Source organism: Rhodoblastus acidophilus (assembly GCF_025961575.1).
Lineage (GTDB): Bacteria > Pseudomonadota > Alphaproteobacteria > Rhizobiales > Beijerinckiaceae > Rhodoblastus > Rhodoblastus acidophilus_C.
Map to the genome: position 1 here is coordinate 1 of NZ_JAOQNX010000001.1, position 57671 is coordinate 57671.

A 57671-nucleotide genomic window follows, 5' to 3' on the forward strand; every position below is an offset into this window, starting at 1 on the left:
CGCCTGGAACAAGCTCACCGATCTGCCAGACGTCATCACCTCAATCGGAATGCGCGACTGGGCGCATGTGGGTCAGACATGAGGGCCGTTAGTATCAGCCCGTCAGAGCTCTTCGTTGACGCATTTTCTTCACGCGAACCGGCGCCCACTTCGCTCGAAAATGCTCTAAAACTTGAAGTTTTCCCAATAGTCGAGCGAACGCAGCTCCGGCGCGCTTTCGCGCCAGCGCCGGGCGACCGAACCGAATTTCAGCGCGAAGCGCGCCTCCGCCCGCGCCATCGCGCCCATGCAGGCGCGGAACAGGCCGCGGTCCATCTCAAAAACCTGCAGCTTGTCGGAGCCCGACTCGCAATAGGCCCAGCGCGCGAAGCGGTACAGCGCGCGCTGGTGCACGGCGCTGCGGTTGGGGAACACGCAAGTCTCCTGGATCAGCGAACGCGGGCGCAGCAGATGGCCGTTGAAGCTGAGCGCGGCGACCAGGCGCCGAATCAAGCCGCGCGCGCGACGCGCCGGGCGCCAGCTCCCGCCGAATTCGTCGAGCGTCGCCACGCGCGCATTGGCGTTGCGGCTGCGGTAATGCGCCATCACCCTCATATGGACCTGCTCGGGATCGTCCCGCAGCAACAGCTCGGGCCCGCGCAAAAAATCGTCCATGGCGAGGGACAACAGCGCCGCCGCGCCATATTGCTGGGTCAGCACGAAGCCGCGATGCCGCTTGTGCAGCCGGCGCAGCACGCGCCAGGGCTTGAGCTTCGTCTCGGTCTGGATGCAATAGCGGATCAGCTCGTTGCGAATGTTGTAATAAGCGAACCAGCCTTCGAGCTTGGCGTAATAGGGCTCGTGCCAGATGGCCACGCCGACCGGCGCGACGATCCGCCCGCCCTGCTGGACGACGCGCACGCCATATTCGACATCGTCGAGATGGACGAAACAGGGCAACGGCATGCCGAAGCGGCGGAACGCATCGACCGCGCCGCCGAAGAACCAGAACCCGTTAAAATTGGTGCGGCTCGGCGCCAGCAGGGCGTCTTTCGCCTCCTCTGTCGTGAGGTCGCAGGGCGGCAGGCGCGCATCGACCTTTTCGAACTCGGACGGGCGCCAGAAGGCGCCGGCGTCGGCGAGACGGCAGGGGTCGAACACGTCGAGCTGCGCCCCGCCATAAAACACCTCGGGACGCGGGTCGAGCCGGAACAGATTGATCATGCGCAGGACCGAGGCGCCGTCGATTTCGGCGTCGTCGTCCATCAGGATGATATGGCTCGCCCGTCCCGCGCGCAGCGTTTCGAGAATGCCGCGCGAAAACCCGCCGGCGCCGCCGGTGTTGCGCTGCGCGATCATTTTTATGCGCTCGCCCCATTCGGGATCGCGGGCGAGCGTCCCGGCATTGTCGATCACGGTGACGCCGAAATCCACGTCGGCCGCGGACAGCAAGCGCTGCAACAGCGAAACGTTTCGCGAGACCTGGGTCTCGCGCTTGAACGTGCAAATGACGATTTCCGGACGAACCGGCGGCGGCGGCGCGGCAACGATGCGCCAGCCGGCGGCGGACAGGCGCAGGCCGGCGCGATGCGCCTTCAACTCGAACCACCAGCGCCCGCGCATCTGCTCGCTCGGCTGCAAGGCGAAGGGAATGCAGATCTCTTGGGTGTTCTCAGCCTCCACGGTCGCGGCGTGACGCAGGCGCGGCTCGCCCTCGTCGGCGCAATGCCACAGCTCGACGCGTCCCTCGCCCTGCAGCGCCAGCCGCAATTCAAGCGGACGACCGGCGAGCAGGGGCGCGAGATCGCGTTCGTAGAGCGCGGTGAAATAGCCGTCGAAGGCGACGCGGTCGCCGATTCCGAGCTGAAGATCGCCATTGGCGCAACGCCCGAACTCATGTGCGATCACGTAGAGACCACTGATCTCGGTGCGAAACCCGAGGTCGATCGGAAAGAATTCGAAACGCTCGCCCGAAAGATTGCGGATCACCTGATCGCCCGGCGCCGTGTCCGCGCCTTCAAGGGAAAGTTGTGCGACGCCCATGGCGAACCCGCCCTCATGGAATGATGAATGGATGGCAATCCACTACTTTTGCAAAACAGCCTTGGCAAGGCGTTTCTTCGTCGCCGTCACGCCGTCTATTCAGAAAGTTGGCAAAGCGGCGGCGCAGTTATGTCGCTGATGCGACGCAACGTTCAGCTTAAGTTAAGCTCGGCAAAACAGGGCTCCGCCAGCGCTGCCTAATATTCGACGCGATGAGCTATAGACTTTTCTAAAAAATGGCGCCTTTGAACTTAAAAGTCCGTCTCATGTCCCTGGCGGGCGCGCACGGGGACTGAGCGGCCCCAGACATCCGCGGCCCAAATGCGGGCGCAGCCGGGGTCGCCTGTTCCAGCTTCATCCCCGGCCGCCTCATCGGTTTTCTTGCGCGCAGCGCCTCAGGCGGGGAACAGCCCCGCCTCTTCCACGGTCTTGTGGAAGGCGCAGACTTTCGGCGCGATATGCTTGCGGAAGCGCGAGCCGTTGAACACCCCGTAATGGCCGACATCCTGTTGCAAATGATGGTGGCGGATCTGCTCGGGGATGCTCGAGCACAGGTCCTGCGCGGCCTGGGTCTGGCCGACGCCGGAAATATCGTCCTTCTCGCCCTCGACGGTGAGCAGGCCGACGCGGCGGATCGCCTTGAGATCGACCTTTTCGCCCTTGTGGAGCATCTCGCCTTTGGGCAAAGCGTGATGCACGAAGACGGTGTCGATGGTTTGCAGATAAAACTCCGCCGTCAGGTCCATCACCGCCAGATATTCGTCATAGAATTCGCGATGCTTTTCCGCGGAATCGCCGTCGCCTTGGACGAGATGATTGAACATGTCCAGATGAGCGTTGACGTGGCGATCGAAATTCATCGCCATGAAGCCGGAGAGCTGCAGAAAGCCGGGATAGACGTAACGGCCGACGCCCGGATAGGGGAAGGGCAGCACGTGGATGCAATTGCGCCGGAACCAGGCGGGACCGCGCTTTTCCGCGAGCTTGTTCACCGCCGTCGGGCTGCGGCGCGTGTCGATCGGCCCGCCCTTCAGCGTCATCGACGCCGGCACATGCGGGCTGTCCTCCGCCTCCAGGCGCGCCACCGCCGCCAGCACCGGCACCGACGGCTGGCACACCGCCAGCACATGGAACGGGGTTTCCTCCGCCGTGCTGAGATATTCGCAGAAGTCCGCGACGTAATCGATGTAATCGTCGAGGTCGAATTTCCCCAGGCTCAGCGGCACGATGCGCGCGTCCACCCAGTCGGTGATATAGACGTCATGCGTCTGCAGGAATTGCTCGACCGTGCCGCGCAGCAGCGTGGCGTAATGGCCCGACATCGGCGCGACGATCAGCAGCCGCGACTGCGGCGCCGAGCCCGCCGGCAGGTCCCTGACGAAATGCAGCAGGTGACAGAACGGCTTGACCAGCACCACCTCCTCGGTCACGGCGACCTCCTCGCCGTTGACGAAGACGCTTTCGATGCCGAAGGCCGGCTTGCCGTAGCGTCGGGTGACGCGCTCGAACAATTCGGCTGAAGCCGCGATGTTGCGGCCCATGGGCGTATAGGCGAGGGGATTGACCGGATTCTTGAAGGTCAAACGGGTGAGGTCGGAAACCGCGCGCGCCGGCGCCAGCGCCAGCTGCGCCATTTCATAGAACTGATAGGCAAAACGATTCATCTTCACGCTCCGACATGCGGGCCTGTCTCTGACCTTGGCCTTCCTCCCGCCGGCGGACATGCTTTTTCTTGTTACGCCGGGCCGAATTCAAGAACTTATGAACAAAAGGGCCCGGCGTCCACGCCCTTTCCATGAAACCAAAGCCGCAGCAGGGGCGATTTCCCCCATCAACGTCAATTTTGCCACAGGGGAAGGGGGAGAATCCGGGTCAGCCGGCATTGCGTCGCCCCGAAGCGCGGCTATGATCGCGGGTCACAGCCGGCGCGGGGGAGTTCATGACGCAAATCAAGGTCGCCATCGTTCCGGTAACGCCCTTTCAGCAAAATTGCTCCCTGCTCATTTGCCAAACCAGCAACAAGGCCGCCGTGGTCGATCCCGGCGGCGACGTGCCGCTGATCCTGCGCGCCATCGAGCAGACCGGCGCGCAGGTTGAAAAAATCCTGCTCACCCACGGCCATGCCGACCACGCCGGCGGCGCCGCCGAATTGCGCGAAAAGCTCGGAACGCCCATCGAAGGCCCGCATATCGGCGACAAGTTCCTGCTCGACAAGCAGGATGTGGCCTCCGCAATGTTCGGCTTCCCCTGCCGCAATGTCACCCCTGACCGCTGGCTCGCCCATGGCGATGTGGTGAGCTTTGGCGAGGCCAGTTTCGACATCCGTCATTGCCCCGGCCACACGCCGGGAAGCGTGCTGTTCATCAACACGCCCATGAATTTCTGCGTCGTCGGCGACGTGCTGTTCCAGGGGTCGATCGGCCGCACCGATCTGCCCGGCGGCGACCACGCGCTGTTCATGCGCTCGATCGCCGCGCAAATTCTCACGCTCGAGGATTCCATGGCCTTCATTCCCGGCCATGGACCGATGGGCGCCATTGGCGAGGAACGCCGCCACAATCCCTTCCTGCAACATTTGGCTTGATCCCATGGCATTGCGCTCGATCCTGATTCATCTCACCGCCAGCCCGCGCTGCGAGGCGCGGCTCAAGCTCACGGTCGACCTGGCGCGGCGCGCGGGCGCGCGCCTCACCGGCCTGTTTTCGCAGATCGCCGAGCCGCACCGGGTCGGCGTCGCCTCGGAATGGCCGCCAAAGGCCTATAAGGAGGCCGGCGAGATCGCCCGCGCCACATTTTTGAACGCGACCGAGGGCGTGGACGCGCATTACCAGGACCTCAACCGCGGCGCGGAAGAGGATTTGACGCCGCAATTCGTCGATTACGCCCGACATTTCGACCTGGTCGTCCTCGGCCAGCGCATGCCCGACAATTCGCTGATCCCGCCCGACCTGCTCGAACAGATCATCGTGCAATCCGGCCGCCCCGCGCTGATCGTCCCCTATGCCGGCGGCTTCGACAGCGTCGGCGCGCGGCCGGTGTTCGCCTGGTCGGATTCGCGCTGCTCCGCCCGCGCCTTCAGCGACGCGGTCCCGCTGGTCGCCCCCGGGGCCGAACCGCTGATCGTCAGCCTGTCCAAGGCCGGCGACGAGCAGGGTCTCGCCTATCGCAAGCAATCGCTGGCGCTCGCCGCCGCCCATCTCGACGCCCACGGCCTGAAGGCGAGGACCGAGCAGATCACCCTCGGCGAGATCGGGCTGATGGACGCGCTGCTCAACCGCTCCGCGGACCATGGCGCGGACCTGCTGGTGGTGGGCGCCTTTGGCGGGTTCCGCTATCCGCTGTTCGCGCGCGGCAGCGGCTCGCGCTACCTGCTCAAGCACATGACGGCGCCGACGCTGTTCTCGCACTGAGCCGTTCCAGCGGCGATATCCCGATATAACACGATGCTGGGCGTATCTTCCTTCTCCCCTTGCAGGAGAAGGTGGCGCGCGAAAGCGCGCCGGATGAGGGGTTCAGCCGCGAGATGAGGGGTTAAGCCGACCGCCGCTGCGCCGGCCGCGCCTGTTCGGCGAAGAACAGGGCCTGGCTGACCAAAGCCTTCACCGTCTCCGCGCGAAACGGTTTTGAGATCAGAAAAGTCGGCTCCGGCCGCTCGCCGGTGAGCAGGCTTTCGGGAAAGGCGGTGATGAAAATCACCGGCGTGGCGCAGCTCTCCAGAATTTCGTTCACGGCCTCCAGGCCCGAACTGCCGTCGGCGAGACGCACGTCGGCGAGCACCAGCCCGGGATTCTCGGCCTGCGCCAACGCCACCGCCTCGCTGTGGGTGCGCGCCGGCCCCACCACCTGATGGCCGAGGCTGGAGACGATCGCTTCAAGGTCCATGGCGATCATCGGCTCGTCCTCGATGATCGCGACTTTCGCCGCCACCTGCGCGGACAGCGCGCGGCCGACCTCGCCGATCAGCGCGACAACCTTTTCCTTGGGAATATCGAGGATGCGCGCCGCCTGTCCCGGCGTGAACTCTTCGACCGCCGTCAGCAAAAAAACCTGTCGCGCCACCGGCCCCAGCGCCTCGATGCGGCGGTCGGGCGCGGCCAATGACGGTTCGGACGCAACCGATGCCGGCTTGCGCGCGTTCCAGACCAGCGAGAACAGCCGAAAACATTCCTCGCGCCCGTCGGCCTGCGGATCGAACAGGCGGGGCGTCGCCACCAGACGCTCCAGCATGGCTTCGACCGCCGCGTCGCCCGCAGCCTGCGAACCCGTCAGCGCTCGCGCGAATCGCCTCAAGTGAGGCATTTGCTCGAAAATTACCTTGGCCGCCGACATTCCGAGTCCTCTGCCCTCGAAAGGACAATACACCAATACAGGCGACGAGATATAGGTTAGACTGCGTCACCCCGCTAGCGCGCGCCCGGAACGAATTGGCGCCGGGCGCGTTCTGCACACAAGCCTTTCGCGACGCTCAAGTCGCAAAACCGACGCTCGGCCCATGACGGACAACAGCAACAACAACCGCGCGGACATCGGCCTGGAGCCGCTGCTGCAGGCTCACATCGGCCGCAAGCTTCGGGAATTCTACGATTCCGCCGTGCGCGAACCGGTGCCGGACCGTTTCAAGCTGCTTCTGGACCAGCTTGAGAATGGCGAGCTTGAAAGCGTCGGACACGAGGACGAGGGCAACGACCCCGCATGAATCACAGCAAGGCGCCCGGCCTGAAAGAGCAGCTGCTGGCGGAGATTCCGTCCCTGCGCGCCTTCGCCTTGTCCCTGTCGGGGATCGCTGACCGCGCCGACGATCTGGTGCAGGACACGCTGGTCAAGGCCTGGGCCAACGCCGATTCGTTCACCCATGGCACCAATATGCGCGCCTGGCTGTTCACCATCATGCGCAACACCTTCTTCAGCCAGTACCGCAAGGCGCGGCGCGAGGTTCAGGATGTCGACGGCGAGGCGGCGGCGCGGCTGGTGGCCATGCCCGACCAGATGTCGCATCTCGATTTCACCGATTTCAAAGCCGAACTCGACCAGTTGCCCGCCGACCAGCGCGAAGCCCTGGTCTTGATTGGCGCCTCCGGCTTTTCCTATGAGGAGGCCGCCGAGATCTGCGGCGTCGCCGTCGGCACCATCAAAAGCCGCGTCAACCGCGCCAGGCGCCGCCTGATCGAGCGGCTGGCCTTGCAAAGCGAGGGCGAACCCGCCCCGGACGTCTCGAAAGCGTGAACGCAGGATGCGCTTGCCGATCGGCCAGCGCAGGGAAATAATGGCGCGCTTTTCCTGAAAGGGAGCGTCCATGCGCCCGTTTTTCAGCCTTCGCCTTGCCGCCGTTTTTTTCCTCGCCGTCAGCACCGCCGCAGCCGCGCCGCCCAAGCCGGCCAAAGCGCCGCCGGCGAAAATCTATGTGAACGACGATCTCGCTTCCGAAGGCGACCAGCTCGCGCAAAAGGCCCAGGACGACACCAAGGAGCTGCGCGCCGGCACGCCGCCCGCGGAGCTGCGCCGCCAGTTCACCGAAGCCGCGCTGCGCAACGATATTCCACGACAGATCACGCTGCTCCAGGCGCTCGCCGCCGCCACCCCCGACGATTCGTCCCTGTGGCTGGCGCTCGGGCGCGCCGAACTCTCCGCCGCCTCGCGAAAAGATTTTGACGAAGGCAAGCAGAAGGATTTGGCGCAGGCCGCGGCCTGGCTCGCCTACCAAAAAGCGAAAAATGGCGCCGACGAGGCCAACGCCCTCGCCCTGATCGGCCAAGTCTACGCCACACGCGACTCCTGGCGCGACGCGCTGAACGTCAACGCCCTCGCGCTCAAAGCCCATGACGATCCCGAATTGCGCAAGCTCTATGAAGACATGCGCGAGAAGCATGGCTTCAGGGTTCTCAAATATACGATCGACAACGAATCGGCCAATCCGCGCGCCTGCTTCCAGTTCTCCGAAGACCTTTTAAGGACCCGCACCGATTTCGCGCCCTTCGTGACCGTCGCCGGCCAGAGCTCTCCCGCCATTTCCCAGGACAGCCAGCAGCTCTGCGTGGAAAACCTAAGGCATGGCGAGCATTACGCCGTGACGCTGCGCGCCGGCCTGCCCTCGCAGGTCGGCGAGGACCTGCTCCATCCGCAAAACTACGATCTCTACATCCGCGACCGCAGCCCCAGCGCCCATTTCACCGGCCGCAATTACGTGCTGCCTCGCGTCGGCCCCGAAGGCCTGCCGATCGTCTCGGTGAACACCAAAAAAATCAACGTCGAGATTTTTCGCGTCGGCGACCGCAACCTGCTGCCGACCATCCGCTCCGAGGATTTTTTAAGCCAGCTCAGCGGCTACCGCCTGCAACAGCTCGGCGCCGCCAATGGAACAAAAATCTGGAGCGGATCGCTCGACGCCAAATCCGAGCTGAACAAGGATGTGATCACCGATTTCCCGGTGCTGGAGGCGATGGGACCGCCGCAGCCGGGCGTCTATGTGATGAGCGCGCGCGCCGCCGACGACCTCGCCAGCGAAGACAGCTACGACACCCAGGCGACGCAATGGTTTGTGGTCTCCGACCTGGGCCTCACCGCGCTGAGCGCGCCCGACGGCATTTCCGTGCTGGTCCGTTCGCTCGCGGACGCCGCGCCGAAAGCGAGCGTCGAGGTGCGCCTGTTGGCGAAAAACAATGAGGTGCTGGCGACAGGTAAAACCGACGCGCAGGGGGCGGTTCGCTTCGACCCCGGCCTGTCGCGCGGCGAAGGCGGGCTCGCCCCCGGCCTGATCCTGGCGAATGACGGCAAGGCCGACGCCAATTTTTTGGACCTGCAACAAAGCGCCTTCGACCTCGCCGACCGCGGCGTGAAGGGCCGCGTCGCGCCAACCAAACTCGACGCCTTTGTCTATGCCGAGCGCGGGGTCTATCGCTCCAACGAAACCGTGTTCCTCACCGCCCTGCTGCGCGACGCCCAGGGGACCGCCGTCGCCCAGACCCCGGTGACCCTGGTGGTCAAGCGCCCCGACGGCGTCGAATTTTTGCGCACCACCACGACCGACCAGGGCCTGGGCGGGCGCAGCCTGTCCTTCAAACTTCCGGCCAACGCCAATTCCGGCGGCTGGACGGTCGAGGCTTTTGTTGACCCCAAGAGTCCCGCACTCGGCGAAACCTCGTTCCTGGTGGAAGATTACATCCCCGAGCGCATGGACATGACGCTCGCGACCAAAGCCGCCAACGCAAGGCCGGGCGAAACCATCAATGTGGACGCCACCCTGCGCTATCTCTATGGCGCGCCCGGCGCCGGCCTCGCCATTTCGGGCGAAGTCGAGATCAGCCAGGCCAAGGACCACGGCCTGCCCGCGCTCGCCGGCTATGAGGCGGGAACGACCGACGAAGACTTTTCCAACATCAAGAACGACGTCGAGACCGACGCCGAAACGGACGACCAGGGCAAGGCGAGCGTCGAAATCCCCCTGCCGGAAGCCCAGGCCACAAGGCCGCTCGAAGCCAAGATCACCCTGCGCGCCGGCGAGACGGGCGGGCGCGCCATCGAGCGCCAGGTTTTCGTGCCGCTGCTGCCGAACACCAGCCTGATCGGCGTGAAGAAAACTTTTGGGACGCTCAGCGAAGGCGCCCAGGCGACGTTCGACGTCATTGCGATTGGCCCCGACGGCAAGCGCAAGGCGCAGAAAAATGTGCAATGGACGCTGTACCGCGTGAACAATGATTATCAGTGGTACAAGCAGGACGGCCGCTGGACCTTTGAGCAGGTCAATTCGACGTCAAAAATCGCCTCCGGCCTGATCGAGCTGACCAAGGACCAACCGGCGAAAATCGCGGCGCTGGTTGGGCTGGGCCGCTATCGGCTCGACCTGCGCGGCGAGGACCCCAAGGACGCGCAAACCTCCGTCAGCTTCGACTCCGGCTGGTCGAGCGAAGCCAAGGCCCCCACCCCCGACCTGCTCGACCTCACGCTCGACAAATCCGCCTATGCCAGCGGCGACACGCTGGTGGCCAAAATCACCGCCCGCGCCGACAGCAAGGCGACCCTCGCCATCATTGGCGACAAGACCCACGCCACCGTGCTCGCCGATCTGAAAAAGGGCGAGAACGAAATCAAATTGCCGGTGGGCGCCGACTGGGGCGCCGGCGCCTATGCGGTGGCGCTGGCCCATCGCCCGCTGGACAAGGCGGCGCAGCGCAATCCCGGCCGCGCCATCGGCGTCGCCTGGTTCGCCATCGACGCCCCCGCGCACAAGCTCGACGTGGCGATCAAGGCGCCGCCCAAGGCCAGCCCACGCGAAAAGCTGACGGTCCCACTGGTGATCAGCGGCCTGTCAGCAGGCGATGAGGCCTATGTCACGGTCTCCGCCGTCGACCTCGGCATTCTCAATCTGACGCGCTACCAGACTCCGGACCCGCGCAGCTATTTCTACGGGCAAAAACTGCTGTCGGCGGAAGTGCGCGATCTCTACGGCCTGCTCATTGACGGCCTTCAGGGAACGCGCGGCGCGATCCGCAGCGGCGGCGATTCCGGCGGCCCCGAAGCCGGCGTGGAAAAGCCGACCCAGGAGCCGCTCGCGCTCTATTCCGGCCTGGTCAAAGTGGGACCAGACGGCAAGGCGCAAGTCTCCTTCGACATGCCGGCCTTCAACGGCACGGTGCGGCTCACCGCCGTCGCCTGGACGAAGAAGGCGGCGGGCTCGGCCTCGGCGGATGTGATCGTGCGCGACCCCGTAGTGGTCCAAGCCAGCCTGCCCCGCTTCCTCGCGCTGAACGATCAGTCGCGGCTCAACCTGCGCATCGACAATGTCGAGGGCGCAGCCGGCGACTATCGCATCGACGTGCAACCGCAAGGCGGGGTGGCTGGCGATCTGCATCGCACCCTAAAACTCGCGGCCAAGGCGGCGACCACGCTCGACATTCCGCTGCGCGCGGAAAAAATCGGCGCGGGCGCCGTCCAGGTGTCGCTCGCTGGCCCTAACTTCTCCGTCACGCAAACCCTGCCGCTGCAAGTGGAGCCGGGAACCTCTCCGGTGGGCCGGCGCGACATCCGCGAAATCGCGCCGGGCGAGAGCCTGACGCTCAACACCGCTTTGCTCACGGACTTTTTGCCGGGCACGGGCGCGGTGGCGGTGAGCGTCTCGCCGCTCGCCGGCATCGACGCCGCCGCCCTGTTGCACCGGCTCGACGTCTATCCCTATTCCTGTTCCGAGCAGACCGTGAGCCGCGCGCTGCCGCTGCTCTATGTCAACAAGCTCACGCAGGCCCGCCACTACGCCTTCTCCGAGGACATTCCCACCCGTATCAGCGCCGCGATCAAGACCCTGCTGGCGCGCCAGGATTCTTCGGGTTCGTTCGGCCTGTGGTCGGCGAGCGGCCCCGAGGACATCTGGCTCAACGCCTATGTCACCGACTTTTTGACCCGCGCGCGCGAAAACGCCTACGAGGTCCCGCAAAAAGCCATGGACCTCGCGCTCGATCGCCTGCGCAATTATGTCGTCAACACCACGGAGGTCGACGCCGATAAGAGCGCGCCGCTCGCCTATGCGATCTATGTCCTGGCGCGCAACGGCCGCCCGGTGAGCGGCGATCTGCGCTATCTCACCGACGCCAAACTCGACGTCTTTTCGACGCCGCTGGCGCGGGCGCAACTCGCCGGCGCCGCCGCCCTGCTGGGCGACAAGGCGCGGGCCTCGCGCGTCTTCCTCGCCGCCGCGGATAGCCTGAACGGCGCCAAGCCCTCGCAATACTCGCGCCCCGACTTCGGTTCGTCGCTGCGCGACGGCGCCGGCCTGTTGGCGCTGGGCGCGGAAGGCGCCGCCGATCCATCGGTGTTGATCAAGGCGGCCAAATTCGTCGATGGCGAGAGCGTCAAGCTGCATGAGGGCTCGACCCAGGAGCAAAGCTGGCTGGTGCTGGCGGCGCAGGCGACGGCGGCGCAGGCGCAAAACCTGAAAATCGCGGTGGACGGCGCCGCGACGCAAGGCCCGTTCAGCGCCCGCTACGAGGACGCCGTTTTGGCGAAAAAACCCGTGACCATCACCAATGCCAACGACAAGCCGCTGCGCATCGGCATCGACATTTCGGGCCGCCCGACGACGCCCGAGCCTGCGGAAAGTCGCGGCTATGCGCTGGAGCGCGGCCTGTTCCACATGGACGGCTCTCCGGCAGATCCCCAACACATCGCGCAAAACGAGCGTCTGGTGGCGACGATCAAAGTGGTGGAGACGGAAGCCGCCTTCGCCCGGCTCGTCCTTGAGGACCGCCTGCCCGCGGGCCTGGAAATCGACAATCCCGCGCTCTACGACGGCGGCTCGACCGAGGGCCTGAATTGGGTCAAGGCCGATGTCGAGCCCAGCCACACCGAATACAAGGACGACCGCTTCGTCGCCTCGTTCGAGCGATCAGGCTCGGAAAAGGCGACGTTCACCGTGGCCTATATCGTCCGCGCGGTGAGCCCCGGCCGCTACGTGCAGCCCCCGGCGCTGATCGAAGACATGTACAGGCCGGAACGTTTTGGTCGCACAGGCTTTGGCGAAGTGGTCGTCGAGGCGCCCAAGAAGTGAGATGCGAGGCCCGCCCTCGTGGTTCGAGACGGACGCCTTGCGGCGTCCTCCTCACCATGAGGGCTACCGACAGGCTGTGTGATGGACCCCAACATTAGCCCTCACCCTGAGGAGGCTCCGCAGGAGCCGTCTCGAAGGGCGGGGGCGGTCCACGACGCTTCAGACCGCGACCCACGCTTCCTCAAAGCTTTTGTCGCCGTCTTCATCCTCGGCCTCGCCATCCCCTCAGCCCAAAGCGAACTCCAGCGCCGCATGGGTCCCCCGGACCTCTCCGCACTGCATACATCCTCGACCTTCGCCCTCGACCGCAACGGCGTCCTGCTGCGCGCCTTCGCCGCCCCGGACGGACGCTGGCGCCTGCCGGCGAAAGCCGACGAGGTCGACCCCAAATTTTTCGCCCTGCTCAAAGCCTATGAGGACAAGCGCTACGAAAACCATTCCGGCGTCGATCTGCGCGCCCTCGCCCGCGCGCTTTGGCAATATGCCACCCATGGCCGCGCGCTCTCCGGCGCCTCGACGCTGTCCATGCAGGCCGCGCGACTGCTCGAACCCCGCGCCCCCCACACGTTTGCCGCCAAACTCAAGCAAATCTATCGCGCCAAACAATTGGAAGCGCGCTTCTCCAAAAAGCAGATTTTCGAAATCTACCTGGCGCTGGCCCCCTATGGCGGCAATGTCGAAGGCCTGCGCGCCGCCAGTCTCGCCTATTTCGGCAAGGAGCCGCGCCGCCTGAGCACCGGCGAGGCCGCCCTGCTGGTCGCCCTGCCCCAGGCGCCGGAATCCCGCCGTCCCGACCGCGCGCCGGCGCGGGCGCGGGCCGCCCGCGACCGGGTGATCGACCGGGCGCTGGCCGCCCATGTGATCACGGCGGAAGACGCCCGCCGCGCCAAGGCCGAACCGCCGCCGATCCGGCGAAAGGATTTTCCCAATCTCGCCGCGCAGGTCACCGACCAGCTGATCAAAACCCAGCCGGACCGGCGCGTGCTTCGTCTCACCTATGACGCGCGCCTGCAAAAGAGCCTGGAGGAGCTGGTCCAGCGCAAATGCGAGCGCCTCGGCCCAAAGCTCACCGCAGCAATCATCGTCATCGACAATAGCAACGGCCATGTGCTCGCCCATGTCGGCGGCGCCGATTATTTTTCCAAGGATCGCGCCGGCGCCCTCGACATGGCCCGCGCGCTGCGCTCGCCGGGATCGACCCTAAAACCCTTCATCTACGCCACCGCCTTCGCCGAGGGCCTCGCCCATCCCGAAACCCTCCTTGATGATTCCCCGGCGCGCTACGGCCTCTGGCGCCCGGTCAATTTCGACGACACGTTCCACGGATCGGTCACGGCGCGCAAAGCCCTGCAATTCTCCCTCAACCTGCCGGCGGCCCAGCTTCTCAACGAGGTCGGTCCGGCCCGCCTGCTCGCCCGCCTGCGCAGCGCCGGCCTGCAACTGACGCTCCCCAAAAACTCCGACGTCGGCCTCGCCATCGGCCTCGGCGGCGTCGGCGCGCGGCTGATCGACCTGACCCGCGCCTATGCCGCCTTCGCCCGCGACGGCGTCGCCCCCGATCTCACCGAAAACCTCGACGATCCGCCAAAGCCTGAAAACCGTCGCCTCACCGAACCGGCGAGCGCCTGGCAGATCGCCGACATCTTGCGCGGCGCTCCGCCCCCCGACAATGGCGCGAGCGGCCGCATCGCCTTCAAGACCGGCACGTCCTACGGCTACCGCGACGCGCTCGCCATCGGTTTCGACAAAGCCCACACGATCGGCGTCTGGGTGGGGCGCGCCGACAATGGCCCGGTTCCCGGCCTGATCGGCCGCCAAATCGCCGCGCCCCTCCTGTTCGACGCTTTCGCACGGCTCGGCGGCGCCAACGAACCGGTCCCGCGTCCGGAAAACGTGCTTCAGGCCCGCAACAGCGCCGACCTGCCGCCGCCTTTGCGCCATTTGCGCCATGGCGCGAAAACCATGGCGGCGACCCACGCCAATCCGCTGAAAATCTTCTTCCCGCCGGAAGGCGCGCGCATCGATCTCGGTTTAAGCCAGGGCCATGACAAGAGCGATCTGACGCTCAAAGCCCAGGGCGGCGCCCCGCCCTTCACCTGGACGGTCAATGGCGCGCCGATCCAGCAAGCCGCCCAGCGCCACGAGGCGCGCTGGACGCCGGACGGCGCCGGTTTCGCCCGCGTCTCCGTCATCGACGCCAATGGCGCGAGCGACAGCGTGCTGGTGCGGCTGGAGTAGTAAAAACAACGCGGGAGCGCCCGCAAAATCGAAGCGCGGCGCTGGCAATCCGCCGGCCGGGGTCGTACCATGGCCGCAAATCGCCCCTTTCCTCTCAGGAAGCCACATGACCGAAACCATTGCAGCCGCCGCCGACCGTCCCAACGACGCCCCGGAGGCCGAGGCTCTGAACGGCGAATCCGCCGCCGCCATGCTGCGCGAGGCCGTTCTCGAAAAGCTCGCCTATTCCATAGGCAAGGACCGCAACGCCGCCAGCGAGCGTGACTGGTTCGTCGCCGTGGCGCTGGCCACCCGCGACCGCATGGTCGACAATTGGATGATCACGGTGCGCGCCAATTATAAGGAGAGCCGCCGCCGGGTTTACTATCTGTCGCTGGAATTCCTCATCGGCCGCCTGCTGATCGATTCGCTCACCAATCTCGGCCTGGTCGAGCCGATGCGCGCGGCTTTGGCGAGCCTCGACGTCGATCTCGACAAGCTGCGCGAGATCGAGCCCGACGCGGCGCTCGGCAATGGCGGCCTCGGCCGCCTCGCCGCCTGTTTCATGGAGAGCATGGCGACGCTCGGCATCGCCGCCCACGGCTATGGCATCCGCTACGACCACGGCCTGTTCCGCCAGACCATCGCCGAGGGCTGGCAGCATGAATATCCCGAGGACTGGCTGGAATTCGGCAACCCCTGGGAATTTCCGCGCCCGGAGGTGCATTACGAAATCGGCTTCGGCGGCTCCGTCGAAAGCGTGGCGCGCAAAAACGGCATGGCGCAAGTCTGGAGACCCGCGGAAATCGTCGAGGCCGTCGCCTTCGACACGCCGGTGGTCGGCTGGGGCGGCAAGCATGTCAACACCTTGCGCCTGTGGTCGGCGCGCGCGCCCGATCCGCTGCGCCTCGACAAGTTCAACCAGGGCGATTACGTCGGCGCGCTCTCCGACCAGGTCCGCGCCGAATCCATTTCCAAAGTTTTGTATCCCAGCGATTCCACCCCCGCGGGACAGGAATTGCGGCTGCGCCAGGAATATTTCTTCGCCGCCGCCTCGTTGCAGGATCTGGTGCGCCGCCATCTCGAACAGAACGGCGACATCGACACGCTCGCCGACAAGGCGGCGATCCAGCTCAACGACACCCATCCCGCGATCGGCGTCGCCGAACTGATGCGTCTGCTGGTCGACGTCCATGGCGTCGAATGGAAGCGCGCCTGGGAGATCACCGTCGCCACCTTCTCCTACACCAATCACACGCTGCTGCCGGAGGCGCTGGAAACCTGGCCGGCGCCGCTGATGGAGCGGCTGCTGCCGCGCCACATGCAGATCATCTATCTGATCAACGCGCTGCACCTCGACGCCTTGCGCGAAAAGGGCCTCGACGACCCGCGCAAACTCGCCGCGGTCTCGCTGATCGACGAGCACCACGGCCGCCATGTGCGCATGGGGCCGCTGGCGTTTTTGGGATCGCACAAGGTCAATGGCGTGTCGGCGCTGCATTCGGATCTGATCAAGGAAACGGTGTTTCACGACCTCCACGAGATTTTCCCGGAGCGCATCTGCAACAAGACCAATGGCGTCACCTTCCGGCGCTGGCTGTTCGAGGCCAATCCGCATCTGACCCGGCTGCTGATCGAGACGCTCGGCAAGGAGGTCTTGGACGATCCTTCAGTCCTGAAAAAGCTAGAACCCTATGCCGACGACCTGAATTTCCAGGCGCGCTGGGCCGCGGCCAAACAGGCCAACAAGGAAAACCTCGCCCGCATCATCGCCGACCGCATGCTGATCAAGGTGAACCCCAACGCCCTGTTCGACGTGCAGATCAAGCGCATCCACGAATACAAGCGCCAGCTGCTGAACATCCTCGACACGATCGCGCTCTACAATGAAATCCGCGCGCAACCGATGCGCGACGTGGCGCCGCGCGTGAAAATCTTCGCCGGCAAGGCGGCGGCGAGCTACCAGCAGGCCAAGCTGATCATCAAGCTCGCCAATGATGTGGCGCGCGTGGTCAACAATGACCCGACCGTGCGCGACCAGCTCAAAGTCGTGTTCCTGCCGAACTACAACGTCAGCCTCGCCGAGGCGATCATCCCGGCCGCCGACCTGTCCGAACAAATCTCCACCGCCGGCATGGAGGCGTCGGGCACCGGCAATATGAAAATGGCGCTCAATGGCGCGCTCACCATCGGCACGCTCGACGGCGCCAATGTCGAGATCAAGGAGCGCGTCGGCGACGACAATATTTTCATCTTCGGCCTCAAGGCGGACGAAGTCGCCGCCCGCCGCGCGCGCGGCATCGACATGCGCGAGACCATCGAAGGCTCCCCCGAATTGCGCGAAGTGCTGGAAAGCATCGCCGGCGGCGCCTTCTCTCATGACGACCGCCACCGCTACCAGGGTCTGGTCGATTCCCTGACCTACCACGATTATTTCCTGGTCTGCGCCGATTTCGTCGCCTATCGCGCCGCGCAAAATGCGGTGGCGCGGCGCTGGCGCGATCGGAAATCCTGGCAGCGCGCCGCCATTTTGAACACAGCCCGCACCGGCTGGTTCTCCTCAGATCGCACCATCGCGGAATATGCCGAGGAAATTTGGAAAGTTCCGGTGAACAGGCCGCAGGCCTGATATGAGCAAGTCCCCCACACGCGCCCAAGGCGCCAAAAAAACCGCGGACAAAGCCGCGAAACCAGCCGCGGAAAAAATCACCAAACCGGGCGTCGGCGGGGCGCCCGCCGGCGACATATCCGCGCTCGCGGGCGGCCGCCACGCTGACCCCTTCGCCGTGCTCGGCCCCCATGCCGTCACGGGTGGAACCATCATCCGCGCCCACGCCCCAGGAGCGAAAAAAGTCACCGCGCTGATCGAGGGCGGCGAAACACTCGCCCTCGCCTCACGCGGCAGCGATTTTTTCGAGGGCGTGACGCCGCGGGCAAAACCCTTCGCCTATCGCCTGCGCGCCGAAAATGCGGGGGGCGCGTGGGAATGGGACGACCCCTATCGCTTCGGCCCGCTGCTCGGCCCGCTCGACGACCATTTGCTGGTCGAGGGCGCGCATCTGCAACTCTATGAGCGCCTCGGCGCGCACGCCCTCACCCATGAGGGCGTCGCGGGCGTGCATTTTTCCGTCTGGGCGCCCCAGGCCCAGCGCGTCTCCGTGGTCGGCGACTTCAACCAATGGGACGGCCGCCGCCATGTGATGCGCAAGCGCATCGATTCCGGCCTGTGGGAGATTTTCGTCCCCGAACTCACCCCCGGCGTGTTCTACAAATATGAAATCCTCGGCGCGACCGGGCACATCCTGCCGCTGAAGGCCGACCCGTTCGGCCAGCAGCAGCAATTGCGGCCCTCGACCGCCAGCCTGGTGACGCCTGAGCCCACTTTCGCCTGGGGCGACGCCGAATGGTTGAACGCGCGCGCGCAAACGGACGCGCGCCGCGCCGCCATGTCGATCTACGAGGTCCATCTCGGCTCCTGGCAACGCGCCTACGATCCCGAGGAGCCGGACGGCCGCTTCCTCAGCTATGACGAACTCGCGGACACGCTGATCCCCTATGCGAAAAACCTGGGGTTCACGCATCTCGAACTGCTGCCGGTGTCCGAACACCCGCTCGACGCCTCCTGGGGCTACCAGCCGGTCGGCCTCTACGCGCCGACGTCCCGCTTCGGCGATCCCGACGGGTTCAGGCGCTTCGTCGACCGCGCCCATCGCGAAGGCCTCGGCATCATCCTCGACTGGGTGCCCGCGCATTTCCCGGTGGACGCCCACGGCCTCGCTTATTTCGACGGCGCCGCGCTCTACGAACATCCGGATCCGCGCCGGGGCTTTCACCCCGACTGGAACACCGCGATCTATGATTTCGGTCGCCGCGAGGTCGCCAATTTTCTCTGCGTGAACGCGCTCTACTGGTTCGAGCAATTCCACGTGGACGGGCTGCGCGTCGACGCCGTCGCCTCCATGCTCTATCTCGACTATTCGCGCAAACCGGGGGAATGGCTGCCCAACGAGCGCGGCGGCAACGAGAATTTCGACGCCGTCGCCTTCCTGCAACGGGTGAACGAACTGGTCTACGCGCGCTATCCCGGCGCGATGATGATCGCCGAGGAATCCACGGCCTGGCCGGGCGTCTCGCATCCGGTCTATGCCGGCGGCCTGGGCTTCGGCTTCAAATGGAACATGGGCTGGATGAACGACACCTTGCGCTACATCAGCAAGGATCCGGTCTATCGCCGCTGGAGCCACCAATGGCTCACCTTCAGCCTGCTCTACGCGTTCAGCGAAAACTTCATCCTGCCGATCTCCCATGACGAGGTCGTCCACGGCAAGGGGCCGCTGATCGGCAAGATGCCGGGCGACGAATGGCGGCGCTTCGCCAACGCCCGCGCCTTCCTCGCCTATATGTGGGCGCATCCCGGCAAAAAGCTGCTGTTCATGGGCCAGGAGTTCGGCCAGACCAGCGAATGGACCGAGACCCGGGCGCTGGACTGGCATTTGCTGCAATATGCGCCGCACCAGGGCCTGTCGCGGCTGGTCGGCGACCTCAACCGGCTCTATCGCGAGCACCCGGCGCTGCATGGCCGCGACTGCGAGGGCGACGGTTTCCAGTGGATCGACGCCGACGACGCCGACAATTCCGTGCTGTCCTGGGTGCGCCGCAGCCCCGGCGCGCCGACCGTCGCCTTCGTCGTCAACTTCACCCCGGTGCCGCGTCCCGATTATCTGATCGGCCTGCCTCAGGCTGGGCGCTGGCGGGAAATCCTCAACACCGACGCCGCCGTCTATGGCGGCTCCGGCCAGGGCAATCTCGGCGGCGTCACCGCGCATCCGCACCCACACCGGAATTTTCCGGCCTCCGCGCGGGTGAACGCGCCGCCCTTGGCCGCGTTGATGCTGATTCTTGATCCGGACTGACCGGATTCATGCCAGTGTAACACCAAGACCCTATTTCCGGCTCAAATCGCAAGGAAAACCATATGCCGGCCCAGTCTCACGCCCCGCTCGCCCGCCAGGCCATGGCCTATGTGCTCGCTGGCGGGCGCGGCTCCCGCTTGATGGAATTGACCGACCGCCGCGCCAAGCCCGCCGTCTATTTCGGCGGCAAGACACGCATCATCGACTTCGCTCTGTCCAACGCGCTCAATTCCGGCATCCGCCGCATCGCGGTGGCGACCCAATACAAGGCGCACAGCCTGATCCGCCACCTGCAGCGCGGCTGGACATTTTTGCGGGCGGAGCGCAACGAGAGTTTCGACATCCTTCCGGCCTCGCAGCGCGTCTCCGAGGACAAGTGGTATGTCGGCACCGCCGATGCGGTCTATCAAAACTCCGACATCGTCCTCGACTACCACCCGGAATATATCGTCATCCTGGCGGGCGACCACATCTACAAGATGGACTACGAGCGCATGCTGCAACAGCATGTCGACATGCGCGCCGACGTCACCGTCGGCTGCCTTGAAGTCCCCCGAGCCGACGCCAGCGGTTTTGGGGTGATGGGCATAGACGAGAACCGCCGCATCACCAGTTTTGTCGAAAAATCCAAAAACCCGCCGACCATTCCCGGCTCGGACGACACCTGCCTCGCCAGCATGGGCATTTACGTCTTCAACACCAAATTCCTGTTCGAATTGCTGGCCGAGGACGCGGCCAACCCGAACTCCGAGCATGATTTCGGCAAGGACCTGATCCCGCACATCGTCAAGCACGGCAAGGCGGTGGCGCATCGGTTCTCGGATTCCTGCGTGCGCTCGGAAAAGGAGACGACCGCCTATTGGCGCGACGTCGGCACGCTCGACGCCTATTGGGCCGCCAATATCGACCTCACCGGCGTGACCCCGGAGCTCGATATTTACGACCGCGACTGGCCGATCTGGACCTATTCCGAACTGACCCCGCCCGCAAAATTCGTCCACGATCTCGAAGGACGGCGCGGCCAGGCGGTGTCGTCGCTGGTCTCCGGCGGCTGCATCGTCTCGGGCGCCTCGCTGCGCGAAACGCTGCTGTTCAGCAATGTGCGCGTCAACTCCTTCGCCAGCGCCAATGGCTGCGTGATCCTGCCCGACGTCAATGTCGGCCGCTCCGCGCGACTGACCAAAGTGGTGATCGACGCCGCCGTGACCATCCCCGAGGGGCTGGTGGTGGGCGAGGACCCCGAACTCGACGCCCAACGCTTCCGCCGCAGCGAAGGCGGCGTCTGCCTGATCACCCAGCCGATGATCGACCGCCTGAAATGAAAAGCCTGAACGTTCTTTCCGTCACCTCCGAAATCTTTCCGCTGATCAAGACCGGCGGCCTCGCCGATGTCGCGGGCGCCCTGCCGCTCGCCCTCGAGGCGGAGGGCGTGGCGGTGCGCAGCCTGGTCCCCGGCTATCGCCCGGTGATGGCGGCGCTGAAAAAGGCCGAGGAGGTCGCCAAGTTTGACGATCTGTTCGGCGCGCCGGCAAAAATTCTCGCCGCCAAGGTGGGCGCGCTCAACCTGTTCGTGCTGGACTCCCCAAGTTTTTACATGCGCGAGGGCGGCCCCTACGCCGGCGCCGACGGCAAGGATTTCGGCGACAACGCCCTGCGCTTCGCGGCGCTCGCCAAGGTCGGCGCGCTGATCGGCCAGGGTCTGGTCCCCGCCTTCGTCCCGCAGGTCGTTCACGCCCACGACTGGCAGGCGGGCCTCACCGCGGCCTATCTGCATTACAGCGGGGGACCACGCCCCGGCAGCGTCATCACGGTTCACAATCTCGCCTTCCAGGGCCAGTTCTCCGCGGCGACTTTTGGCGCGCTCGGCCTGCCGCCGCAGGCTTTTTCCATCGAAGGCGTCGAATATTACGGCGGCGTCGGTTTTTTGAAGGCGGGCTTGCAGCTCTCCGACCGGATCACCACGGTCTCGCCGACCTATGCCCAGGAAATCCAGACCACGCACGCCGGCATGGGTCTCGACGGCCTTTTGCGCACACGCGCGAGTGACCTCACGGGCATTCTCAACGGCATCGACACCCATGTCTGGAACCCCGAGACTGACCCGCTGATCGCCGCGCACTATTCGACCAAAAGTTTCGCGGGGCGCGCCGTCAACAAAAAGGCGCTGCAGGAACGCTTCGGCCTCGACCACAACGAAAATGCGTTTCTGGTGGGCGTGGTCAGCCGCCTCTCCTGGCAAAAGGGCTTGGATCTGCTGCTCGGCTGCCTGCCGATCCTCGAAGCCTGCGACGCGCAACTCGCTTTGCTAGCGTCAGGCGATCCCGGCCTGGAGGCCGCCTTCAAGGAAGCCTCGCAAACCCATCCGGGCCGCGTCGGCGTCTATTTCGGCTATGAGGAAAAGCTCGCCCATCTCGTCCAGGCGGGCGCCGACGCCATTCTGGTGCCCTCGCGCTTCGAACCCTGCGGCCTCACTCAGCTTTGCGCCCTGCGCTATGGCGCGGCGCCGATCGTCGCGCGCGTCGGCGGCCTCGCGGACACCATCATCGACGCCAATGAAATGGCGTTGCAGGCGGGCTGCGGCACCGGCCTGCAATTTTCGCCGGCGACCTCGGAAGCGCTTTCGGGCGCGCTGCGGCGCGGCGCCGATCTGTTCCGCCAGAAGAAACTCTGGAAGAAGCTGCAGACCAACGGCATGAAGACCGATGTGAGCTGGACGCATCCGGCCAAACATTACGCCGAAATCTTCCGCGCCCTGGCGCATCCCGCGCCATGAAAATCCTTCCCGGCGCGCCGGAGCCCTTGGGACTGCGGCTCGTCGCGGACGGCGCGAATGTCGCGGTGTTTTCGCAGACGGCCGAAGCCATCGACCTCTGCCTGTTCGACGCCACCGGCGCGCGCGAAATCGCCCGCCTGCGCCTGCCGGGCCGCACGGGTCCGGTCTTCCATGGCTTCGTTCCCGGCCTGCAAGCCGGCGCCCTCTACGGTCTTCGCGCCCAGGGCCCGTTCGCGCCGGAGCGCGGCCTCTCTTTCGACCCGCGAAAACTGCTGGTCGATCCCTATGCCCTTGAACTGTTCGATACGCCGCGCCTGCACGAATCGTTCTTTCCGACCTCTGCGGAGGACAGCGGCCCCCACGCCCCCAAGGCGCGCGCCTGCGCGCCCGATCCGGCGCCGGCGAACCGTCCCGATATCCCCTGGCCCGACACGATCATCTACGAATTGCACGTGCGCGGCTTCACGCAAAAACGGCGCGAGGTCCCCAAAACCCTGCGCGGAACCTTTGCCGGCCTCGCCCATCCCGCGGCGACCGCCCATCTCAAATCGCTGGGCGTCACCACCGTCGAACTGCTGCCCTGCGCCGCCTGGCTCGACGAGCGCCATCTGGCGGAACTCGGCCTGACCAACTACTGGGGCTATAACCCGATCGCCCCGCTCGCGCCCGACCCGCGCCTGGCGCCGGGCGGCTGGGCGGAGGTGCGCGACGCCGTCGCCGCCCTCCACGCCGAGGGGCTAGAAGTTCTGATCGACGTGGTGCTCAACCACAGCGCCGAAGGCGGCGGCGACGGCCCCATCGTCTCGCTGCGCGGCCTCGACAATCCCTCTTACTACCGGCTGTTGCGCGAAAATCCCGCCGCCTACATCAACGACGCCGGCTGCGGCAATATTTTGCGCGCGGACCATCCGGCCGTCGTGCGGCTGGCGATGGACGCCCTGCGCGCCTGGGCGGTTTTTGGCGGCGTCGACGGCTTTCGTTTTGACCTGATGACCACGCTCGGGCGCCGCGACAGCGGTTTTGATCCCCACGCCCCGCTGCTGGCCGCCATCGCCCAGGACCCGGTTCTGCGCGCGCTGAAGATCGTTGCGGAGCCCTGGGACATCGGCCCCGGCGGCTACCAGATCGGCCAGTTCGCCGCCAATTGGGGCGAGTGGAACGACCGGTTCCGTGACGCGGCGCGAAAATTCTGGCGCGGCGAGCCCGGCATGAGGGGCGAGTTGGCGACCCGCCTCGCCGGCTCGGCCGACCTGTTCGCGGGCAAAAAGCCGCCGTCGCGCTCGATCAATTTCATCACCGCCCATGACGGCTTCACCCTGGCCGATCTCGTCGCTTATGCGCACAAGCACAACAAGGCCAATGGCGAGGACAATCGCGACGGGACCGACGCCAATTATTCCTGGAACAATGGCGTCGAGGGACCGACGCGCAACGAAACCATTCTGGCGGCGCGCCGGCGCGACCAGCGCGCCCTGCTCGCCACGCTGATCTTTGCGCGCGGCGCGCCCATGCTGTCGATGGGCGCGGAATTCGGCCAGAGCCAGCGCGGCAACAACAACGCCTATGCGCAGGACAACGCCATCTCCTGGCTCGCCTGGGAAAAGGCCGATCCCAACCTGCTCGCCTTCACCAAACGCGCGCTCGCGCTGCGCCGCGCCACGCCGGCCTTCACCGACGACAATCATTTCACCGGGATCGCGCGCGACGGCGGGCCGCCGGATGTGGAATGGCTCGGCGAGGATGGCGCGCCGCTGACCCCGGAACAATGGCGAGAGGGCGACCGGCATTTCCTCGGCTTTGTCGTCACCGTGGGCCCCTCGCGCGCGGCGCTGCTGCTCAACGCCGGCAAGACGGCCGTCGCCTGCCCGCTGCCCGCGCGCGCCGGCAAAATCTGGCGCCGCGCGCTCGACACCGCGGCGGAAGACGGCGCGCCCGATCCGGCCCTCAGCGCCGAGGCCATCGAAGGCCGGACGGCGGCGGTTTTCATCGAGGAAGCCAAAATACCTCGCATTTGAACGAGTTAGACCGATCAAATGCCCATACGATTCTCGGGCGATTGTTAAAAGCTCGCAAGCCAGTCTGGGGGCATCCCCAGCGCAGCTTGCGATAAGAAAATGGCCAGCAATAAAATCACCCACACGAGCGATTACGATTACGCAAACGTCATCAAGCGGCTCAGACAGGCGCAGGAGCGTCAGGAGCACGAGATCGCCAAGAAAGCGCCGGTGGCGCGCATGACGCGCCTTTATGTGCGGCGCGCGCCGGTCGCGGCGCCGCCTCCGCCCAAAGTCTCGCCCTGGTCGAAGATCGGTCGCGTGTTCGGCGATGAAAAGAGGCAATTGTTGGTGGCTGGAGTGGTCATGGCCGGCTTTGCCAGCTGGATGGTTTCGATGCTGCAGGGCTATCTCGACCGGAACGAACAATCCCAACTCGCCGCCGCCTGTCACGAAAACCAGTTCGCGCATGCGGGATCGACCATTTGCTTCGACGACCGGCATTTCGTTCACATGCTCAACGCCGATGGCACCACCAGCAAGGGCGCCATCGACTGGAAGGTCAACGAGGCCTCGCACCGCGTCGCAGAGGCGGCGGCGGCGCGGGAAGCGCGAGCGCGCGCCGGCCAGTAAGGACCTCTTGCGCGCCCCTTGAGGCGCGCGGAGGGTTTATGGCGAGGGCGCGGCCTCCTTCAGCGATTTCAGATAGGCCTCGATGTCGCCGCCCTGCCCGGCCATTTCCTTGTCGAGCACCGCCGCCGCCTCGATCGCGTGATCGGGCAGACGATGGGCGATGCCCTTGTGGCAATCGATACAGGTTTTTCCCGCAGCGAACGCGCTCTGATGCGCGTCGGCGGCGCGCTTCTCCTGCACCGAAAAATCCATCTGCTTGAAGTTATGGCAGTTGCGGCAGGCCTGGCTATCGGTCGCCTTCATCCGCCGCCATTCATGCGTGGCGAGTTCGAGCCGATGCGCGGCGAATTTCTCCGGCGTGTCGATGGTGCCCAAAATCTTGTGCAGCACCTCGTTCGACGCCTGAATTTTTCGTTTCATCTTGGCGAACCAGTCATGCGGCACATGGCAGTCCGGACAGGTCGCGCGCACGCCCGAGCGGTTGGTGTAATGAACGGTGTTGCGCAGCTCCTGATAGACATTGTTCTTCATCTCATGGCAGCCGATGCAAAACTCCTCGCGGTTGGTGACCTCCAGCGCGGTGTTGAACCCACCCCAAAACACGATTCCACCGACGAAGCCGAGGATCAGCAGGGCGCCGAGAGACCAGCGCGCGGGCGGCGACCAGAACCAGCGCCACAGACGCGCGAATTTGCCCTCACTCATGACGGCCTCCGACTTCCGTGGCGTTCTCAAACACGTTGTTGACCAGCGGCTTGGCGTCGGCCTGAGGCACATGGCATTGCGTGCAGAAGAAGCGCGTGCCGGCGATCTTGTCGAGCCTGTTGCCCTGCCGGTCCACGTAATGGGTTTCGGAAACTTTTGGCGCGCCCGCCTTCACATTGGCCGGCCAGTCGTGGCAGCTCATGCATTTGTTGAAATCGCGGCTGACCTGATAGCCGTCGATCCGGTGCGGGATCAGCGGCGGCTGCTGGCGATAGGCGCGGCCGAACTGGCCGTCGGACGGGGTCTGCTGCTTGACCACGTCGGGCGCGGGATTAACCTCCTCCAGCCCGACATCGCCGCGCAGGCTTTTGACGATTCCGGGCTTCGGCTTGTCCTGCGCGTGACCAAAGCTGACGCCGACGCCCGCTACGATCGCCGCGGCCGCGGCCGCCTGGATGAGACTTCTCCAGAAGCCTGTGTAATCAGCCATTTTGGCTCTCCGTTTTGAGAGGGGACTCGACGCGGCGGTCGAAGCGCGTCGCATAGACAAAAATGTGTTCGGAGCAGACGTCGGCGCAGCGGCCACACGCCGTGCAGGCGCCGGAACGGATGACGGGGGAGTCCTTTCCGCGCAGCGCGGGCGCAATGACCAGCGGCTCGGGACAGACAGCGAAACAGTCGAGGCAGTCGTCGCAGTTTTCGCGCCCGCGCGCCGACACGCGCAAAACGGTTTTGGCGCCGATCAGCCCATAAAAGGCGCCGACCGGGCAGAGATGCCCGCAAAACCCGTTCTTGGCGACGAACAGGTCGAACAGGAAGATCATCGCGGCCATGACGAGGCCGGCGACGCCGCCGAACACAAGGTCCCGCCAAAACGTGGTCACCGGATTGATGACTTCATAGGCGATGGAGCCGGTCACGGCGGAAGCCAGCAGCACGCCGCCAAGACCCCAGTACCGCGTCGCCGGTTTTAGGATCAGCCCCTTGCCCTCGACGAACCGACGCCGAAGATAACCGGCTAAATCCGTCACCGGATTGATCGGGCAGACCCACGAGCAAAACGTGCGCCCGCCGAGCAGCAGATAAGCAATCAGCACAATGGCGGCGCCGGTCAACATCCGCGCCTCAGGGACATGGCGCGCCAAAAGACTCTGCAAGGCGACCAGCGGATCGGTGAGCGGCAGAACATTCAGCGTCAGGCTCGACGCCAGAGTCCCCTTGGCGATCCACAGACCGAACCACGGCCCCGTCAAAAACAACGCCAGAAACCCAAGTTGCGACAGGCGGCGCAGCAGCAAAAATTTATGCGCGGCGAACCAGCCGCGTCGCGCCGTGGCGGCGACGCCGGGAATGCGCTCGAATGTCATGGCGCGCCCTCCGGCCGGCGCACCGGCAGGCCGCCGATTCCGGGCACGAGTTCGTGACCAGCCTTCTTCTTCTCCTCCCAGCCAAGTCGGTAATGCGCCGCGATTTTGCCATTGGCCAAAGCCAACGGCAGCACTTTTATCGCCGCCTCCTCCAGCACACAGGCTTTTTCGCATTTGCCGCAACCGGTACAGGCGTCGGCGTGGACCACCGGCTCGAAGATCGCGTGTTTGCCGGTCCGCGCATTGTGGCGATCCTCCAGCGTGATCGCCTTGCCACTCAGCGGGCAGACGCGATGACACACATCGCAGCGCAGCCCCTGGAGATTGAGACAGGTTTCGCGCGAGGTGATGACCGCGACGCCCATGCGCGCATCGTCGATGTTTTCCAGCGCATGATCGAGCGCACCACTCGGACAAGCTTTTGCGCACGGAATATCCTCGCACATCTCGCAAGGGATTTTCCGCGCGACAAAATAGGGCGTGCCGTTGGCGGCGGCCCCGACGAAATCCGCAAGTTTTAAAATGTCATAGGGACAGGCGCGCACGCACAACCCGCACCGCAGGCAGGCCGCGAGAAAATCCGCCTCGGCCAACGCCCCCGGCGGGCGCAAAAAATTGGGCGCCAGCGCCCGCGACTGCTGCACGAGCCCGAAAAATCCGGCGGAGCACAGGCCCGTGACGGCAGCGCCGCGCGCGGCGTCGCGCAACAAACCGCGACGCGTCATATTGGCTCCGGCGGCCATTGTTCAGCCTCCTCAAGCCGAGACGATCTTGCAGGCGCACTTTTTGTAATCGGTCTCCTTGGAGATCGGACAGGTGGCGTCGAGCGTGAGCTTGTTGACCAACTGCGTCTCGTCGAAGAACGGGATGAAGACCACGCCGCGCGGCGGCTTGTCGCGTCCCTTGGTCTCGACGCGCGACACCACTTCGCCGCGCCTGGTTTGCAGCTTCACCGCCTGCCCGCGCCGCAAGCCGCGCTCGGAGGCGTCTTCGGGGTGCATGAACACCTGCGCGCTGGGGAAGGCGCGGTGCAGTTCCGGCACGCGTCGCGTCATCGAACCGGAGTGCCAATGTTCGAGCACGCGGCCGGTCACCAGCCACAGATCAAACTCCTTGTCCGGCGATTCCGCCGGCGCTTCATACGGGCAGAAAATCACACGCGCCCGGCCATCCGGCTTGCCATAAAACTTCACGCCCTCGCCGGCCTTCACATAGGGATCGTAGCCCTCGCGGAACCGCCACAACGTCTCCTTGCCGTCGACCACCGGCCAGCGCAGCCCGCGCGCCTTGTGATAAACTTCCAGCTCCGCGAGATCATGGCCATGGCCACGCCCGAACGAGGCGTATTCCTCCCAAAGCCCCTTTTGCAGATAAAAACCGAAGTGTTTTGACTCGTCATTGTCAAAACCCTGCTGGCAGGTCTCGACGCCGAACTTGTTGACCGAACCATTGGCGAACAGCACGTCGAACAGAGTCTTGCCGCGCAGATCGGGCCGCTTCACAACGAGCTCTTCCGGCCAGACCTCCTCAACTTTGAAATATTTCGAGAACTCGACCATCTGCCACAGGTCGGATTTGGCCTCGCCAGGCGCGTGGACTTGCTGGCGCCAGACCTGGGTGCGGCGCTCGGCATTGCCATAACCGCCTTCCTTCTCCATCCACATGGCCGTGGGCAGGATCAGGTCGGCGGCGAGCGCGGTCACGGTCGGATAGGGATCGGAGACGACAACGAAATTGTCGGGATTGCGGTAGCCCGGATAGGTTTCGCCATCCATATTGGCGCCGGTCTGCATATTGTTGGTGCACAGCACCCAATAGGCGTTGAGCTTGCCGTCCTTCAGCATGCGGTTTTGCTGCACGGCGTGATAGCCGGGTTTTTCCGGAATGGTCCCCGCCGGCAGGTTCCAGATTTTTTCGGCGATCTCGCGATGCTTGGGATTGGCCACGAGCATGTCGGCCGGCAGGCGATGTGAAAACACCCCCACTTCACGCGCCGTGCCGCAAGCCGACGGCTGGCCGGTGAGCGAGAACGGCCCATTGCCCGGCTCCGAAATTTTGCCCGTCAGCAGATGCACATTGTAGATGAGATTATTGGCCCAGGTGCCGCGCGTGTGCTGATTGAACCCCATGGTCCAATAGGACACGATTTTCTTCTTGGGATCGGCGTAAAGCCGCGCCAGCCGCATCAATTTGTCGGGTTCGACGCCGGAAATTTCGGCGGTCGCCTCCAGCGTGTATTTGGAGATCAGCTCCTTGTACTGCTCGAAAGAAATGTCGGTCATGCCGGCCGGATCTTTTCCGTCCTTGCCGGCCTTGTGCGAGGCGTTCGCCGCCTTTTCCTCCAGCGGATTGTTGGGCCGCAGACCGTAGCCGATGTCCTCCACCGTGCGCGTAAAAGCCACGTGCTTGTCGACGAAATCCTGGTTCACTGCGCCGGTGCTGACGATGTGATTGGCGATGAAGTTGAGGATGGCGAGGTCCGATTGCGGCCGAAACGTCAGCGCATTGTCGGCAAGCTCATAGGAACGATGCTCGAAGGTCGAGAGCACATGCACCTCGCAGCCCTCGTGCGACAGACGCCGATCGGTGATGCGCGACCACAGGATCGGATGCATCTCCGCCATGTTCGAGCCCCAGAGCACGAAGGCGTCGGCATGCTCGATGTCGTCGTAACACCCCATCGGCTCATCAATGCCGAAGGTGCGCATGAAACCGGCGACGGCGCTCGCCATGCAGTGACGCGCATTGGGGTCGAGATGGTTGGAGCGGAAGCCGGCCTTCATCAGCTTGACGCCGGCATAGCCTTCAAAAATGGTCCACTGGCCCGAGCCGAACATGCCGATATTGTTGGAGCCGCCCTTTTTGAGCGCCGCCTTCCATTTGTCGGCCATGGTCGAAAACGCCGTCTCCCACGACACCGGCGTGAACTCGCCATTCTTGTCGAACTGGCCGTTTTTCATGCGCAGCATCGGCTGGGTCAGCCGATCCTCGCCGTACATGATTTTCGACAGGAAATAGCCCTTGATGCAGTTGATGCCGCGGTTGACGGGAGCGTCGGGATCGCCCTGCGTCGCGACGACGCGACCGCCCTTGGTGCCGACGATGACGCCGCAGCCGGTGCCACAGAAGCGACAAACCCCCTTGTCCCAGCGGATGCCGTCGGCCGTTTCGGCGAGCGCCGTGCTTTCGGTGAGCGTGATGCCGCCCGCCGACGCCGCCGCGGCGGCCGCGGCCGCCTTGATCATTTCGCGTCTGGTCTGCTCAAGCATGGCTAAAACTCCGCGACGGGCGCGTCCTGCGCCAAATCAGGTTCGAACTGGTGATAGACGAGCGACGCCGCGACCACGCCCGGCGTCCGGTGAATGTTTTCGACCCCATGCAGCGCAAGGCCGCGCGCATTATCTTCGAGCGTCACCACAAGGCGTCCGCCCGCGCCGCGCGCATGGATTTCGAGGCCGGGAATTTCGGTGAGCGCCGCCGCCACCGCGTCGATTTTTTGGGGATGGGCGTGGACGAGAACGCCGCAAATGTTCATGCGCTTGTCTCCTCGGACAAAGTGAGGGCGCGCGCCGGGCAAGGGGGCAGGCAGGCGCCGCAGCCGGTGCAGCGATCGGCGGCAATGGAAAGAAGGGATTTGCCGCCGCCAACGGGCCGAAAAACCAGAGCGTCTTCATCGCAAGCGGTTTCGCAGGCGCGACAGGCAGTTCCACGCGCTTCGAGGCAGGCGGCGCTGACGCGGACGATGCGCGGCGAACCCACAGAAGGACGCGGCAGCCCAAACAACGCCCGCCGCGAAAGAATCCTGTCGTCGACGCGCGTCATGACAGGCCCCAAAAGGCCACATCGCGCTCCAGCGCGAGATCGCCCGCGAAGGCGCGCCAGTCCTGGAGATTGCGGCGGGGCACGCCGACCATCGTCGGAACGCCCAGCGCCAGCGCGTCGGCGATCACGGTGCGAAACCCGCCGCCCTCGACCTCGGCCCGGCCGAACTTGTTGAGCAGCACGAGATCGCACGCATGCAGATTGGCGTGGATCAGCGCGCAGGCGCGAGCGAGCCCGTCCCGATCCAGCCGACAGCCGCGCGCCAAGGCGCCGCGATCCTCGGAAATTTTTGACGCCTCGCCGCTGAACAGATCGCACAGCACCATGTCGCAGCGGCCGCTGCGCGACGCCCCCGCCTCCGGAAGCGCGCCGCCGACCACCAGACCGCGTCCCTTCGCCTGCGCGGCGATCCCGCGCAACGCGGCTTCAGCCTGGGCCTGTTCGTCGCAGATCAGCGCGGTGAGCGGCTGAGCCCAATCGACTCCATCGGCTGGCGCAGACCCGAGCTCCTGGTGCGTGATCGCGTGAGTCGACATGGTTCGCGCCCCCGACATGGTCGGCGAACGCTTCGTTGCGCTTCAGCGCCGACGACACGTGTGTCGCTCCGGGCGCATCCCAAAACGTTGTGCTTGCGCAAACAAGAGGCAGGTCGGCACGCCGCCTCAAGGCATGACTTGACTTTTGTTAAGGGCAAAGCGAGAACGACGACAGCGTTCAGGAGGGCAGGACATGTGCGAACAAGTGACATCAGGACGTCGGTTCGACCCGGATCTGTGCCCGCTGCTCAACACGCTTCCGGCCGACGAGCGCCACGCCGCATGGCGGAAGACCCGGTCATCAGCGCCTGCGTGGCGGCGGTGGAAGGCGCGGAGCCGCCGACCGCGGCGGCGGCGAAGAAGCTCGCCGCCTACGACCGGCTGTGCGGCGACGCGCTATCCGCCTGAACTCGCCTCACCCACGGGCGGGCGCGCCGCATAGCGCGACAACCGGCCGACGTCGCTGATCAGGACATCGTCGCGGCACACTTTGACGCCGTGGTCCCTCAGCCGGACCAGGGCGCGCGAAAAATTCTCCGGCTTCATGCCGAGGCGGCTGGCGATCAGCGGCTTCTCATAGGGCAGCGCGATGGTGACGGCGCCGGCGGTTTCCGTGGTCTGCGCCAGCAGGAAATCGGCGATCCGCTCCGCGTCGGAGCGCGGCTTCAGCCGATCGATCTGCGCAACCAGATGTTTCAGATGATCCGAGAACGACGCCAGCATGCTGAAGGCGACCTGCGGATTCTCGAGCAGGATGCGGCGCAAGGCGGCGCCGTCGATTTCCAGCACGCGCGCGGGCGACACGGCCTGCGCCGAGGCGGGATAATGCCCGCCGACGAACATGGCGGATTCGCCAAACGTGTCGCCCGCCGAGTAGATGGCGACAACCTCTTCGTCCTGTTCTCCCCGGCGAAACACCTTGACCCAGCCTTCGATCAGGAAAAAGCAGGAATCGGCGGCGTCGCCCTGGCGATAAATCTCCTCGCCCCGCTCACAGGAGCGGGGGGTATGGTTCTGTACGATCGAGCGCGCGAGCTCCGGCCCCATGGCCACGAACAGCGGCGCGCGCGACAGAAAAGTGTCGTGATCGGCTGTCATTATTCTTGTCCGGCGCAAGCCAGGGACGCGGACTCCCAGGCTGCACATACGTGTCTGTCACAGAACAGCCTGCCCGTCGATTGCGACTTTTAACGCACCCGATCCGCGGCCACCAACGCAAGTCCCGCCGCCACCGAGGAAAAAGCGTCGCCGAAGCGAAGTTTGGCCGCGCCGAACCGCCCTGCGAACAATTGACGCACGGCGGGCACATAGGACGTGCCCCCGGTCATGAACACCGCATCGATGTCCGCAGGCCCGGCGCCAGCCCGTTCAAGCGCCAGATCGATGGTGGCGTCGAGGCTCGCCACATCCTCGGCGATCCAGCTTTCAAAATCCTTCCGCGCGACAACTTCGTCGATCTCCAACCCGGCGGCGCGGAACCGGAACGGCGCGCCCTCGCCGCTCGAAAGCTCCGCCTTCAGCCGGCTCACCGCGAGATAAAGCTCGTAGCCGAGATCGTGATCGATGATCTCGATCAGGCTCTCGATCTCGTCAGGATTTTCGGCGTCCTTGGCCAGCCGGCGCAGCTCCGCCATCGTGTCGGCGCTCTTGAGCAGCGACAGCTTGTGCCATTGGGCGAAGGCCGCGTAATAGCGCGCCGGCATCGGCAGGCGTTTCTGGAACGAGCGATAGCACGAGTTCCGCCCGAGCCGCGGCGACACCAGATTGTCGATCAGGCGGAAGTCGAACGTGTCGCCGGCGATGCCCACACCCGCATGTGACAGCGCGTCGGCCTTCAGCGCCCCGCCGCCGGGATCGAATCGCATCACCGAAAAATCGCTGGTGCCGCCACCGAAATCGGCGACCAGCACGGTCTCGGGCCGCGTCAGCGTGCGCCCGTAGGTATAGGCGGCGCCAAACGGCTCATAGGCGAAATCGACCTTTTCGACCCCGGCGTTGCGATAAGCGGCGCTCAGCCGCTCCAGCGCCAGCCCCTCGTCCGGCCGCTCGCCCGCGAACACCACGGGCCGCCCGGACACAATCGGCAGCCCGCGCAAATCCTCTGGCAGAATGTCGGCCAGAAACACCCCGATCAAATCCTCGATCAGAAATTTTTTTCCGAACAGCCGCGTGTCCGAAAACACCGGGCTCGACACATAGGTTTTCAGCGATTGCAGAAACCGGTGTTCGCCATTCACGTCCAGCGCCCGGTCGAGCGCCGCCGGCCCGGACACGTGCTTTACGCGCGCGCCCTCGCGGAAGAACAATAGCGCGGAGCGATAGGCGTCCACGGACCCGTTCGGGGTCTCGAAACGACGCACCAAGACGTCGCCGGAGGCGTCTGCAAGGGCGACGACGCTGTTGGTCGTCCCGAAATCGACGCCGATGGCGGTCGGGTTCTTCAAGTCGAAAAAATCCTCGGGTGGGGGCCGCAACACGGCGGCGGGGAAGCGGGCTGATAGCCGGGCCGCGGACGCGGGGCAAGGAAACATTTGGCGACTCGTTTCGCGCGCGCGTAAAAAAGAAAAAACATGCGTCCTTTGCCTGCGAGACGAAAATGGACCCTTATTCCGCCTTCACCTTGCGCCCGGCGCAAGCCGCCGACATCCCGACCGTGACCGCTCTGATCAACTCGGCCTATCGCGGCGGCAGCGCCAACGGCTGGACCACCGAAGCGCATCTTTTGGAAGGCCGCCGCATCGACGAACCCGGTCTCGCAAAACTCATGGCCGAGCCGGACACAATTTTTCTGCTCTGCTTCGAGGCCGCCACCCTGATCGGTTCGGTGCAATTGCAAAAGGTCGGCGACGGCGTCGGCTATCTCGGCATGTTCGTCATCCGCCCCGGTCTGCAGGGGCGCGGGCTCGGGCGCTGGTTCATGGAGCAGGCGGAAGCGACGGCGCGCCGTCTCTGGGGCGTGACGCGCATGACCATGACGGTGATCGGCCTGCGCAGCGAACTGATCGCCTATTACGAGCGCTGCGGCTACGCGCTGACCGGCGAACGCCTCCCCTTCCCCTTCGACGGCCTGAGCACAGCGCTCGTCGAAGGCATCGACCTCGCCGTGATGCAAAAAGATTTTTTGACGGCGCCAGCGTCGGCAGTTGAGGAAGCGACAACAATTCAGTAGCCCTCGCCCAGAGGAGCCTGCGAAGCAGTGCTGAGCCCGTCGAAGCATCGAAGGGCGGGCGCGGTCCACGCATCTGCTCCCTCGCCCCGCGAGCGGGGAGAGGGCGGGGGTGAGGGGGACTATGGCGTTATTCCGCAGCCCCCTTACGGGAGAAGGTTGGGAAGCGCGGGATGGACGGGTTCGTCGCCTGCAGAGCGTGGAAGCATAGCGCGACGGCAACCACCTGGATGCCGTCATTGCGAGCGGAGCGAAGCAATCCACGCCTCCGCTTGGCGAGCGCCAAGGCGCTTCAAGCCCAATTTTCGAAAAGTGAAAACGCCGAAATCCGCCAAAACCATCAATATGTCGAAAAAATGTTCATGTTTTGTTTTCACGTGAAACATGCCGGAGAAGACACCCCTCGCCCAACCCTCTGTTACAAATGCCTATTCCCAACCAGCACGCCCATGCCGAGCGCGACAAACCCCATTAACCATCCAGCCCCGCCTCCACAACCCGGAGGATGCAGACGCGAAAATCGCTTGTTTTTCGTCAAAAATCGCGTGTTTTTTGCACAAATTCATCAGTTTTGAGCGGTTTTGCGCGACGCAATTTCAATCAGGAGTAGAATATTTCGAAAAATACGCTCTTAAGGGCAATAAGACAAGACCAAAAAAATACCATCATAAGTGAGTGATTCCGTAATTTGAGGGGAGTTCAACAATGCTGCAGGCCGAGCCGCCGTGATGTAAAATTCATATCTCGGGACAGCGGCTTTTCGGGCAGCTGTCGGGGTACTGTCGTGTCCCAATCCGCAGGTCGACCGGTAGATATGGGGGAAAGCAAACAGCGCGAGGCAGACAATGGAAGCCGCAACTCTCACACTTCCCCCAAAAATTTTGGGTTTCTGGACAAAGTGCATCCGCACAACCATGCACTGGTCACAAGAGGCGCTCGCCGCGAACTCCAACCTCACGACCCGCACAATACAGCGTATTGAGGCGGGAGAACCCGTCTCGATTACGACCCGTCGAAGCCTGGCGCGCGGCCTCGGCTATCAAAACCTAGACGTTTTCGACGATCCCGAATCCGTTGCTGCCATTATGAAATTGCTGGACGGGGCGCGTAGTCAAAAAATCGAAGATTTCCAAAAGGAGTTTCCTGACCACATTCCGGTCGTCGTGAAGCGTGTCGCGAATGGACACTCCCTTTCTGCGCTCGCTGCAACTTCCGAGGCGACCTTGCTCCATTGTGATGATGCGATCTCGCTTCAGGCGAAAGAGAAGGCAGCATGTCTCTTCGATTACTTGCGCGACATGGTTGACGTATGGGACAATATCTCTTTCTCGGACAAGCTCCGCTACACGCAGGAAATGGAAAATATGCTGCGCGAGCTGGAAGCACTCGACGTGGCGGTCTACCAAGGCTCACGTTCAACAAAAATGGTCGGCGTTCACTGGGAAAATAAGACGCCCATTCCGTTGACTATAGGCTACCTTCTCATTGCCCCCAAGGACAAAGAAATATCCCAGTTGATGGTGCCAAGAAGGCTTTCATAATATCGCGTTGTTCTCAGTGAGTTTGACATGGTCGACGAAGTCGAAATTCTGGCCAATCGTAGGCCGGACCATCTTTACACGAACCCTGGCGCCACGGGCGTCTATGCAACAATCGCCGGTGAAAGTGAAGAGGTTATCGGCGAGATTGATGTTACTTCGAGATGCAAGCTAGCTGTTTCCGCCTTTCATGTCGGCGACAGGGGAAATTTCGGCACTTTCAAAATCACCAAACTACAACATCACAGAACTCACGGCTGGCAGCCTGCCGGACATGTTCAGGTCAATCAATTTCAACTAAAACAAATTAAAGAATTCCTATCCATAATAGCCAGCCTCGATCTAAGCGATGCAAAGAAAACGCGGCTCTCTCTAGAAAATTTGCATGTCGGTGCGCTCGGGACGCTCCTAAGCAGCACCAAAGGCGGTGCGCTTATAAGCGAACTGGCGAAAAGCCCGGACCTGCATCAAGACATATACGCGGTCGCCGCCAAGCGCGCAGCGCTAGCCGAATTCAAGGACATGCTGGAAGCCGAAACTGCGTCCGAGCCGAATTGGCAGGACTTCTTCGAGCGGAACCCGTGGATATTTGGCCATGGCTTGAACTACGTTTTTCTCGACAAGGTTTCAAAAAAACTTGAGGCCACAACCACAGGAAATACTTTCGATCGACCCGGCAAACGCGCAGACGGGCTGATGCTTACGCGCGCGGAGGTGAGCCAATATGTGCTGGTGGAAATCAAAAAAGCAGCACCGAACTCTTGCAAAAAACCATTTACAGAGCCGGGTGCTGGAGCGTGTCTGATGAGATTGCTGGTGCCGTCACGCAGGTTCAAAAAACGACCTTTGAATTCGGGCGCGACCACTATCGCGATGAGCTGAAGGACGAACTCGGCACCCGGACAGGCAATTCTGTCTACGCGATTGAACCGCGCAGTTTTCTCGTGGCCGGAAACATGAAACAAATTGCCAACAATGACGACAAGATCACCTGCTTCGAGCTCTTTAGAAGAAACACGCGAGCGCCAGAGATCATAACGTTCGACGAGCTTTACTCCCGCGCGGGCTGCATCGTCGACAACATCAGTCGTGCCGTCGATAAGAAAGAAACTTCATAGTTCTGTTCGCGCGAGACTCCTCGCAAAACCGCGAGCCGTCAATCATTCTCGTGCCCCCATCCCACCCCTTCTTGCCGCTCACGACGAGGATGGCGGGAATGGTGGTAGTAAGCGCGGTCCCAAGAAGAATGGTTATGGCGCGTTGCGCCTGCGTCTCGTCCGCCACCGCGCCCAAAACAAGAACAGCTCCGGCGCCGCCCACGTCAAAACGAGCTCCCCCGCTCCCTCCTGCCCGTCGCGGCGATCTGTCGCGAAGCTGCGCCTGGATTGTTGACGCCATATAATCTATATTATCGATAGACAAAATATAAACGACTCGCGCTCCGCCGGCCTCTCGCGCCGGAGCGCAACGAACAGGCCGCCGACTCGCCAGGACCGGGATGCGGACGGCCGCATCGATTCGGACGAAACACCATGACCCACAAGGAAACGATGACCTCCCGCGAGCGTGTCGCCGCGGCGCTCTCCGGCGCGCCCTATGACCGCATCCCCGTCTTCCTGCTGATGAGCGACCATGCGGCGCGGGTGATCGGCGTCACCGTCGGCGACTATCAGCAATCCGCCGAACTGATGGCCAGGGGCCAGCTCGCCGCGCAAAAACTCTATGGCGTCGACCTCATCAACACCGGCCCCGGCCTCACCGGCATTGCGGAAGCCATCGGCGCCAAACTGGCCTTCCCCGACAACACCGCCTATGTCATCGAACATCCCGCGCCGACGCCCGACCATCTCGATGGCCTGCGCATCGCCGATCCCAGGCGCGACGGCCGCCTGCCGCTGTTTCTCGAAGCCACCCAGATCGTGCTCGACGAGGCCGGCGACCGCGTGCCGATATCGCTGACCACCGCCGGCCCGTTCACCACCGCCGCCTATTTGCGCGGTCCCGACCAATTCTTGCGCGATCTGCGCCGGGCGCCCGAGGCCGCCCATCGCGCCCTGCGGATCGCCACGGACTCCACCATCCCCTTCATCCGCGAAGTCATTGCGCTCGGCGCCCGTATCGGCCTCGCCGAACCCATGGCCTCGGGAACGCTGATCGGCGCCAGGCAATTCCAAGCCTTTGCGCAACCCTATCTCACCGAGATCGTCGACGCGGTGAAAGAGCTGACCGGCGGCGGCCCCTCGCTGCACATCTGCGGCGACAGTTCGCACATCTGGCCCGACATGGCCGACACCGGGGCGAGCGTGTTGAGCGTCGACGACGAAGTCGATCTCGCCGCCGCGCGCGAAAAAGTGGGAGACCGCGTGGGGCTGGTCGGCAACATCCGGCCGACCGCGGTCATGGCCAACGGCGGCCCCGCCGATGTCCGCGCCAACGCCCGCGCCTGCTTCGAAAAAGGCGTCGGCAATCCCAAGGGCTACATTCTCGGCATGGGCTGCGCTTTGCCGATCAACACGCCGCCCGAAAACGTCCACGCGCTGTTCGACGCCGCCTGGGAGCTCAGCGCGGAACGCCAAGTCCTGGCCTGAAGCAAAGCTGTCCTCACCTGAAGCGGCGCGCTCACCCCTGAAAGATCAGCAGCGCGAAGGCCAGGAACAGCAGCAGGTGCACCATCCCCTGCAAGATGTTGGTGTGCCCGCTGGCGAAGGTGACGACGCTCACCCCCAGGGTCAGCAGCAGCATGACGAAATCGGAATGCTCGACGCCCAATTCGATGTGGCGGCCGGTCCAGTGGCTCACCACCAGCATGGCGGGAACGGTCAGCCCGATCGTCGACAGCACCGACCCGAGGAAAATATTGATCGAGCGCTGCATCTGGTTGCGAACGGCGGCGCTGGTGGCGCCGATCGCCTCCGGCGTCGCCACCAGGACCGCGATGGCGACGCCGCCCAAAGCGGCGGGCGCGCCCAGGGTCTCAATCAGATAGTCGACGGGATGCGCGAGCTTTTCGGCGAGATAGACGACAGGCAGCATGAAGGCGCCGAGCATCACCGCATGAAAGGCGATGGAGCGGCTCCCCGCCGGCTCGACCTTGCCCTGGTGCTCGATCTGGCCGGGCCCGGTGAAATAGCCGCGGTGGCGCCCGGTCTGCACCATGAGGAAGGCGACATAGAGCGCGACAGCCATCACCGCCAGGAAGCGCTCCTGCGCGAGCGAAAGCGTCGGGCCCGCCGTGGTCGTGGTGTAATTGGGCATGACCAGCGTCATCACCGCCAGGGGAATGATCACGCCGAGATAGGCGTTCGCCCCCTGCAGGTTATAGTGCTGCTCGCGATGCCTGAGCGCGCCCAGCAGCAGCGACAGGCCCACCATCCCGTTGAGGATGATCATGATCACCGAAACCAGCGTGTCGCGCACCAGCGTCGGATTGTTGTCGCCATGCAGCATGATGGCGGAAATGCTCATCACCTCGATGGCGGTGACCGACAGGGTCAGGATCAGCGTGCCATAGGGCTCGCCCAGCAGCAAAGCGAGATGCTCGGCATGGCGCACCACGCCCAGCGACGAGGCCAGGATCACGCCGAACAGCCACAGGAAGATCAGCCCAAGTTTGAGCGGCTGGTCCAGATCCGCGAGCAGCGCGGGGCCAAAACTCCAGAAGGCGGCGCAGGTCGCCACCGGGACCAGCAAGAAACTCTCGCGCCAAAGCGTCGCGCGCACATGATTGGGGAGAGCCAGGGCGTGGCCCGCCCGATCGCCGAAACGCATTCGATCATTCCCGGGATTCGCAGGCCGGCCAAGACCGTCAAGGCCGACCTGCGGAGCCGCCGCGCGCGGCGGCTCCAAACTCTTACAGGCTGTCGCCCAGATCGGCCCTGAACTTCGCCATCAGCTTGTGCTGCCAGTCGCTGGTGGGCGCGAGCTTGCCGAAGAAGAAGCGCAGCATCTTGGGCTCCTCGACGAACTTCAACCCGCCGATCAGCGCGCGATTCTCGTGGAGCCAGACGATGCGGTCAATGGCGTATTTCAGTTGCGAAAGCGTGAACACGCGCCGCGGAACGGCAAGCCGCAGCAATTCCATATTGGAATAGACCTCGTTGCCGTCATCGTCGCGCTGCTCCGACACCGAGCCGCGCTCCATGCCGCGCACGCCGCTGACCAGGAACAGAGCCGAGGCCAGCGCGCCCGCCGCATATTCGGCCTGCGGCACATGCGAAACGAACCGCTTGGCGTCGAGATGCACGCCCAGGCCGCCCGGCGGCGTGATCACCGGCACGCCCTTGCGGTTCAGCTCGTTCACCGTATAGGCGATGAACTGCGGCCCCTGCGAAATCATGTCCTCGTCCATGGTCTCGTCGAGACCGACGGTGATCGCCTCGATCTCGCGCACCGACATGCCGCCATAGGTGAGGAACCCCTCATACAGCGTGACCAGTTCGCGCATCTTCATGTAGAGGTCGCGGTTGCGGGTGCAGATGCCGCCGCCGCGCGCGCAGCCGAGCTTGCGCGCCGAGAAATAGATGATGTCGCAGAGATCGGCGATGGCGCGGGTGATCTCCCGCACGCTCATCTGCTTGCAGGCTTCTTCGCGCGTCTTGATGAAATAGAGATTGTCCGCGAGCAGGCTGGCGTCGAACACCAGCATCACGCCATATTTGTTGCAGACATTGCTGACCTGGCGCAGGTTTTCCAGCGAATGCGGCTGGCCGCCGATCAGATTGGTGCCGGTCTCGACGCGGACGAAAGCGATGTTTTCGGCGCCGCGTTTTTCAATGATCGCCTCGAGCTTGGCGACATCCATATTGCCCTTGAACGGATTGGCGCTGGTGACCTCCAGACCCTCGTCGATGATGATCTCATCCACCGAACCGCCATTGACGCAGATATGCGCCTTGGTGGTGGTGAAATGATAATTCATCGGCACGACCTGCCCCGGCCGCACGAACACTTTTGCAAGAACGTTTTCCGCCGCGCGACCCTGGTGCACGGGCAGAAAATACTCCGTTCCAAAGATGTCGCGGATCTTGTTTTCCAGCTTTGTAAATGTCGCGGAGCCCGCATAGCTGTCGTCGGATTCCATCATCGCCGCGAGCTGCCGGTCGCTCATGGCGTTGACGCCGGAATCGGTCAGCATGTCGAGATAGATGTCGGCGTTTTTCAGCAGGAACGTGTTGTTGCCGGCTTCGTTGAGCGCCTCCAGACGGCGCTCGATATGCGGCAGGCTCAGCTTCTGGACGATGCGGACCTTGTGCATCTCCAGCGGGACTTCCTCGCCGGAATAGAATTTGATGTGAGCCATGGACGTTCCTGTCTGCTCTCAATGGGACACGAAGTGCGCCACGAGCCTTAGCAAGCAGGTCTCCGAGCCCCATTGTCCCAAGTCATTTTTTTCAGCAGGGCGCCTCAACATGCGACAATTTGCTCTTAGTCTTGAGCAGGATGCACCAGCGTCCAGGCGCAGAGGGCGGTCCCCACGCCCGCCGCCGCCACCATCAGGCTCATCGGCCGGGGCGTCCCGTCGGCGAACGCGCCGACCAGGCCGGACCCCAGAATGCCGGAACCGTAATGCAGCGCCCCGACCAAGGCCGACACCGACCCGGCGCGCTCGGGCCGCTGCGCCAGGGCGCCGGCGAGCGCATTGGCGACGATCAGCCCGCTGGCGCCGTTGAACACCAGCAGCGGCGCGACCAGCCCCGCCAGCCCCCCGGCCCCGGAAAAACCGGCGAAAGCCAGCGCCAGCCCCGCCGCGCCGGCGACGAGCCCGCCGGCCCGCAGCAGCCGCGCGCTGCCGTAAACCGGGGCGAGCCGGACGTTGAGCATATTGGCGATCATGATGGCGAGGATCGCCGCGCCGAACAGCAGCCCGAACCACCCTGGCGGAACGCCGTAGTACGAGATGTAGGCGAAGGGCGCGCCGGCGAGATAGGCGAACACGCCGACATAGAAGCAGGAGACGGCGGCGGCGAAGCCGAGAATGCGCCGGTCGCGCAGCAGCGGCCCGTAGCCGCGAAACGCCGCGCCCAAAGACTCCTTGGCGCGGCGATCCCTCGGAAAGGTTTCCGGCAAAACCGTCAGCGCCGCGAGCGTGACCAGCGCGACGGCGACCAGCGCCCAGAAAATGGCGCGCCACGAGGCGAAAGCCAGGATCTGCGCCCCGACCAGCGGCCCGAGCAGCGGCGCCACCGCCATCACCGTCATCAGCGTCGACATCATCTGCGCCGATTTTTCGCCCTCATAGAGATCGCGGACCATGGCGCGCGACAGCACCACAGCGGCGCAGGCCCCGACCGCCTGAACCACGCGCCAGACGACGATCTGCCCGGCGCTGGTCGCCAAAGCGCAGCCGCCCGAGCCCAGAGCGAAAATCACCAGCCCGGCGGCGACCGGCCCGCGCCGCCCGTAGCGGTCGCTCAGCGGCCCCCAGACGAGCTGCCCCAGGCTGAAGCCGATCAAAAAGCCGGAAATGGTCCATTCCATCTCCCCGGCCCCCGCGCCCAAAACCTGAGCCATGGCGGGCAGCGCCGGCAGATAGAGATCGGTGGAAATGGACGCAAAGCCCATGAGGGCGCTGAGGAGCGCGAGCGCGCCAAGGCTGTTTCGTTTGGACGACACGATCTCCTCCCGGGGACTGGATCGCATTGCGCACGCCGCCTCGGCAAGAGGCGTCCGTCTCCAGGGCAATGCGTTCCTGTCCCCTGCCCGACCGGAAATGCGCGACAACCTTCCCCAAGGTCTTGAGAACGCCATTATTTGACCATAGTCAAACTGGGTTCCATCTAAAGCGTGGTAATGTGGCTTAAATTTTTTGGGGCTTTTGACCATGGAGTCGCGAGAGCTGAGCGCCGCATTGCGCTCCCCCCTGTTCCAGCTTCTGGGACCCGACCTGAGCAGCCTGCTGGCGGCCTCGGGTTCGGTCCGCGACTACCGCCGCGGCGAAATGGTGTTCTGGCAGGGCGAGGCGGCCGACGCCCTTTACGTCGTCCTGTCCGGATGCCTCAAATTGTGCCGCGAGACGGCGAGCCACGAGCATGAGGTCATCGGCCTGCTCTCCGCGCTGCAGGTCTATTTCGAACCGTCGATGTTCGGCGACGGCCATCACCACGTGATCGCCGAAGCGGTGTCGTCGGCGCGGGTCGCGCGGCTCGACGCGCAAACCCTGCGCCACGCCATCCTGCGCCGCCCGGAGCTGGCCTTCACCCTGCTCAACCTGTCGTCGGCCGCCAACAAGGGGCTTGTTGAGCAGATCGAGCAGCTCAAGACCCGCTCGGTGCCGCAGCGGATCGCCGGCTTCCTCCTCCAGCAGGCCGAACTGACGGGCGAAGCGAAAAATTTCGCGCTGCCCTTCAGCAAGACGCTGATCGCCCGGTTCGTCGGCGCCAAGCTCGAGAGTTTTTCGCGCTCGCTGGTCCATCTCGCCGACCAGGGCGTGCAGATCGTCAACGACCGCGTCACCATCAAGGACATCGACCGTCTCGCCCGCTTCGTCCAAGGCGTCGCCGCCGACGCGCCGCACGACCGCCGCCCGATCCTCACCCGCTTCGCCTCCATGGGCCGGCGGCGCAAGTTCGACGACGGCCTGGTGCGCTCCTGGCGCAAGGCGGAAAGCGTGGGCGCCCCGATTTCGCTGCTGCTGATCGATGTCGGACAGGGGCGCGCCGCCACCGAAGCCGACCGCGGCCTGCTGGTCGCCGTGGGCGACACGATCGCCCGCGAGGCCGACCGCGGCGGCAAGTTCATGGTCCATTACGGCGGCGACATTTTCGCGGTGGCCGCGCCAAAGGCCGACCGCGGCGATGCGCTGCGGCTCGCTGAAAAGCTGGCGACCCTGGTCGAACACGAGTCGCGGCGCGCCGAGGGCTCGGTGGTCGCCGCCATCGGCGCCGCCACGATCTTTCCGAAGGCGGACGACCATATCGAAAAGATCGTCTGCTTCGCCGACATCGCGCTCTACCAGGCGAAGGTTCAGGGGCGCGGGCAAATCGGCTATTTCTTCGACGGCGACCCCGGTTGCCAGATCGCGCGCCAAAGCCCCTCGGGCGGCGCGCGCATCCCGGTGATCGAATCCGCGCATTGCGCGACCTGCCGCAAGGACGCGCCCTGCTGCTGAAAACGGCCAAGTCCGCCTCGCAATAAAAGTCCGCCTCGCCATACAAGTCCGCCTCGCAATACAAGTCGACCGGCCCATAAAGGAGCCCTCACCCTGAGGAGCCGCGTCAGCGGCGTCTCGAAGGGCGAGGGCGTCCACGACTGCCGGCGCGCCCCGGGCCATAAAGCGGCGTTTCGTCGCATCACGCGAAACCGACGCGCCACCCCTTGACGCCCGCCCGCCGAAAGCGGAACCATGTGCATGGCCAGGGAGAGCTTTGCCAAAAAGCTGAGAGGCCGCTGGCGCGAAAACACCAAAATTTTCGCGCAGCGCGGCGATCCCCAAAACCTGATCCGGATCATGCCGGCGGAGGGATGGCGTTCGCCGGGTTTTTTTTGCTCACCCCCCGTCCGCCCCTCATCCGTCCCGATCCACATATGGAGGAGGCGCGGATGCGCATCAGAATCATTGGAGCGGGCGTCGCCGGCTTGACGGCGGCCTATGAATTCGCCCGGCGCGGCGCGGAAGTCGAGATCGTCGAGCGCGAGGAAGGCCCGGGACGCGGCTGCTCCTGGTACGCCGGCGGCATGGTCGCGCCCTGGTGCGAGCTGGACTCGGCCGAACCCCTCGTCGCCCGCCTCGGCATGGAGGCGCTGGTCTACTGGACCCACACGGTGCCGGTGGCGGAGACGCGCGGCAGCCTCGTCGTCGCCACCCCGCGCGACCAGGCGGATTTGCGCCAGTTCGCCCGCCGCACCGCCGAGTTCGAAGAAATCGGCGGCAACCGCCTCGCCGAACTCGAACCCGATCTCGCCGGCCGCTTTTCCCGCGCTTTGTTCTTCCCGAAAGAGGCCCATCTCGATCCGCGCGTCGCCCTCGACGCCATCGCGCGCCGGCTCACCGCCATGTCCAACGCCCGATTCCGCTTCGGCATGGACGCCGGCGACGCCGACGGCGAGGCCGACTGGACCGTGGACTGTCGCGGTTTCGCCGCGCGCGACCGTTTAAGAGGCCTGCGCGGCGTCAAGGGCGAGATGATGGTGCTCAACACCAAAGACATCGCCCTCTCCCGGCCGATCCGCCTGCTGCATCCCCGCCACCCCGTCTATGTCGTGCCGCGTCTGGACGCCAATTTCATGATCGGCGCGACGCAGATCGAGAACGAGGAGCGCCGCCGCGTCACGGCGCGCTCGATCGTCGATCTGGTCAACGCCGCCCACGCCATCCATCCGGCGCTGGCGGAAGCGGAGATTGCGGAAATGGGCTCGGACCTGCGCCCGGCCTTCCACGACAATCTGCCGCGCATCATTGTCGAGGGCCGCACGATCTTCATCAACGGCCTGTTCCGCCATGGATTTTTGCTCGCCCCATCCTTGGCGCGGCAAACGGCGGATTTCGTCTTCGGCGGCGCGGTCTCGCAAGAGCTGATGCGCGACGAACTCTCGCGCCTGGGGCTCGCCGAGGCCGTTTAAAGGAGCTGTTCGTCAGGCGCAGCCTCGATCTGCCCCCTCGCCCCGCTTTAGCGGGGAGAGGGCTGGGGTGAGGGGCTGGGGCGTGAGCCCCGATGTCGTCAGGAAAGCATCAGGTCGCCACGGCGACGCGGTCCTCGTCCTCGCCGAGGCCGCGTCAAGGGGCGCGTCCCCAGCAGCTTCGAGATCAACTCAAGAGGCCGCGTCCAACCAAGCCTCCAGCGCCGCAAAAGTCTCGTCGGCGCCGGCGAGCATGGAGTCCCAACACCCTTCAGCCGTCGCCCCATCAATGGCGGCGCAGCAAGCGCGCCATTGCAGGTCCGCCCCGTCGCCGCCGGCCAAAAACCCGCGTCCCAAGACATTGCCGGCGCCCAGCAGCGGATCGAGCGCCTTGGCCAGCAGCCGCGCGCCGAGCGTCGAGCCCGCGCGCACATAAAGGCAGCCGACAAAGCGCCCGTAATCCCCCAGCTCGGGCAAACCGGAGGACCCAACCCTAGGCAAGCGCGCCAACTCCGCCGCCTCCACCCCCAGCTCCAGCAAATCCTGTCGCAACCGCGGCGCGCGCGGCGCCAGCAGCGCCGCGTCGACGCGACCGGCCCAGGGGCTCGCCGCAACAAAAGCTTCGAGCGGCGCATGAAACCCGTAAAGCCGCGCCAGCAGCGCGCGATAGGCGGCCAAACCGATGGACCCATCCGCCAGCGGCGCCAGCAATTTTTGGCCGTGCAGCCGCTCGTGCGCGGCCCGCGTCGCCTCGCGCAGTCGCCCACGCCCATCGAGACGCAAGGCCCGGCTGGTTTCGGCTTCAGACCGCAAGGTCATTGGTCACGTCGCCCGAAGCGATTTTTGAGTGCGGCGCCATCCCCGTCACACCTGCGGGACGGTCGACAGGTCCTGCGACCAGAGATAGACGGCCAGAGCGGCGAGGAACAGCGCCACCCCGATCCAGAACAGCGGCGAATGATGCGGCTTTTGCCAATCAAAGCCGTCCCCCGGCGATTGTCGTTTTTCCAAAACCAGGTCCCTCGCGCGATCCGCGCCGGTTGAAATCGCCCGGCGCGCCAAAAACCTACGCCGCGCCGGCGCGCGGTTCAACAAGGCCCAAACGCCGCACCTATCTGAGCACCAGCTTCGACAGCAGCGTCGACAATTCGCTCTGCCGGGACACCCCGACCTTGGAGAACACGCGCTTGAGCACGGTGCGCGCGGTTTCCTCGGTGACGCCCAACCGGCCCGCCGCATCCTTGGGCGCCATGCCGTGACCGACCAGCGCGGCGATGCGGGCCTCGCCGAGCGTCAGGCCGAGCAGATCGCGCACCACGGCGGGATCGGCGGGCGCATCGGCGTCCGGATCGATCGCCAGCACGATGGCGCGCGCATGGGTGAGAAAAGCCTGGCGCGGATCGGGCGCGTTCGACGCGGGCATGACATAGACGACCAGGGTGCGGCTGTTGTCGCGATGGATCAGGATCGGCTTGGGCGGCGTCGCCCCCTCCGGAACGGTCGCGCGCAAACTGGCGGCGATCGCCGCCTGCAGCGCCTTCTGCTCCGCCCCCGAAGGCGCCAGCAGCCGCGCGTCGACGACGGACAGGCCCGCCAAATCGCGTCCGGCGAGATTGGAGAAGATCACGCGGCTTAGCGAATCCAGCACGAATATGCCGATATTGACCCGGTTGAAGGCCTCGCCGAGGCTGTCCTTGACCAGCTCGGCGTCGAGCAGACGCAGGCTCAGGCGCAACGCGCTTTCGACATGGCGGCCGAGCCGGCCGAGCATGTCGATCTCCGCGGCGCCATAGGCCGGCTTCCCGCTCACCCTCTGAATGCTGACGCCGGCGGCCACTTGCGGGTCGGGCGAGACGCCGACGGCCGCGCACCATTTCAATCCGTAGCGGGCCAGGAAGTCGCGATAAAAAGGGTCCTCGTCCATTTCCTGTTCGGAGATGACGTCGTGATCGCAAACGGTGTCGCTGTGAACCCAGTAGGATTTCTCGATGGCGCGGATGCTGCGGGTGTCGCGCAGGGACCAGCCGTTGGCGATATAATCCTTCTGCGCCTCGGCAAGGCTTGGGGACGCGATCGCGCCGAAACTGCCGTCGTCGCGATGCCAGAGCAGCACGGCGCCGACATCGTCGAAACAATCCGCCATGGCCTGGAGCGCCTCCGGCCAAAGGGCGGGGTTGGGCGCGGCCTGGTAGATCGCCTCGACCGCCGTGACAAATCGCTCGTCCAATCGCCCCTCCGCCGCTCCCCGGCATTACGCCAGCCTTGGCCAAGCTGACGCAACGCATACTTTCGAGGGTTCAAGCCCCCGCATTCCCCAAATGGGGGATGCGGGGCAAGCGGATCTCACGGCAAAAACAAAGCCTGTCGGCGTCAGAAGGACGGTGATCAGATGAGCGAAGAGGTTGGCAGAAGAATTCGCATGCTGCGCATGTTGATGGGCAAAAGCCGCGAAAATCTCGCCGAGGCCCTGGGCGTGAGCCCCGCGCGGATCGAGGCCTTTGAAAGCGGTTTTGCCATCGGCGCGTCCGTGCTGGCGCAACTCTCCGACGAACTCAACGCGCCGCCCGCGTTCTTTCGCGACGACGCCCGACGCGCCGCCTATGTCTCCAGGACCGACTGAGACAGTTTCAGCCGCGTCCGCAACGCCTCGGCGTCCACGGCGGCCAATTGGTCGAGCAGCGCGACCCTGAAACTGCCCGGGCCCGCGCAACCCGCCGCCGCGATTTCGCCGGCGACGCCGTAAACGCCCAAAGCCGCAACCGTCGCGCCAAAAACATCCGGCGAGACCGCCGCGAAAGCGCCGACAATCCCCGAGAGGGCGCAACCGCTCGCCGTCACCTGCGCCATGACCGGCGCGCCATTGGCGATGCGGGCGACGCGCGCGCCATCGGTGACCAGATCGACCGCGCCGGTCGCCGCCACCACGCATTTCTGCCCCCGCGCCAAAGCCAAAGCCGGCGCCAATGCCGCCTCGGTCCCATGCAGGCTGTCGACCCCCTTGCCGGCCGCCGCGGCGTCATGCAGACCGGCGATCCGCGCCACCGCAATGATTTCGGACGCATTGCCGCGAATGACCGCCGGGTTCAGCGCCAAAAGTTCGGCGATGGTCTCATTGCGATATTTTGTCGCGCCGGCGCCCACGGGATCGAGCACCCAGGGTTTTGCCCGCTCCCGCGCCACCCGCGCGGCCTCGCGCATGCCCGCGACAAAATTATCCGAAAGCGTGCCGATATTGACGACCAGAGCGTCGGACAAAGCGGCGAAATCGCCCGCCTCCTCCCGCGCATGGACCATGGCCGGCGAGGCGCCGATCGCCAAAAGCGCATTGGCGGACAGGTCCATGGCGACATAATTGGTGACATTCTGCACCAGCGGGCGCTTGTGTCGCAGGTCGTCGAGCAAACGGCAGGCGGCGTCGGTCAATTCGCGAGATGTGCTCATAAAACGGTCCCAAATTCGACAGGCTGATCCATGCGGCTCGACCCCTTCTACCTGATTCTGGACAGCGCAGGGGCCATTGCGCGCGCCCTCGCCTGGGGCGTGAAACTCGTCCAATTGCGCATCAAGGACGCGCCGGAGCCCGCGCTGCGCGCCGAAATTTTGCGCGCACAAAAACTCTGCGATGTCCATGGCGCGCAACTCGTCGTCAACGACCATTGGCGCCTCGCCAGAGACCTGGGCTGCGCGCATGTCCACCTCGGCCAGGAGGATTTGAAATCGGCCGACATCAAGGCGATCCGCGCCGCCGGCCTGACGCTCGGCCTCTCCACCGAAACCGAGGAGGAGCTGGAAAAAGCCCTGGCGCTGAACCCCGATTGCGTCGCCCTGCAGCCGATCTTCGCCACAAGCTCGAAACATTTTGACCGCGCCCCGCAAGGTCTGCAGAACCTGCGCAAATGGAAAAGCCGCCTGGGCGCGCGGCCCCTGATCGCCATCGGCGGCCTGCGTCTTGAAGACGCAGGCGCGATCTTCGCCGCCGGCGCCGACAGCCTCGCGGTCATCAGCGACGTCAGCCAAAGCCCTGACCCGGAACGCCGCGCCAAAGCCTGGCTCGCGGCGACGCGCGCCTTCGTGAAGGCCCCGGCCTGACTTCTCTCTTGCCTGCGCAGGCTTCCCGAGGTAATCCAACAGCCGGAAGCGGAGCCACGCTCTCGGGATTTTCCAGGCCGATCAGCGACCCCATGTCGCGCGCATTCCAACCCCTGGCAAACCCTGCGCAGCGCGCGCCCTGCGTCGAATTGACGTTTTGACAATCGAGACCGCCTTAAATACCAAGCCTCGATTGACAAATGTAAATTGGGCTTTACAATCCCGGTGTCAACAATCCCGTACAACTCAACAAGATGGGGTGTCCCATGCGCCTCCTGCTGATCCACCCCAATTATCATTCCGGCGGCGCCGAAATCGCCGGCACGTGGCCGCCCGCCTGGGCCGCCTATCTCGCCGGCGCCGTCCGCAACGCCGGACACGAATGCGTGTTCATCGACGCGCAGACCGACGACATCGACGACGAGACTCTCGCGCGCGGCATCCGCGAGGCGAAGCCTGACGTCATCGGCTGCACCTCGATCACGCCGTCGATCTACAAGGCCGAAAACAGCCTCAAGATCGCCAAGGAAGTTTGCCCCGAAGCCCTGACGCTGCTCGGCGGCGTCCACGCGACCTTCATGTTCAAGCAGGTGCTTGCGGAAGCGCCCTGGGTCGACGCGGTCGTGCGCGGCGAAGGCGAAGAGATCCTCGTCGAGGTCATGCGCGCCTTCGGCGCCGGCGACTGGAACGAGCGCCGCAAGTCGGTCAAGGGCATCGCCTATATCGAAAAGGCGGCTGACGGCTCGAACCAGATCGTCGCCACCGAAGCCGCCCCGACGGTCAAGGACCTGGACGGCATCGATCCCGACTGGGATATCCTGGACTGGAACAAGTATCAGTACATCCCGCTGAACTGCCGGGTCGCCATCCCGAACATGGCGCGCGGCTGTCCCTTCACCTGCTCGTTCTGCTCGCAGTGGAAGTTCTGGCGCGACTATCGCGTTCGCGACCCCAAGAAGGTCGTCGACGAGATCGAGACCCTCTACAAGAAGCACGATGTGCGCTTCTTCATCCTCGCGGACGAAGAGCCGACCATCAACCGCAAGAAATTCATTCAGTTCTGCGAAGAGCTGATCGCGCGCGGCCTGCCGGACAAGGTCCAGTGGGGCATCAACACCCGCGTCACCGACATCCTCCGCGACGAGGAGCTGCTGCCGCTCTACCGCAAGGCCGGCCTGCTCCACGTTTCGCTGGGCACCGAAGCCGCCGCGCAGTTGAAGCTTGACCTGTTCAACAAGGAAACCAAGGTCAACGACAACAAGCGCGCCATCGAGCTTCTGCGCAAGAACGGCATGGTCGTCGAAGCGCAGTTCATCGTCGGGCTCGAGAACGAGACCGCCGAAACCCTCGAAGAAACCTACCGGATGACGCAGGATTGGAAGCCCGATCTCGCCAACTGGTCGATGTACACCCCGTGGCCGTTCACGCCGCTCTTCCAGGAGTTGCAGGACAAGGTCGAGGTGTTCGACTTCGAGAAGTACAATTTCGTCACGCCGATCATGAAGCCTTTGGCTCTGGAGCGCGGCGAGTTGCTCGACCTCGTGATGAACAACTACCGCCGCTTCTATGCCAAGAAAGCGTTGTTCTCCTACCCGTGGTCGGGGACCGGCATGCGCCGGCGCTATCTGCTCGGCTGCCTCAAGGCCTTCCTGAAGGCCGGCTTCCAGCGCAAGTTCTACGACTTGGGCAAGGTCGGCTATTGGGGGCCGCAGTCGAAGAAGACGGTGGACTTCCACTTCGACGACACGCGCAAGATGGACGCGGCGACGACCGGCGACTGGAAGGCGGCCGCGGAAAACTCGCGCAAGCATGTCGAAAAGGCGGCTTCGGCTCCGGCTCTGGACGCCAAGGCGTGCGGCGGCGGCGTCCAGCAGCTGTCGGATGAGGATTCCGAGGGCATCGACGAGGCGACGCTCGCCCGTCGCGCCGAGGAACAGGCCAAGGCTGGCGGCGACGCCCGCATCGGCATGCGCGTCTGATTGATGGCGCAGCCAAACGACAATGAGCGTTCGGGCCATATTGGCCCGAACTCTTTGATTCAGCTTGTCACCGCGCTGAAACAGCTTGGCGAAACCGAGGCGATGGAGCGCCTGTTCGCAGATGCGGACCGCGCCGCCTGGATCGAAACGCCCCCCTCTTCGATGATCCCGGCCCACGAAGCCGCCCGCCTTCACCAGGGCTTGCGCGACGTGCTGCCGGTGGCGCGCGCCGAAGCGGTTTTGGCGCTCGCCGGTCGCCTCACAGCCGAATATTTGTTGGCCGTGCGCATCCCGCGTCCTGCGCAGATCATTCTCAAGATCCTGCCGGCGCGTCTCGCCGCCTCCGTGCTGATGAAGGCGATTTCCGCCAACGCCTGGACGTTCGGCGGCGCCGACGGCTTTTCCTACACGGTCGGCTCGGGCGTCGAAGCCGTCATCAAGAACAACCCACTGTGCGAGGGCCTTCACGCGGAAGCCCCGACTTGCGTCTGGCATGCCGCGGTGTTCGAAACCCTGTTCCGCGCCCTGGTGTCGCCGGCGACGCAGGCGCGCGAGACCATCTGTTGCGCCCAAGGTAACGATAGCTGTCACTTTCAATTGATTTGGGACAAGAAATCGTCTAGCCCGTAAGGGGCAACCTGGGATGAGAGATGAACGACGACCGCGAAACCGTGATCCTCGTGGACGCCGAGGACCGCGCGGTCGGGACGCTCGGCAAGATTGAAACGCATCGCCTCGGCCTGAGGCATCGGGCGATTTCCGTTTGCGTCACCAATGCGCGCGGCGAAATGCTGCTGCAACGCCGGGCGCTCGGGAAATATCATTCGGGCGGTCTGTGGACCAACACCTGCTGCACGCATCCGCGCGTCGGCGAGGATGTCGCGGAAGCCGCGGCGCGCCGGCTCAAGGAAGAGCTGGGCGTCGAATGCCGCCTGACCTTCCTGTGCATCACCCATTACCGCGCCGATGTCGGCGACGGTTTTGTCGAGGACGAGGTCGTGCATATGTTCCACGGCCAGTTCGACGGCGAAACGCACCTCAATCCCGATGAGGTCATGGACTGCCGCTGGTTTACGCGGGAGCAGCTGATTGAAGACGTGGCCCGCAATCCCCAGGCCTACACCTATTGGTTCCGGCATTATCTGGACCAGCACGCCGACGCGATCTTTCTCGGCGCCGCCCACCAGTAACCCCCGAAGTTGGCGCCCTTCTCCCCTTGCGGGAGAAGGTGTCGCGCGAAGCGCGACGGATGAGGGGTTCGTCCCCGCGATCCTCTTGATTCAAGATTTCGCGCTTGCGCCGCACACCAGACCACAAACAAAAAACGCGCGCCTCCATCGGAGACGCGCGCAAAAAACTGTCATGTATGATGAGATCAGGCGGCGGCCGCCTGATCAAAGTAAAAACGATTGGCGAGCAGCAGCGCGCCGGGTCCGTCTTCGGCCATGGCGTCGCCACCGATGCGCGCCGCGAGGTCCGGACGGCCGCGCAGGGCCCAGCCGCCGACGATCACGGAGATCGACGGATTGGCGGAGCGACGGCGCACCGCTTCGATGGCGCGCGCGGCGCCGTCGAGATGCGCCTCATCGCTCACAGTCACGCCAAGCACCGAGAACCACTGGGATTCCGCGATGCGGGCATAGGCGCCGGCGGATTGGCCGAGCGAAAGCGTGGTGTCCCAGCCCGACGACACCAGGAAGGCGGACACCACTTCGACGCCGAAGAAGTGACGCTCCTTGGGAGCCGAGATCAGCAGGGCGTTGCGGCCGGGCGCGGCCGGGGCGCCCGTGACCCGCACGCAGGTCTCGAGCAGCGCGCGCAACCGCATGACGCCGAGGGTGACGTCGACGAAATCGCACTCGTCCTCGTACCAGCACTCGCCCAGGCGGCGCGCCGTAGGCGTGAGCAAGGTCTCGAACAGAGCCGCCATGCTCATGCCTTCATCGCGTTTGCGAAGGAAGAACGCCTCGGCGGCGGAACCGTCGGGTTGCACCACGAGACGCGCAAATTCCGTAATGATCTCGGGGTCCGCCTCAAACGGGAACGCCGGAACCAACCATTTCTGATGCAGACTCGCGAGTTTCGGGCCGAGGTGTTCGTTGACGACCTTTTCCAGACGAGCGCTTTGAGAATCAACCAGGTGCGGCCGAACCACCGCCAACTTGCTTGCTTCATTAAGTGACATAATGCCCGCGTGTTGATGGTCGCGAGCGTTCAAGGCAAAGCCTGCAAAACCCATTAACCCCTCCCGGTTAACAGCACCGATGGGCAAGTCAGAGAGCCAGTCGATGAGGGCTAGCTCGGGCATAAGAGCCAAAAACCTCACGCGAGTAAAGCCCAAATGACAAGCGTCAACGCCCTCAGGCCGAATTGTCAGGCGAACAGGTAACACCTGTCTCTGGTCAAGTCTTTGATATAGAACATTGCGCTTGAGGCCCGGCCTGCCTGACGGTCACGCGTGTTTGATCCCCTGGGCGGGACCTGCGACACTCTGCCTCACCCCTTTGGATGATCGCCATCCCGGGCTTTGGCTCCGCGCTCCCAACGCAGAGCAAGATCAACCACATGCGCGACAAGCGCCCCGGTCAGCGCCGCAAGCGTGGCGAGCCCGCCGGCGCCGGTGAGCAGGGCGCGGGCGACAAGCAACAGGCAGGCGCCGGCGGCGAAATTGGCGATCAGCCCGCGCGGCGCCGGTCCTTTGCCTGTTTTTGCGCGATAAACCAGCAGCGCCACGCCTTCGACGACGAGCAATACCAGCGCAAGGTCAATATAGCGGGGATCGAACCAGGCGGTGGTCACTCAGGCCACCCTGCGACCAAAGGGCGCATTCAGCCGCACCACCTGCCAGTTGAGCCATCCGGCGAAACTCACCCAGGCGAGATAGGGCGCGAGCATCCAGGCGGCGCGCGGCGAGAAGCCGGCGCAATAGAGGATCAGGGCGAGCACCGAGACCCAGAAGGGAACGAGTTCGATCAGCGCCCAGTCGGGCCGCCGCAAGGTGAAATAGAGCGGGCTCCACGCCAAATTGAACGCGGCGTTGATCGCGAACAGGACCAGGAGCGTGGAGCGGGCGCCGACGCCCGGCGCATCGTTCCAGGCGAACACGCCCGCGGTTGCGATCAAAGCGAAGATCACGGCCCAGCCCGGCCCGAACGCCCAATCCGGCGGCTTGGCCGCCGGAAAGCGCAGATTTCTGTACCAGGGCCCGGTGTTCGTCGTCAGTCCGCCGACCACTGCGACGAAAAGCACGGCCGCCGAGGCGACCGCGATTTCCGTCAGATGAGCCCAAAAAGTTTGCATCATGGGTCAGGCGAGTCTCAGCAGATGCGCCACGTCCTTGAAGAAAATGCGCATCTGGGCAACGAAGTTCCGCTTGGGATATTCCTTGTTCATGTAGGATTCCCAAGTGAGCCGCTGGACATCGGGGTCCAGGCAGATCTTCACAAAACTCTCGCGGGCGCGGTCGCTGGCGTAGAAGAAGCGCTGCAACAGGCCGAGCACCCAGAACACGCGGCCATGATCCTTGAAGAAGCGCTTGGCCGCCAGACCGAGCGCCTTGACATCGCCGGTCTTCAGGCATTCGTCGCAGGCCTCGGCGGCGAGACGGCCGCCCAGCAGCGCATAATAAATGCCTTCGCCCGACGCGGGCGCCACGGTTCCGGCGGCGTCGCCGGCCAGCACCACGTCACGGCCGTTGTCCCAGCGCTTCAACGGCTTGAGCGGAATGGGCGCGCCTTCGCCACGAATGGTTTTCAGCGGTCCCAGATCCGTTTCGGCGCGCAGGTCGGCGACCGCGCCGCGCAGCGAAAACCCCTTGTGCGCCGAACCGACGCCGACGCTCATGGTCGGGCCGTGCGGGAACACCCAGGCGTAGAAATCCGGCGACAAAGCGCCGCGGTAGTAGATTTCGCAACGGTTCGGGTTCTGCGGCGGTGTCTCGACGATCTCGTGATAGGCGAAGACCATCGGGATTTTCTCGGCGCCGGGAACCTCCTGGCGGCCGACCTTGCTCACCGCGCCATCGGCGCCGATCACCAGCTTGGTGTGCAGCACTTCCTCGGCGACCGAACCCTTGGGGGTGTAATGGACCAGCGTCTCGCCGTTCTCGCGGGTGATGCGCACATAGGTTCCGGTCACCCGGGTCGCCCCGGCGTCAGCGGCGCGCGCGCGCAAAAACTCGTCGAACTCGAGACGGTCGACCATGCCGACATAGCCGCCGTCGATGGGCATGTCGACGCGCTTGTTGGTGGGCGAAATCATGGTCGCCATATTGACCCGGCATTTCAGCAGATGCTGGGGAATGTCGAAGTCGCGAATGGCGCGCGGCGGAATGGCGCCGCCGCAGGGTTTGATACGTCCGGCCTTGTCGAGCAGCGCAACCTTTCGCCCGGCCTTGGCCAGGTCATGCGCAGCCGTCGCGCCAGCCGGTCCGCCCCCGACTACAACCACGTCGTAGCGATCCTGAGCTGACATGGGTCTCTCCTTGTTTTGAACTGTCCTATGCGCCGGTGGGCGCGCTTCCGAATTCCACGGTTTGAGCCTGAGGTTTTGTCGCCTCACGCTCGATGCGGGTCGCCAGCAAAGCCGCGGCGACAAAGGCGATGGCCTCGATGACGAAGACCGCGGCATAGGCGCTCAGCGCCGAGCCCAAAGCCCATCGCGAAAGATCCACCAGCGCGGCGCCGATCAGTCCGCCGGCGCCCAGAGCCAAGGCTTGCGCCGCGCCCCAAAGGCCCATGCGCACGCCCTCGCGCTGTTCCGCGCCGCGGCTGGCGAGCCCCATCATCGCCCCGATGGCGGAGGCGGCGTAAATGCCGTCGCCGACGCCGAGCGCGAAGATCGCCGCCCGCAGCGCGCCGGGCTGGCCGGACAGCAGGCCGGCGGCGGCCACCGCCACCAACGCGGCCGCGGCGAACAGGCAGCCGCCGATGATCCAAAGTTTCAGATTGCCGAGCCGCGGCCCGCCGATCGCCGAGGCGCCGATGGCGACCGTGATCATGCCGAGCAGCACGCCGCCGTGCTGGAGGCCCGCGAGTTTGGTGGTCACGCCCGGAGGCATGCCGAAGGCGAGGCCGGCGAAGGGCTCGACCAGAAGCTCCTGCGCGCTATAGGCGAGCATGGAGACGAAGATGAACACGGTGAAGCGGCGCGCCGCCGGCTCGGCCCAGACTTCGCGAAAAGCGTCGCGGAACGAGGCGGAACGGCGCTCATGCGCGGGCTTGGCGACGGAATTGGCCTCGACGCCGAACACCGCCAGACTGGCGATGACGAAGGCGGAAGCGCAGACGACGGAGGTCACGGCGATCAGCCGCGCGCCGGAATAGGGATCGAGGAAATGGCCGGCGAGCGGCGCGGTGACGGCGAAGCCGACGATCATCATCACCCAGACCAGGGTGGCGGCGGCGGCGCGCCGTTGCGGCGCGACGCGGGCGGCGAGCGTCGCTAGCACATTGGTGCCGGCCGCGCCGGCGCCGCAGCCGACCAGCAGGAAGCCGAGGGCGGCGACGGCGAGACCCTGAGCCCGGTCGGTTCCTGCGAGCGCGGCGCCCGCGGCGGCGAGCACGCCGCCGATCGCCAAAGCCGCCATGCCGCCGACGATCCAGGGGGTTCGACGTCCCGCGACGTCGGATTTATGGCCCCAGGCGGGGCGCATCACCTGCACGCCATGGAACAGCGCGACGAGCAGGCCGGGGATCACCGCCGGCAGCGCCAGCTCAACCACCATGACGCGGTTGATCGCCGCGGTCATCAGCACCACGATCGCCCCGAGCGAGGTCTGGACCAGACCCAGCCTCAGAATCCCCGCCCAAGTCAAATGCGAGGAGTCC

At 64.7% G+C, this 57671-nt stretch carries 49 protein-coding genes, 1 pseudogene and 1 riboswitch (1 of these 51 running past the window's edge); of the genes and pseudogenes, 25 read left to right on the forward strand and 25 right to left on the reverse strand.

Features of this window, described 5'->3' with window-relative positions:
* Positions 1-165: 165 nt before the first annotated feature.
* The gene (locus tag M2320_RS00005) at positions 166-2022 is read right to left on the reverse strand and encodes a glycosyltransferase (RefSeq protein ID WP_264595545.1); all 1857 of its coding nucleotides are present in this window, start codon (positions 2020-2022) and stop codon (positions 166-168) included.
* A 27-nt stretch (positions 2023-2049) separates the two neighbouring features.
* On the opposite strand from M2320_RS00005, the gene M2320_RS00010 reads away from it, so the two are divergent.
* Positions 2050-2223 (forward strand): hypothetical protein, encoded by a 174-nt coding sequence (locus tag M2320_RS00010; protein WP_264595546.1) that lies wholly within the window; start codon positions 2050-2052, stop codon positions 2221-2223.
* A gap of 194 nt (positions 2224-2417) precedes the next feature.
* Here M2320_RS00010 and M2320_RS00015 read toward each other — a convergent pair whose 3' ends face one another.
* The gene (locus M2320_RS00015) at positions 2418-3686 is read right to left on the reverse strand and encodes a polyhydroxyalkanoate depolymerase (protein WP_264595547.1); all 1269 of its coding nucleotides are present in this window, start codon (positions 3684-3686) and stop codon (positions 2418-2420) included.
* 275 nt (positions 3687-3961) lie between these two features.
* On the opposite strand from M2320_RS00015, the gene M2320_RS00020 reads away from it, so the two are divergent.
* Positions 3962-4606 carry an MBL fold metallo-hydrolase gene (locus tag M2320_RS00020; protein WP_264595548.1) on the forward strand — a complete coding sequence of 215 codons (645 nt, stop codon included), beginning with the start codon at positions 3962-3964 and terminating at the stop codon, positions 4604-4606.
* Between the two features lie 4 nt (positions 4607-4610).
* On the forward strand, positions 4611-5432 hold the full coding sequence (locus M2320_RS00025; protein ID WP_264595549.1) for a universal stress protein: 822 nt from the start codon (positions 4611-4613) through the stop codon (positions 5430-5432).
* Positions 5433-5553: 121 nt separating this feature from the next.
* Here M2320_RS00025 and M2320_RS00030 read toward each other — a convergent pair whose 3' ends face one another.
* A complete protein-coding gene (locus M2320_RS00030) occupies positions 5554-6351 on the reverse strand; it encodes a response regulator (protein ID WP_264595550.1) in 798 nt (265 codons plus the stop codon).
* Between the two features lie 163 nt (positions 6352-6514).
* On the opposite strand from M2320_RS00030, the gene M2320_RS00035 reads away from it, so the two are divergent.
* From M2320_RS00035 to M2320_RS00080, 10 genes are all read left to right on the forward strand, one after another.
* Complete coding sequence (locus M2320_RS00035; protein ID WP_184426907.1) at positions 6515-6718, forward strand: NepR family anti-sigma factor; 204 nt, start codon at positions 6515-6517, stop codon at positions 6716-6718.
* Positions 6715-7245: a sigma-70 family RNA polymerase sigma factor gene (locus tag M2320_RS00040; protein WP_184426905.1), complete on the forward strand. Its 531-nt coding sequence runs from the start codon at positions 6715-6717 to the stop codon at positions 7243-7245. The genes M2320_RS00035 and M2320_RS00040 overlap by 4 nt, the downstream gene beginning before the upstream one ends.
* Positions 7246-7315: 70 nt before the next feature.
* Complete coding sequence (locus M2320_RS00045) at positions 7316-12556, forward strand: alpha-2-macroglobulin (RefSeq protein WP_264595551.1); 5241 nt, start codon at positions 7316-7318, stop codon at positions 12554-12556.
* 81 nt (positions 12557-12637) lie between these two features.
* A complete protein-coding gene (gene pbpC, locus M2320_RS00050) occupies positions 12638-14794 on the forward strand; it encodes a penicillin-binding protein 1C (protein WP_264595552.1) in 2157 nt (718 codons plus the stop codon).
* A 106-nt stretch (positions 14795-14900) separates the two neighbouring features.
* Positions 14901-17402, forward strand: coding sequence for a glycogen/starch/alpha-glucan phosphorylase (locus M2320_RS00055; protein ID WP_264595553.1), 2502 nt, complete (start codon positions 14901-14903; stop codon positions 17400-17402).
* A gap of 1 nt (position 17403) precedes the next feature.
* The gene (gene glgB / locus M2320_RS00060; protein ID WP_264595554.1) at positions 17404-19686 is read left to right on the forward strand and encodes a 1,4-alpha-glucan branching protein GlgB; all 2283 of its coding nucleotides are present in this window, start codon (positions 17404-17406) and stop codon (positions 19684-19686) included.
* A 62-nt stretch (positions 19687-19748) separates the two neighbouring features.
* Positions 19749-21008 (forward strand): glucose-1-phosphate adenylyltransferase, encoded by a 1260-nt coding sequence (gene glgC, locus M2320_RS00065; protein WP_184426894.1) that lies wholly within the window; start codon positions 19749-19751, stop codon positions 21006-21008.
* Positions 21005-22459 carry a glycogen synthase GlgA gene (gene glgA / locus M2320_RS00070; RefSeq protein ID WP_264595555.1) on the forward strand — a complete coding sequence of 485 codons (1455 nt, stop codon included), beginning with the start codon at positions 21005-21007 and terminating at the stop codon, positions 22457-22459. Before glgC ends, glgA begins: the two co-directional genes overlap by 4 nt.
* Positions 22456-24474, forward strand: coding sequence for a glycogen debranching protein GlgX (gene glgX / locus M2320_RS00075; protein ID WP_264595556.1), 2019 nt, complete (start codon positions 22456-22458; stop codon positions 24472-24474). The genes glgA and glgX overlap by 4 nt, the downstream gene beginning before the upstream one ends.
* A 99-nt stretch (positions 24475-24573) precedes the next feature.
* Positions 24574-25086, forward strand: a complete 513-nt coding sequence (locus M2320_RS00080) for a hypothetical protein (RefSeq protein WP_264595557.1) — start codon at positions 24574-24576, stop codon at positions 25084-25086.
* Positions 25087-25122: 36 nt separating this feature from the next.
* Here the strand turns inward: M2320_RS00080 and M2320_RS00085 are convergent, their stop codons facing one another.
* The 8 genes from M2320_RS00085 to M2320_RS00115 are packed head-to-tail and all read right to left on the reverse strand — an operon-like array spanning position 25123 to position 31516.
* The gene (locus tag M2320_RS00085) at positions 25123-25791 is read right to left on the reverse strand and encodes a NapC/NirT family cytochrome c (protein ID WP_264595558.1); all 669 of its coding nucleotides are present in this window, start codon (positions 25789-25791) and stop codon (positions 25123-25125) included.
* Positions 25784-26281: a nitrate reductase cytochrome c-type subunit gene (locus M2320_RS00090; RefSeq protein ID WP_264595559.1), complete on the reverse strand. Its 498-nt coding sequence runs from the start codon at positions 26279-26281 to the stop codon at positions 25784-25786. The genes M2320_RS00085 and M2320_RS00090 overlap by 8 nt, the downstream gene beginning before the upstream one ends.
* On the reverse strand, positions 26274-27158 hold the full coding sequence (napH, locus tag M2320_RS00095) for a quinol dehydrogenase ferredoxin subunit NapH (protein ID WP_264595560.1): 885 nt from the start codon (positions 27156-27158) through the stop codon (positions 26274-26276). The genes M2320_RS00090 and napH overlap by 8 nt, the downstream gene beginning before the upstream one ends.
* On the reverse strand, positions 27155-27901 hold the full coding sequence (gene napG / locus M2320_RS00100; protein ID WP_264595561.1) for a ferredoxin-type protein NapG: 747 nt from the start codon (positions 27899-27901) through the stop codon (positions 27155-27157). The genes napH and napG overlap by 4 nt, the downstream gene beginning before the upstream one ends.
* A gap of 12 nt (positions 27902-27913) precedes the next feature.
* Complete coding sequence (gene napA / locus M2320_RS00105; RefSeq protein WP_264595562.1) at positions 27914-30427, reverse strand: nitrate reductase catalytic subunit NapA; 2514 nt, start codon at positions 30425-30427, stop codon at positions 27914-27916.
* 2 nt (positions 30428-30429) lie between these two features.
* Positions 30430-30693 (reverse strand): chaperone NapD, encoded by a 264-nt coding sequence (locus M2320_RS00110; RefSeq protein WP_264595563.1) that lies wholly within the window; start codon positions 30691-30693, stop codon positions 30430-30432.
* Positions 30690-30980, reverse strand: a complete 291-nt coding sequence (locus tag M2320_RS23325; RefSeq protein WP_425540640.1) for a 4Fe-4S dicluster domain-containing protein — start codon at positions 30978-30980, stop codon at positions 30690-30692. Before M2320_RS23325 ends, M2320_RS00110 begins: the two co-directional genes overlap by 4 nt.
* The gene (locus M2320_RS00115) at positions 30977-31516 is read right to left on the reverse strand and encodes a DUF2478 domain-containing protein (protein WP_264595564.1); all 540 of its coding nucleotides are present in this window, start codon (positions 31514-31516) and stop codon (positions 30977-30979) included. The genes M2320_RS23325 and M2320_RS00115 overlap by 4 nt, the downstream gene beginning before the upstream one ends.
* A 282-nt stretch (positions 31517-31798) precedes the next feature.
* Between M2320_RS00115 and M2320_RS00120 the strand changes: the two genes are divergently transcribed.
* Complete coding sequence (locus M2320_RS00120) at positions 31799-31924, forward strand: hypothetical protein (RefSeq protein ID WP_264595565.1); 126 nt, start codon at positions 31799-31801, stop codon at positions 31922-31924.
* Here M2320_RS00120 and M2320_RS00125 read toward each other — a convergent pair.
* Together M2320_RS00125 and M2320_RS00130 are read right to left on the reverse strand one after the other, a co-directional pair.
* A complete protein-coding gene (locus M2320_RS00125) occupies positions 31913-32614 on the reverse strand; it encodes a Crp/Fnr family transcriptional regulator (RefSeq protein WP_264595566.1) in 702 nt (233 codons plus the stop codon). The genes M2320_RS00120 and M2320_RS00125 overlap by 12 nt on opposite strands.
* Before the next feature lie 89 nt (positions 32615-32703).
* Positions 32704-33960 (reverse strand): Hsp70 family protein, encoded by a 1257-nt coding sequence (locus tag M2320_RS00130; protein ID WP_264595567.1) that lies wholly within the window; start codon positions 33958-33960, stop codon positions 32704-32706.
* A gap of 152 nt (positions 33961-34112) precedes the next feature.
* On the opposite strand from M2320_RS00130, the gene M2320_RS00135 reads away from it, so the two are divergent.
* The 4 genes and pseudogenes from M2320_RS00135 to M2320_RS00150 all read left to right on the forward strand — a co-directional run bounded on the left by M2320_RS00135 (position 34113) and on the right by M2320_RS00150 (position 38808).
* Positions 34113-34685 carry a GNAT family N-acetyltransferase gene (locus M2320_RS00135; protein ID WP_264595568.1) on the forward strand — a complete coding sequence of 191 codons (573 nt, stop codon included), beginning with the start codon at positions 34113-34115 and terminating at the stop codon, positions 34683-34685.
* Between the two features lie 842 nt (positions 34686-35527).
* The gene (locus tag M2320_RS00140; RefSeq protein WP_264595569.1) at positions 35528-36223 is read left to right on the forward strand and encodes a helix-turn-helix transcriptional regulator; all 696 of its coding nucleotides are present in this window, start codon (positions 35528-35530) and stop codon (positions 36221-36223) included.
* 519 nt (positions 36224-36742) lie between these two features.
* Positions 36743-37338 (forward strand): annotated as a pseudogene (locus tag M2320_RS00145) (Shedu immune nuclease family protein).
* A 414-nt stretch (positions 37339-37752) separates the two neighbouring features.
* The gene (locus M2320_RS00150) at positions 37753-38808 is read left to right on the forward strand and encodes a uroporphyrinogen decarboxylase family protein (protein ID WP_264595570.1); all 1056 of its coding nucleotides are present in this window, start codon (positions 37753-37755) and stop codon (positions 38806-38808) included.
* A gap of 31 nt (positions 38809-38839) precedes the next feature.
* Here M2320_RS00150 and M2320_RS00155 read toward each other — a convergent pair whose 3' ends face one another.
* The 3 genes from M2320_RS00155 to M2320_RS00165 form a co-directional block, all read right to left on the reverse strand.
* Positions 38840-39988, reverse strand: a complete 1149-nt coding sequence (locus M2320_RS00155; RefSeq protein ID WP_264595571.1) for a calcium:proton antiporter — start codon at positions 39986-39988, stop codon at positions 38840-38842.
* 82 nt (positions 39989-40070) lie between these two features.
* Positions 40071-41519, reverse strand: coding sequence for a tryptophanase (locus tag M2320_RS00160; RefSeq protein WP_264595572.1), 1449 nt, complete (start codon positions 41517-41519; stop codon positions 40071-40073).
* A 125-nt stretch (positions 41520-41644) separates the two neighbouring features.
* Positions 41645-42832, reverse strand: coding sequence for a multidrug effflux MFS transporter (locus M2320_RS00165; protein ID WP_264595573.1), 1188 nt, complete (start codon positions 42830-42832; stop codon positions 41645-41647).
* A gap of 208 nt (positions 42833-43040) precedes the next feature.
* On the opposite strand from M2320_RS00165, the gene M2320_RS00170 reads away from it, so the two are divergent.
* Positions 43041-44327: a GGDEF domain-containing protein gene (locus tag M2320_RS00170; RefSeq protein ID WP_264595574.1), complete on the forward strand. Its 1287-nt coding sequence runs from the start codon at positions 43041-43043 to the stop codon at positions 44325-44327.
* A 237-nt stretch (positions 44328-44564) separates the two neighbouring features.
* A riboswitch (TPP riboswitch) is annotated at positions 44565-44698 on the forward strand.
* Positions 44699-44758: 60 nt separating this feature from the next.
* Positions 44759-45778, forward strand: coding sequence for an FAD-dependent oxidoreductase (locus M2320_RS00175; protein ID WP_264595575.1), 1020 nt, complete (start codon positions 44759-44761; stop codon positions 45776-45778).
* Positions 45779-45967: 189 nt separating this feature from the next.
* On the opposite strand, the gene M2320_RS00180 is transcribed toward M2320_RS00175, so the two are convergent.
* From M2320_RS00180 to M2320_RS00190, 3 genes are all read right to left on the reverse strand, one after another.
* Positions 45968-46594 (reverse strand): biliverdin-producing heme oxygenase, encoded by a 627-nt coding sequence (locus M2320_RS00180; protein ID WP_264595576.1) that lies wholly within the window; start codon positions 46592-46594, stop codon positions 45968-45970.
* Between the two features lie 45 nt (positions 46595-46639).
* Positions 46640-46786, reverse strand: a complete 147-nt coding sequence (locus M2320_RS00185) for a hypothetical protein (protein ID WP_264595577.1) — start codon at positions 46784-46786, stop codon at positions 46640-46642.
* Between the two features lie 100 nt (positions 46787-46886).
* Complete coding sequence (locus M2320_RS00190) at positions 46887-48002, reverse strand: helix-turn-helix transcriptional regulator (protein WP_264595578.1); 1116 nt, start codon at positions 48000-48002, stop codon at positions 46887-46889.
* A gap of 162 nt (positions 48003-48164) precedes the next feature.
* Between M2320_RS00190 and M2320_RS00195 the strand changes: the two genes are divergently transcribed.
* Positions 48165-48395, forward strand: a complete 231-nt coding sequence (locus tag M2320_RS00195; protein ID WP_264595579.1) for a helix-turn-helix domain-containing protein — start codon at positions 48165-48167, stop codon at positions 48393-48395.
* On the opposite strand, the gene thiM is transcribed toward M2320_RS00195, so the two are convergent.
* Positions 48374-49216: a hydroxyethylthiazole kinase gene (gene thiM, locus M2320_RS00200; protein WP_264595580.1), complete on the reverse strand. Its 843-nt coding sequence runs from the start codon at positions 49214-49216 to the stop codon at positions 48374-48376. The genes M2320_RS00195 and thiM overlap by 22 nt on opposite strands.
* Before the next feature lie 30 nt (positions 49217-49246).
* Here thiM and M2320_RS00205 point away from each other — a divergent pair, with 30 nt between their 5' ends.
* The 4 genes from M2320_RS00205 (at position 49247) to idi (ending at position 53033) form a co-directional block, all read left to right on the forward strand.
* Positions 49247-49864: a thiamine phosphate synthase gene (locus M2320_RS00205; protein ID WP_264595581.1), complete on the forward strand. Its 618-nt coding sequence runs from the start codon at positions 49247-49249 to the stop codon at positions 49862-49864.
* A gap of 266 nt (positions 49865-50130) precedes the next feature.
* Positions 50131-51843: a magnesium-protoporphyrin IX monomethyl ester anaerobic oxidative cyclase gene (bchE, locus tag M2320_RS00210; RefSeq protein WP_264595582.1), complete on the forward strand. Its 1713-nt coding sequence runs from the start codon at positions 50131-50133 to the stop codon at positions 51841-51843.
* Between the two features lie 3 nt (positions 51844-51846).
* Positions 51847-52473, forward strand: a complete 627-nt coding sequence (gene bchJ / locus M2320_RS00215) for a bacteriochlorophyll 4-vinyl reductase (protein ID WP_264595583.1) — start codon at positions 51847-51849, stop codon at positions 52471-52473.
* A 20-nt stretch (positions 52474-52493) separates the two neighbouring features.
* The gene (gene idi, locus M2320_RS00220; protein WP_264595584.1) at positions 52494-53033 is read left to right on the forward strand and encodes an isopentenyl-diphosphate Delta-isomerase; all 540 of its coding nucleotides are present in this window, start codon (positions 52494-52496) and stop codon (positions 53031-53033) included.
* A 185-nt stretch (positions 53034-53218) separates the two neighbouring features.
* On the opposite strand, the gene M2320_RS00225 is transcribed toward idi, so the two are convergent.
* The 5 genes from M2320_RS00225 to M2320_RS00245 all read right to left on the reverse strand — a co-directional run.
* The gene (locus tag M2320_RS00225; protein ID WP_264595585.1) at positions 53219-54151 is read right to left on the reverse strand and encodes a cobalamin B12-binding domain-containing protein; all 933 of its coding nucleotides are present in this window, start codon (positions 54149-54151) and stop codon (positions 53219-53221) included.
* 188 nt (positions 54152-54339) lie between these two features.
* Entirely contained in the window at positions 54340-54642 is a 303-nt protein-coding gene (locus M2320_RS00230; protein ID WP_264595586.1) for a hypothetical protein, read from the reverse strand.
* Positions 54643-55146: a TspO/MBR family protein gene (locus tag M2320_RS00235; protein WP_319801398.1), complete on the reverse strand. Its 504-nt coding sequence runs from the start codon at positions 55144-55146 to the stop codon at positions 54643-54645.
* A 3-nt stretch (positions 55147-55149) separates the two neighbouring features.
* On the reverse strand, positions 55150-56316 hold the full coding sequence (locus tag M2320_RS00240; protein WP_264595587.1) for a geranylgeranyl diphosphate reductase: 1167 nt from the start codon (positions 56314-56316) through the stop codon (positions 55150-55152).
* Positions 56317-56341: 25 nt separating this feature from the next.
* Positions 56342-57671, reverse strand: partial view of a BCD family MFS transporter gene (locus M2320_RS00245; protein WP_264595588.1) — the 3' portion only. 38 nt of this gene lie beyond the right edge of the window; the window shows 1330 of its 1368 coding nt (coding positions 39-1368); its start codon lies beyond the right edge, outside the window — the gene reads right to left on this strand; its stop codon occupies positions 56342-56344.

Bases quoted from the DNA above. Each gene is read 5' to 3' on its own strand.
- M2320_RS00040 (WP_184426905.1), top strand. From the start codon at position 6,715: ATGAATCACAGCAAGGCGCCCGGCCTGAAAGAGCAGCTGCTGGCGGAG.
- M2320_RS00170 (WP_264595574.1), top strand. From the start codon at position 43,041: ATGGAGTCGCGAGAGCTGAGCGCCGCATTGCGCTCCCCCCTGTTCCAG.
- M2320_RS00180 (WP_264595576.1), bottom strand. From the start codon at position 46,594: ATGACCTTGCGGTCTGAAGCCGAAACCAGCCGGGCCTTGCGTCTCGAT.
- M2320_RS00035 (WP_184426907.1), top strand. From the start codon at position 6,515: ATGACGGACAACAGCAACAACAACCGCGCGGACATCGGCCTGGAGCCG.
- bchJ (WP_264595583.1), top strand. From the start codon at position 51,847: ATGGCGCAGCCAAACGACAATGAGCGTTCGGGCCATATTGGCCCGAAC.
- M2320_RS00015 (WP_264595547.1), bottom strand. From the start codon at position 3,686: ATGAATCGTTTTGCCTATCAGTTCTATGAAATGGCGCAGCTGGCGCTG.
- napG (WP_264595561.1), bottom strand. From the start codon at position 27,901: ATGGCCGCCGGAGCCAATATGACGCGTCGCGGTTTGTTGCGCGACGCC.
- M2320_RS00235 (WP_319801398.1), bottom strand. From the start codon at position 55,146: ATGATGCAAACTTTTTGGGCTCATCTGACGGAAATCGCGGTCGCCTCG.
- M2320_RS00010 (WP_264595546.1), top strand. From the start codon at position 2,050: ATGGATGGCAATCCACTACTTTTGCAAAACAGCCTTGGCAAGGCGTTT.
- M2320_RS00125 (WP_264595566.1), bottom strand. From the start codon at position 32,614: ATGACAGCCGATCACGACACTTTTCTGTCGCGCGCGCCGCTGTTCGTG.
- glgB (WP_264595554.1), top strand. From the start codon at position 17,404: ATGAGCAAGTCCCCCACACGCGCCCAAGGCGCCAAAAAAACCGCGGAC.
- M2320_RS00175 (WP_264595575.1), top strand. From the start codon at position 44,759: ATGCGCATCAGAATCATTGGAGCGGGCGTCGCCGGCTTGACGGCGGCC.
- idi (WP_264595584.1), top strand. From the start codon at position 52,494: ATGAACGACGACCGCGAAACCGTGATCCTCGTGGACGCCGAGGACCGC.
- M2320_RS00020 (WP_264595548.1), top strand. From the start codon at position 3,962: ATGACGCAAATCAAGGTCGCCATCGTTCCGGTAACGCCCTTTCAGCAA.
- M2320_RS00045 (WP_264595551.1), top strand. From the start codon at position 7,316: ATGCGCCCGTTTTTCAGCCTTCGCCTTGCCGCCGTTTTTTTCCTCGCC.
- M2320_RS00155 (WP_264595571.1), bottom strand. From the start codon at position 39,988: ATGCGTTTCGGCGATCGGGCGGGCCACGCCCTGGCTCTCCCCAATCAT.
- M2320_RS00240 (WP_264595587.1), bottom strand. From the start codon at position 56,316: ATGTCAGCTCAGGATCGCTACGACGTGGTTGTAGTCGGGGGCGGACCG.
- thiM (WP_264595580.1), bottom strand. From the start codon at position 49,216: ATGAGCACATCTCGCGAATTGACCGACGCCGCCTGCCGTTTGCTCGAC.
- bchE (WP_264595582.1), top strand. From the start codon at position 50,131: ATGCGCCTCCTGCTGATCCACCCCAATTATCATTCCGGCGGCGCCGAA.
- M2320_RS00030 (WP_264595550.1), bottom strand. From the start codon at position 6,351: ATGTCGGCGGCCAAGGTAATTTTCGAGCAAATGCCTCACTTGAGGCGA.
- M2320_RS00225 (WP_264595585.1), bottom strand. From the start codon at position 54,151: ATGCCCGAGCTAGCCCTCATCGACTGGCTCTCTGACTTGCCCATCGGT.
- M2320_RS00055 (WP_264595553.1), top strand. From the start codon at position 14,901: ATGACCGAAACCATTGCAGCCGCCGCCGACCGTCCCAACGACGCCCCG.
- M2320_RS00080 (WP_264595557.1), top strand. From the start codon at position 24,574: ATGGCCAGCAATAAAATCACCCACACGAGCGATTACGATTACGCAAAC.
- M2320_RS00085 (WP_264595558.1), bottom strand. From the start codon at position 25,791: ATGAGTGAGGGCAAATTCGCGCGTCTGTGGCGCTGGTTCTGGTCGCCG.
- M2320_RS00110 (WP_264595563.1), bottom strand. From the start codon at position 30,693: ATGAACATTTGCGGCGTTCTCGTCCACGCCCATCCCCAAAAAATCGAC.
- glgA (WP_264595555.1), top strand. From the start codon at position 21,005: ATGAAAAGCCTGAACGTTCTTTCCGTCACCTCCGAAATCTTTCCGCTG.
- M2320_RS00160 (WP_264595572.1), bottom strand. From the start codon at position 41,519: ATGGCTCACATCAAATTCTATTCCGGCGAGGAAGTCCCGCTGGAGATG.
- M2320_RS00025 (WP_264595549.1), top strand. From the start codon at position 4,611: ATGGCATTGCGCTCGATCCTGATTCATCTCACCGCCAGCCCGCGCTGC.
- M2320_RS00120 (WP_264595565.1), top strand. From the start codon at position 31,799: ATGGCGGAAGACCCGGTCATCAGCGCCTGCGTGGCGGCGGTGGAAGGC.
- M2320_RS00195 (WP_264595579.1), top strand. From the start codon at position 48,165: ATGAGCGAAGAGGTTGGCAGAAGAATTCGCATGCTGCGCATGTTGATG.
- M2320_RS00115 (WP_264595564.1), bottom strand. From the start codon at position 31,516: ATGTCGACTCACGCGATCACGCACCAGGAGCTCGGGTCTGCGCCAGCC.
- pbpC (WP_264595552.1), top strand. From the start codon at position 12,638: ATGGACCCCAACATTAGCCCTCACCCTGAGGAGGCTCCGCAGGAGCCG.
- M2320_RS00140 (WP_264595569.1), top strand. From the start codon at position 35,528: ATGGAAGCCGCAACTCTCACACTTCCCCCAAAAATTTTGGGTTTCTGG.
- M2320_RS00090 (WP_264595559.1), bottom strand. From the start codon at position 26,281: ATGGCTGATTACACAGGCTTCTGGAGAAGTCTCATCCAGGCGGCCGCG.
- M2320_RS00205 (WP_264595581.1), top strand. From the start codon at position 49,247: ATGCGGCTCGACCCCTTCTACCTGATTCTGGACAGCGCAGGGGCCATT.
- glgC (WP_184426894.1), top strand. From the start codon at position 19,749: ATGCCGGCCCAGTCTCACGCCCCGCTCGCCCGCCAGGCCATGGCCTAT.
- napA (WP_264595562.1), bottom strand. From the start codon at position 30,427: ATGCTTGAGCAGACCAGACGCGAAATGATCAAGGCGGCCGCGGCCGCC.
- M2320_RS00005 (WP_264595545.1), bottom strand. From the start codon at position 2,022: ATGGGCGTCGCACAACTTTCCCTTGAAGGCGCGGACACGGCGCCGGGC.
- M2320_RS23325 (WP_425540640.1), bottom strand. From the start codon at position 30,980: ATGACGCGCGTCGACGACAGGATTCTTTCGCGGCGGGCGTTGTTTGGG.
- glgX (WP_264595556.1), top strand. From the start codon at position 22,456: ATGAAAATCCTTCCCGGCGCGCCGGAGCCCTTGGGACTGCGGCTCGTC.
- M2320_RS00150 (WP_264595570.1), top strand. From the start codon at position 37,753: ATGACCCACAAGGAAACGATGACCTCCCGCGAGCGTGTCGCCGCGGCG.
- M2320_RS00135 (WP_264595568.1), top strand. From the start codon at position 34,113: ATGGACCCTTATTCCGCCTTCACCTTGCGCCCGGCGCAAGCCGCCGAC.
- napH (WP_264595560.1), bottom strand. From the start codon at position 27,158: ATGACATTCGAGCGCATTCCCGGCGTCGCCGCCACGGCGCGACGCGGC.